Below are 55,491 nucleotides of genomic sequence, written 5' to 3' on the forward strand. Positions count from 1 at the left end.
CTCGCACCAATCCGTCAGGCACGCTGCTGATCGGATCAAACATCCATTTTGGCCTCGTCCGCACGCTCGGCTACGATTCCGCAAGCACGGCGCTGCATGAGCTGGCACAGATCGGGGCTGCATCGTATCGCGACTACCTGCCCTGGCAGTCCTTCAGCTTCCCGCCGCAAGGACCGGTCCTCGTCAAGTCGCAGCGGCTGATGAATTTCATGCCGCAAACGAAATTGAAGCCTGTCCTCAATGTCGGGGCCGCAAACTCGTCCGTGCCGGGCGGCGTTCCGCCGATCTCCAATGACGCGCTCGGCGTATTCGATGCCTATCTCAAGAAAGTCGTCGAGGTGACACGGCCATTTGATCCGATCTACGAGATCTGGAACGAGTGGAATATCGACATCGGCACGGGCACGCGCCTGCCGAGGCTGGTGGGCGAAGGGCCGGACAGCGATCCCCGATCGGCGGTCAACTATGTCCGCGTCGCAAATTCCGGAGTTCGAGCCCTCAAGAGCGCCAATCCGCATGCTCAGGTGATTGTCGGAGCGGTCGGAGACGACATCGACTGGAAATGGACGAGGGCCATTGTCCGCGACGGCGTCCTGAACGGCGCCGATGGCCTGTCCGTTCATCTCTACAATCATTGCCTGAAGCCGCAAAACAGGACCGCCACCGAACTGATCGGCCGGGTCAAGCGTTTGCAACAGGAACTGATGCATGATCGCGGCGGGGCCGTCACGCCGATCTACGTCACCGAATTCAGCTGGCCGACCTCCAATGAACCGTGTGGGGTACCACCCCTCGTTGCCGGCAACAATTTCGCGCAATTCATCATGCAGAGCGCCGCGATCCCGTGGATCAAGGGCATCTGGGTGCATGAATTGAAGAACATCGGCCCCAGTCCGACGGACAGGGAGAACAATTTCGGGCTCTATACGTTCACCGACGAGCCGAAGCCGGCCGCCTGCTTCGTACGTGAAGCAACGGACCTGGTTCGCGGGGCCGATCACGTCGACATCCAGGAACCGCTCCCGGACGTGTTCGTTTTCAGGGCGCGACGCGGCGCGCGGCAAAGCGTCGTTCTCTGGTCCTCGGGCTCGACCGTGAAGGCACGATACGCCCTGGCCAGCCTGACTGAGGCATCTGGACGGCGGATGTGCGACGAGACCACGCCGGCCGCGGGCCCTCAGGGCGACGTGGGACCAAATCCGATCGTCTACGACCTGGATGCGTCCGCACCGGTCACCATTCGGGTGCTGAACTGATGCTGTCGCGAAACCGCCCTCGAAAGAGACCTCAGCTCATTGTTGGCACGATCAAAGTCAAGCGAAGCAATGCCCAGTGAACTCACCATTCCGCTGTTTGCGATACATCATCACAAGATCGGCGGCACTGAATCGGCGATCTACAACCTCATTCACGGACTCGACAAGGCGAAGGCCGCGTTGACGCTCGCGTTTTCCGATCCGGGCCGCCTGTCGCCCGAATTCCTGCGATGGATGGCGAAGAGCCCTGCCATCGCGCAGCAGCGGCAATACCCGCTTCCCGGCAAGAACAGCCGCTTCGCCGAGGAACTCCTGTTCGAATGGCGAAGGTCGGGGAACGGCTGGGCGGTCTATCCGAACTATTTCCTTCCGCCGCGGCGCCCCGGCAGCCGGGCGAAATCGGCCGTGATCCTCCACGACATCCAGTACAAGGTGCTGCCGCAGTACCATTCCAGCAAGAGGAAGGCCTGGCTCGACTTCTATCTCCCGCGCATGTTCCAGACGGCGGACCTCGTGTTCCTGATCTCCAATTCCGAGAAGGAATATGTTCGCCAGCATTTCGGCGACGCGGCGGCCGACAAGTGCAAGGTGATCTACAACGCCATCGAGTGGGCCCGGCTCGAGCAGGGCGAAATCAGCGAGGCAACCCGCAAGCTTGCGGGCCGGCCTTACATCCTCACCGTCAGCCATCCCTTCCCGCACAAGAACCTGGGCGTCCTCATCAAGGCTTTCGACCGGGTGGCCCAATCGAATCCCGAGATCGAACTGTATCTCGCCGGCAAGGCCTCGGACGAGAAGACGCGTCTGATCCGCGAGAATGCGAGTGAGAAGACCGCGGCCCGCATCGTGATGACGGGTATCTTGTCGGATGCAGATCTCGGCGAACTCTACCGAAACGCCCGGCTCTTCGTCTTGCCCTCTCTCTACGAGGGCTTCGGCATGCCGGCGGCGGAGGCGATGGGCTTCGGGGTGCCGACGCTGGTCAGTGGCGTGACATCGCTTCCCGAAGCAACCCTGGGCAAGGCGGAATACGTCGCCGATCCCACCAATGTCGACGCGTGGGCGGAACAGATGACCGCTTGTTTGAATTCCGGCGAACGTCTGTCCACAGAGACCGTCGCCGAAGTCCGAGATGCGTTTGCACCTCACAGGGTTGCGCAGTCGCTTCTTCAGAATCTGGATTAGTGCATGTTAGTCGTGCAGCTTCTCGCTGAAAATAGAGGCTCTCCGGCTGAGTTTGTGACGGGGGTCAGTCGGAAAGTTATGGTATGACCGCATCAAGATCGACAAGAGCCGCCGAGCACATCCAGGAACATCGGAACCCATGCCAAGGATCAGCAGCAGTTGTGACGTCACATGGAGGCGGCAATCCCGCCATGGACGCGGCTTGTCATAGCGAGCGCGTGTTTGCATGACCAAGGCTTCAACTCTGCAGGAATCCCGCCCGGTGAGCAGCTCTGGCAAGGTCCAGGCGGTCATCGTCAACTTCAGAACCGCTCGACTGACCATTCGCTGCGTCAAGTCGATGCTGGAGCATGGCGTGGTGGATCCGGACGGCGTGCTGGTCGTTGACAACTGCTCCGGAGACAACTCGATCGACGAAGTCCGCAAGGCGCTGCCCGACATTCGAACTGTCGTCTCCGACCACAATGGCGGCTTCGGAGCCGGCGTGAATCTGGGCGTGGCGAACACCACCGCCGATTATCTTCTCATCCTGAATCCCGACACCTATTTCGAGTTCAACAGCGTCGCTCCGGTCGTCGACTTCATGGAGCAGAGTCCGGAAACCGCCCTGGTCGGGCTCGACCTCGTCAATCCCGACGGAAGCCGGCAATACTCGGCCCGGCGCTTCTACTCGGTGTTTGACGTCCTTGCCCGGCGCGTCGACTGGATCGGAGCCATGGTGCCCGGGCGCACCGACCAGCACCTGATGAAGGACGCCTGGGAGACCGGCAAGCCGTTCGATGCGGAATGGGTGATGGGCACGGGCTTTGTCGTCCGGCGCACCGCCTATGAGCAGATCCAGGGAATGGACGAGAGCTATTTCCTGTACATGGAGGATGTCGATCTCTGCGCTCGTCTCTGGCGGGCGGGACACAGGATCAAGGGCATCCCCGGAGCCAAGCTGGTGCACGACCATCAGCGGTCGAGCGCCGCCGGGCCTCTCACATTCGCAGGAAGGACGCATATTCGCAGCCTCCTTCTGTTCAAGTCGCGCTTTGCCGTGCCGCTGTTCCGGCCCCCTGGCGTGGACAGGATCAGCAAGCGCACGGGCTGAGCTCCAGGCATCGGCCTCCTCACGCTGCGACTTGACGAAGGAAGTCATTTTTCATGAAGCCCGAACTTCCGAGAACGACCCAGGCGCCACGCCAAGGACAACTGCTGCAGTTGAACTGGATCCGTGGCATCGCGGCGCTGCTCGTCGTGGGCTATCACTGCGAGGTGACCATGCTGATGCCGAAATATTTCGGCACCGGCACGTTTCCGTTGTTCAAGGCGGGCCATTCGGGCGTTCAGCTGTTTTTCGTCCTGAGCGGCTTCGTCATCTACCTGGCGCATCATCGCGATCCCGAGGGTAACGGCAGCGCCATCGCCCGGTTTGTGGCCAAACGCTTCCGCCGCCTCTATCCGTCGCTCTGGATCGTGCTCGTTCCCCTGATCATCCTGTCGTTTCTGGGCTTTTCCACGCGGGTGCCTGATGGCAGCGACGTCATCCTGTCTCTGCTGATCCTGCCGGTGAAGGAAGAGGTCATCCTGGCGACGGAGTGGACGCTTCGTCACGAAATTCTGTTCTACGCGATGTTCGCCGTCTTCCTGTGGAATCGACGAATTGGCTTCGGCCTTCTGATCGCCTGGGGTCTTGTCGGACTGCCTCTCGCGCTGATCGACGGTAAAGGCTGGTTGATCGATTTCATCTTCAACAACAACCACCTGCTTTTCCTGGCGGGGGCCGGCATTGCGTGGCTCTACGTTCGCAAATATTCCGCCGGCGGCCCGTTCTTCCTCTTCGCCGGACTGATCGTCTTCGCCGTCACGTTCTACTTCGGGATCTCGAAGCAGATTCCTGCAAAGGCCGAGCTCCTGCTGTTCGGGCTTGGCGCGGCGGGAATCATCTACGGCGCGTGCTCGATGCCGTACCTGAACCGGCGAATTGCCCCGCTGGAGGAGGCAGGCGCGGCGTCATATGCGCTCTATCTCATCCATTATCCGCTGATCTCGCTGCTCGTGAAGGTCGCGGTCAAGATCGACCAGTCGGTCGCGATACCGCACGCCGTGTATTTTATGGCGATCCTGGTCATCTGCCAGCTGGCGGCCTTCGCTTTCCATCGCCTGATCGAAGCCCCCCTGCTGAATGCCCGCTCGATGCAGAACCTGTTTGCCCCCACGAGGACCGCGACGGCCGCATCGAACTACCAGGGACGCGCGCCGGCACCCTCGTCTGACTAGTCGACGCCGCCACGTTCCTGGCGAGCTTCAGATCGCGGTTGCTGCGTCAGGCTGCCCCGCCTGCCCGTGGCATGAGACGCGGCTATATCGAGTTCAGCAACGCGAGAGCCGAGGAGGTCCAGGTGTATTGCGCCAGCCGCCCGGCCTGACGTTGCTGCTCGGCGGCAGACAGCGGCCCCTTCTCGATCCGGTCGAGCATCAGGCGCGACAATTGGCCCGCATCGGTCGGGCTGCAAAATTCGGCCGCGTCACCGCAGATTTCGCGGAGCACGGCGATATCCGAGGCGATCACCGGGCAGCCGAACAACATCGCCTCGAGCGGAGGCACGCCAAACCCCTCATAGAAGCTCGGAAAGATCAGTGCCGCCGCGTGCTGGTACAGTGCGGCGATCGCCTCATCGGAGATCTGCCCGACACGCACCACGCGCTCATCGGCGATCGGACCCGAGTGCCGGAAGACGCGTTCATCCTGCCCGCCGACGATCACGAGCCGATGGGTTGCCGGGATCGACTTGATCGCGTCGGTTGCGAGCCGGATGTTCTTGTTCTTTTTCGTCGACCCGATCGCCAGGAAATACTGGCCCTGACCGAGTTCGAACCGCTCGAGGATCGAAGGGTCCGGTTTGATGCCGGCGAGATGTTCCGCGCTGTTCGAGCAGACCGTGATGGCATCCGACGGAACGCCGAGCACAGCCGACAGTTCGTTCCGGGAGAACTTCGACACGGTGATGAGGTTCGCAGTCCTCGCATAAAGCCATCCAAGGCCGCGATGGAAGGTCGCATAGCTGCGGCTGAAGAACTCGGGATGGCGAAACACCTGCGCATCATGGATGACGATATGATGCCGGCGATGGAGCACGGGTCCGGAATTGGCGAGGCTGATGAGCGTGCCCTTACGCGCCGCCATCGCGAGATCGATCTGGTCCCAGGCATGTCCCGTTCGCGTTCCGACCCTTTCGATGCGGATGTGCTTCAGCGCTAGACGCTCCTCGGCGTTCGAAGGCACCAGCAGGGTCCAGCGCGCGTCACTCAGCCCGGCAGGCAGTTGCTGCCGATCGATCAATTGATCGATCGCCTTGACGATTTCCGCGGCAAACCGCTGAACACCGCTCAGGGACTGCGAGAGGAACCGGCCATTCAGGAAGACATCAGCCATGCTTCAACGACTTCGCGGGCTTAGGTCGGCTTCGAACGGCTGAGGACCATGAGGGACCATCCGCCCACGAGCCGAACCGTGGCGTCGGGGGCGGCACGAAAGGCCAATCGCCGTGGCCATGCGGCCAGCCGCTTCTTCCAGGTCTTGTACGACTGGTCGATGGCCCAGGCCGTATAGAAGCTGTCGATCGTCTCCAGGCCTGCCTCCGCGATCATCGACAGCGCGCTGTCCCGCGAGAAATAATGGATATGCCCCAGTGCGCGACGGGCTTCGGGCAACACCCAGCCGCGCCCGACCGCAAGAGCATTCATGTCGAGCGGAATGTGGATGACCTGCCAGCGCGACATCGTCCGCATCGCCCTGAGGAATTCGAAGGGATTTTCGACGTGCTCCACCACGTCGATCGCCATGGTCACGTCGAACTGCTTCCCGCTTTGGAAAGCATTCTCCATGCTGAAGCTCAGGTTGTCCGACGCCCGCTTGCGCGAGAGGTCGTGGGCATAGGGCGAGACCTCAAATCCTTCCATCCGCGATTGCGGGTAGTTCTTGGAGAGGATTCCGACGATCGCGCCCGTCCCGCAACCGATGTCGGCAAGCGTGCTCCACGGGATGTTGTTACGCTCGAGGATCGTCCGGATATGCGCAGCCTTCCACAGCGCGTCGTCCTCGTGCCAGTCAGGATTGTCGACCGCGTAGTCGTCCTGGCTGTACCTGCTTGTTGCGCCGGCCACCGGCTGCTCAGTCGAGTGGGAATTCATGCCGGTTGCGTCCTCACTTTTTCGTAGAAGGCAACAACGCGCCGCCCCAGAGTATCCTGATCGAATTCCTGCATGGCTGCGTCGGCGCTGTCCTTGTACGCGTCGAGACGCTCCGGATGATCGAGGATTCCCTCTATCGCCGCGCTCCAGGCTCTTACATCGCCGGCCTCCACAAGGACACCGTTTTTCTCGTGTGTCACGAGCTCAGGTATTCCGCCCGCGTTGCTTCCCATGACGGGAAGGCCGCGCCCGAGAGCTTCGATGATCACGCCGGGCGAATTTTCGAACCATACGGACGGCACGAGAAGGAGGTCGCTCTGCATCATCCGGTTGGTGACGTCCTGGACCAAAACGTGCCCGGTGAATTCGAGCCAGCGATGGTGACCAAAGCGCCGCTTGAGATCTTCTTCGCTGGGGCCGGTCCCCACCAACGTCAGCTTGAACTCGTGGCGGGCCGCCAGCGGCTCGATGGCCTCGAGCAGAACGTACAATCCCTTGGATTCATGCAGCCGTCCGACATACAGGAAACGGACGGTCCCGGACGGGCCTCTCTCGACGGTCGGCGTCGGCGACTTGTTGGGATTGAGGATGTGGGCCTGGGCCCAGCGCTGAAGCGGCTGAAGTGCCGATAAACGGCGAAGAATGGCGAGCGAAGGCGAGACGAAGCCCAGCCGTGGAACGGAGCGAAGAAATGCGAGTTTCGCCCTGGACGAAAACGCGCATGGCGCGCAGAGGCTTTCGCATTCCCGGCCGTCCTTGAACATCGCCATCCTCACGCAAGCGAGGCTCAGATCGTGCAGCGTGATGACGACCGGGATGTTCCTCGCACCGATCACGCGAAGGGCATTCCAGCCGAGGCCCTGCAGGACGTGGATACTGACCAGATCAGGGCTAAATTCGTCGAGCACCTGACGCATGATCCGTTCGTTACGCGGATCAAAATGGTCTTGAAGATGCCAGACGGATTTCTGTAAACCGCCTTTCTGAGCCGCTTCAAACACGGTGTACGGCCGAGGCATATGAAACCGCCAGACCTTGAGATCGTCAACGATCGCTCCCCTCACCTCGTCCGCGGGCGTCGGCGCTGTGGTCAGGACTGCGATCTCATGGCCGTTCGCATGGAGCCACGCCGCCAGATTGCGCGCGGAAATTTCGGCTCCACCTTGGACAAAGGGGGGAAAGAAGGCTGAGACGAAGAGAATCCGCATGTACGTTCGTTACCTGACACAATAGAGGCGAAGATGGTCCGAGCTGCGAAAATTGGGTTGGCGGTTGCATTCATCGCAGCAGGTCTGCTCTTCAGCAAAATCTATGCTGCCAATCAAACGACATCCTTCTGGGTTGGCAAGCAGCCGTTGCCCGAGCGGGCCGAGCGGCCGATCATCGGTCTTGGCGTGCACTTCGGGATAGGGGGAGAATATGGCTATTCTCCTCAAAAGTCTGCGCAGGTGTTGCGTTCCGATGCCTTCGATTCGGTCAGGGACGATCTTGCCTGGAGCCTGTTTCAGGCCGCGCCGCTGCCCGGCGGCGGGTCGACGCCGGTTGCCCGCGAGCCAGCCAAGCTGTTCTCTTTTCTCGACCAGACCCAGGCAAGGCCATTGCTCATCCTGGGTCACCCAAATCCGCTCGTTCCCGATGGTCAGCCTCCGCTGACCGAAGTCGGCCGAAAGAGTTTCGCCGACTTTGCGGCGAAAGCCGTTGTGGCGACCGCCAAGCGTAACCCGATCTACGAGATCTGGAACGAATGGAATATGAACGCCGTGCTGGGGCGCCCTTTCCTGGTCGGTGAAGGCGATCCGAGCGATCCGCGCGCCGCGGCCAATTACTCCGCGCTCGCGAAGGAGGCGGTTGCCAAGATACGCAGCGTGGCGCCTCAGGCACAGGTGCTGGTGGGTGCGGTCGGAATGGACCCGGACTGGAAATGGACCATGGCGCTCGTCCGGTCCGGAGCGCTGGAAGGTGCGAGCGGCTTGTCCGTTCACATCTACAATCATTGCGAGCGCGAGGTGTCCAACCGGACCGCCGAGGCTGCGATACGCCAGGTCAGCGCCTTGCGGAAGTTGCTGGATGCGGCCGGATCGAACCTCCCCGTCTACGTCACAGAGGTCGGATGGCCGACGACGTCGAAGATGTGCCCCATCTCCACGCAAACGGCCGCAAACAATATCGCGCAATTCCTGTTGTGGACGGCGGCCACACCCTGGATGAAAGGCGTCTGGGTCTACCAGATGAAGGATCAAGGTCAGGATCCCGCCGCTCTCGAAGACAATTTCGGCCTGTACGACTACGCCTACGCGCCCAAGCCCGCGGCATGCGCAACCCGCGAGGCCATTCGCGTCATCAAGGCCGCGGGCCCGATGAGGCTCGAGCAGCCCTCCCCCGGGCTCTTCGTGATCGAGACGACGACATCGGCAGGAAAGCAGCTGATCGCCTGGACCTCGCAAGACAACTCGTCGGCGACGCTCGAACTTCCGGGCGGCACAGAAGCGGAATTCGCACCACTGTGCCAGCAAGGAGCCAAGTCGAACACGATACGGCTGGGGCCCACCCCCGTCGTCATCAACCTGCCGACGACGGCTCCCTTCGAGGTAAAGGCCACATTGGATCGCTGATCCGTGCTCGGCAGATTTTCCCCCGAAGTGCCGAGCCAAGCTCGGCACTTCGGGGAGAATGGTTTCTACATGAAGATGACGAAGCACGATGCAGGCGCCAGCCGCGTTGCAGGCAACGCCGGCAAGACGCGGCAGGATGACACTTCGGCGAGCGTTGAGGAATATCGGCTCAGCAGCTGGCCTTCACCAGCGGCTGACCAGCGACCTGCAGCGGGCCGTCAGTAGGCTTCCTGATGGACCAGAGCCAGGGCCGTCTTGAAGATGATCTTGATGTCGAGCCAGATGCTCCAGTTGCTGACGTACCAGACATCGTATTCGACGCGCTTTTCCATCAGATCGATCGTCGGCGTCTCACCGCGGAATCCATTGACCTGGGCCCAACCCGTCAGGCCCGGCTTCATGTGGTGGCGGTAGACGTAGTTGCTGATCATCGGATCGTAATAATTGTCATGCGCGAGCGCGTGCGGGCGCGGTCCGACCAGGGACATCTCGCCGCGCAGAACGTTCCAGAGCTGCGGAAGCTCATCGATGCTGGTCCGACGCAGCACGCGGCCGACACGGGTCACGCGCGCATCGCTCTTGGTCGCCTGCGTCACGACGTGGCCGTTCTCGGCCACCGTCATCGAGCGGAACTTCCAGATCTCGAACTGCTTGCCGTTGAAGCCGCGGCGCGACTGCTTGAAGATGATCTTGCCCTTCGAATCCAGCTTGATCATGATCGCCGCCGTCACCAACAGCGGCGCCAGCAACAACAGCGCGAACGAAGCCAGGCCGATGTCGAGGCAGCGCTTCTGCGCCTGCTCGAACACGCTGAGCGGCGCACGCTGGATCTCGATCGCTACCGTGCCGCTGACGGGCTGGAACGGACGCGAGACCAGATCGGCGATCGGGAAATCGGGCAGAAGGCGGATCGGCTGAGGCACGACACGCAGGTGCTGGCTCAGCTTCTGGAGAAGAGGCATCTCGTCCCAGTCGATGACCAGGAGATATTCTTCCACGTCCGCGGTCCGGGCCTGGCGAATGATGTCGCGGATCTCGCGCTCCCAGCCCGCACCATCTTCGGAGGGCTCGAGCACGAAATGCCGCACGACGTTGAAGCCGTGCTTGCGCAGATCCTTGAAGCGCGTCGAGGTGAAGTCGAGCGGCTTGAGGCTCAGCAGCACGACCTTGCGGTCGACGAGACGGCCCTTCGCGTAGCTCGACGTGAGGGCGAGGCGCCAGAACACACGAAGCCCACCGAGGGCCATGACGCCGGTCGCGGCGAACAACAGCGTGGTGCCGCGCGACAGCTCGGCGGAGGACTTCAGCAGGAACGCCTCGACCGCCAGGATGGTCAGCGAGATCAGCCAGATGGCCAGCGTCTTGCGCAGCTGCCAGACGGTGCTGAGCAGGCGATGGTGGTCGTAGACGCCCTGGAAGTAAGCGATGGTCACGAACACCGCGCCGACGACGAGCCCGGCGCCGACGGACGAATCCTGCTCGGTCACGAGCACGCGATAGAGGCCGCTCGCGACGAAGTAGCTGAACAGCACCGCAGCGAAGTCACCGGCGATGAGCGCAATCTGGAGAGGTCTTTGAAGGGCACCGCGCCGATTCGATATAACCGAATAGTAGTTTTCCGAACCGTAAGTTGCTACAGCCATCCGAACCTCGCTGCCTCGTCACGCACTCGCAGTCGATACTGCGAGCAAATCGATCCAAATTTTAAACGCGCGCCGAAGTATATCTTAACTAAACAAAGCGACATTGCGGCAGTGCAATGGAAAAATCAAATCGATTTTTATGCATCGCAGCACCGCAACGATGGAATGCACAAACGACTGTCACACACGTGACAATTATGCGGGCAGCTCGCCACGATTTCCGTCAAATAGCGTCATATGCGCGCAGCGCGACGCGCGCATTTGAACGACTGTTCAACCATGCCGCTTAAGCCGTTATTAGCGCGCGGCCATTAACACTCGCGACCAATTCGTGGGAGTTGTGTCGTGAGTACGGTTGCCGTTTTCAGCTTGTTGATTGGATCGTTGCTGGGAGGCCGATTCCGAATCTTCATTCTTCCGCCCGCCATCGTGTTCGGTGCAGCGATCCTCGGTTCGGGCCTACTGTGGCACGGACATGATTCGGCCTACGTCGTTGCCGCGATTCTCGTTTTCGCAACGGTGCTCCAGCTTGGCTATTTTTGTGGCGCCGCTCTGGTGCGCGCACGAACAAGCGCCTATCGCGAGAAGGCCGCGCCTTCGTTCGACAGCCGCGGCTTCGGCTAGCGGGGCCTCGACACGCCGGGGATTGGCGTTTCCACGAGCACCGATCAATCTCCGCCGGCCAGAAGCCGGGAAAAAACGGCAAGTGGTCTTTCGTTTTCGTCGATACCATATTGACATCCGGGGCGAAGCTCTCTGAAAGAGTTGCACCCCATGGTCACGACTGCGCCCAAAAATTCGCCACGGCCGAAGCTCCCGAACGGCGTGCGCATCTATGCGATCGCCGACATCCACGGATGCGCGCATCTGCTCGAGCAGATGTTCGCCGTGATCGATGCGGACATGGCCAACAGCCGGCCTTATCGCGCCATCGAGGTGTTCCTCGGCGACTACATCGATCGCGGACCGGACTCGCGCCACACCCTCGACCTCCTGATCCAGCGCAGCCGCCGCCGTAACACCGTGTTTCTGAAGGGCAATCACGAGGCCTATTTCACCTCGGTGCTGGAGGACCCCGCGCGCGCCACCGAATGGTTTCAGTTCGGCGGCATCCAGACCATGATGTCCTACGGCGTGTCGGCCGCGCCGGGCCTCAGCAAGGACGAGCAAGCCGACCTGGTGCGCGAGCTCACATCCGTCATGCCGCCGGAGCACATCGCGTTCCTGCGCCAGTTGCGGCCGACCTTCACATGCGGCGATTTCTTCTTCGTCCATGCCGGGGTGCGCCCGGGCATCCCGCTCTCCGAACAGCGCGAATCCGATTTGCTGTGGATCAGGGACGAATTTCTCCAGAGCAAGCGGCGCTTTGGCAAATACGTCGTGCACGGCCACACGCCGGTGCGGCAGGCCGAGTTGCTGGAGAACCGCGCCAACATCGACACCGGCGCCTATGCGACCGGGAATCTGACGCTGCTGTCCATCCAGGGCAACAGCATGCTCGCGATCTAGCGGGCCGCGCTCGCTGGATTCTAGTTGGTGGAGCTTGCCGGAGGCTTGTATTCCGGAAACCGGCTCAGCATTGCCGCCTTCAGGAACTTGAAATGAGCGATGGAGGCGCCGAGCTCCTTGAGCCGGCGCTGGCCGTTCAGGATTTCCTTGTCGAACAAATCCTGGTGATGGTTGTCCAGCGCCTCGCGCTCGAGATATTCGTCGTCGCCGTTGCCGAAGGTCACGGCCGCGCGCGCCAGCACGTCTTCCACCCGGCGGTTCAGGCCCGACTGCTCACGCTCCGCTGCGTGGAGAGCGTCCTCGATCGCGCTCATGATGGCTTCGATGCGGGTGCGATCGGTTTCCGCGTCCCGCTCGGGCGAGCGCGCCCGGAACGTCTGCTCTCCGGCGAAGCGATCTTTCAGGAAGTTATGGGTGCGGGCCCGCAGGAAGAGCTGGAACATGCGTGCATTTCCGGGTTGAAGCGCCAAACCAGAAAATGGCTCCGAGATGGTTAACAAACACTGAAGTCCCCGGATCATCCGCTCGATTCGAGGGACGGCGCGGAGACAGTGGCCATCACATTGTTGCCTTGAGAGCGTCCAACTCGCGATCGAGCGCCTGCTGCCAGGTCGGCATCGCGATATCGAACTGCTCCCGCAGACGCGTCAGGTCCAGTCGGGAATTGGAGGGGCGCTTCGCCTTGACCGGAAATTCGCTCGAAGCGATTGGAACGATCTGCTTCACGGCGAATTGCGCCCCACGCGCCTTCAGCCCGGAGACGATCGCGCTCGCAAAGCCGTGCCAGCTTGTCTCGCCGGCGCAGACCAGATTGACGACCCCGCCCCGCTTTTCGAACATTGCGGCAAAATCCTCGTCTGCCGGCTGCAGCATCGCAACCATCGCGCGAGCGATCGCATCCGCAGTTGTAGGTGCGCCAATCTGATCGGCGACAATCCGCAGTTCTTCCCGTTCTCCCGCCAAACGCACGATCGTCTTGAGAAAATTTGCGCCCGTCGCGGCATAGACCCACGATGTGCGCGCGATGAGATGAGGTCCACCTGCCCCGGCAATCGCGAGATCGCCGGCAAGCTTGCTCTCGCCATACACAGAGAGCGGACGCGGAGCGCTGTCCTCGCGCCACGGACGCTCGCCCGAGCCGTCGAAGACATAGTCAGTCGAGAAGTGCACCAGAGGGACGCGGCGGCGCGCGGCCCATTGGGCCATGACCTCAGGTGATTCCGCGTTGACCCGAAACGCCGTCTCGCGCTCGTCTTCGGCGCGATCGACGGCCGTGTAAGCCGCGGGATTGATGATCAGATCCGGCCCGATCGAGTCCAGCTTTTCAGCGAGGCCCGCCGGTTGCGACAGGTCGAACGTCTCGCGCGTCGGCGCCACGATGTTCGCGCGATCCTGAAGCAATCGCCGCAGCGCGCCGCCGACTTGCCCGCCGGCGCCAGTCAGAAGAATTTTCATGTCAGACCTCGCCGTAGCGGGGGAGCCCCTTCACGTCCGCCAGCAGCGGCGCATCGGCATCCTTGGGCGAAAGTGACGGTTCTGCGACACCCCAGTCGATGCCGATCGCCGGATCGTTCCAGCGCACGGAGATTTCATCCTTCGGACTGTAGAGCTCGTCGCATTTGTAGAAGAAATCGGCTGTCTCGGAGAGCACGGCAAAACCGTGAGCGAAGCCACGAGGAACCCACAATTGCCTGCGATTGTCTTCGCTCAGTTCAACGGCAACATGCCGCCCAAAGTTTGGGCTGCCCACACGGACATCGACTGCAACATCCAGAACACGACCTCGCAGCACCGTGACAAGCTTGCCTTGCGTCACGGGATTTTGCAGATGCAAGCCACGCAGCACCCCAAAACGCGAGCGCGAGAGATTGTCCTGCACGAACGGGCGCGTAATGCCGTTCTGCGCGTATCGCTCGAATTGATAGGACTCCAGGAAGAAGCCACGTTGATCGCCGAACAGCTTCGGCTCGACGATCAGAACTTCGGGTAGATGTGTCGTGAGAACGTTCATTCGCAAGGCTTCAGCTTCAGCATCGACAATAATCTTGTGCAGCGCACTCTATCTGATATTTTCGCGCTCGCAAACCAGAGAGGACCGATGAAGGGAATAATACTCGCTGGCGGAACAGGTTCGCGCCTTTATCCCGTCACGACTGTGGTGTCGAAACAACTGCTTCCGGTTTTTGACAAGCCGATGATCTATTATCCGCTGTCAGCTCTGATGCTTGCTGGAATCCGCGACATCCTCATCATCTCCACGCCGCAGGACAAGCCGCTGTTTCAGCGTCTGCTTGGCGACGGAACGGATATCGGCCTCAAATTTTCGTATGCCTCGCAGGAAACGCCGCGCGGGCTTGCTGATGCTTTCATCGTGGGACGCGAGTTCGTAGGACAAGATTCGGTCGCACTTGTCCTCGGAGACAATATCTTCTACGGACACGGACTTCCGGAACTGCTGGCCAAGGCCGCAGCACGCCCGAGCGGCGCCACGATCTTCGGCTACGTCGTCAATACACCCGAGCAATATGGCGTGGTCGAATTCGGCCCCGACGGACGCGCGCGCTCGATCGAAGAGAAGCCCGTGCAGCCGAAGTCGAATGTGGCCGTGACCGGTCTCTATTTCTACGACAATCGCGTGGTCGACATCGCCGCGAAGATCAAGCCTTCCGCGCGCGGCGAGATCGAGATCACCGACGTGAACAACGCATATCTCGACAGCGGCGACCTGTTCGTCGAGGTGCTCGGGCGCGGGTTTGCCTGGCTCGACACCGGAACGCATGCCTCCCTGGTCGAAGCCAGTCACTTCGTGCAGATCCTGGAACAGCGACAGGGACTGCGCATCGCTTGCCCGGAAGAAATCGCACTTCGGCGCGGCTACATTTCCCTGGACGCCTTCACGAAGGTTGCCGAGAAGACCGCCAAGAGCAGCTACGGCCAATATCTGCAATCGGTGGCGCGCTCTTTCGCCGCCCACGGTCTGAACTGAGGCAAGGCGACACATGCGTTTTGAAGGCTCCACGATCTTCGTCACCGGCGGTGCAGGTTTCATCGGCTCGGCAGTCGTCCGGCATCTTCTCCGGGATACGAACGCCCGCGTCGTCAACATCGACAAGCTCACTTACGCGGCGAATCTCGAGTCGATCCCGAATGCCGCCGGCAACCCGCGCTATGCGTTCGAGAAGCAGTGTATCTGCGAAGGACAATCGCTGCGGAAGCTGTTCGAACGGTACCAGCCCGTCGCGGTGATGAATCTGGCGGCCGAAAGCCACGTCGATCGCTCGATCGACGGTCCCGGCGAATTCATCCAGACCAACATCGTGGGCACGTTCACGCTGCTGCAGGAAGCCCTGCGGTACTGGAAAGGCCTGTCCCCGGATCGCCGTTCGCGATTCCGCTTCCTTCACATCTCGACCGACGAGGTGTTCGGATCGCTCGGCAAGGACGGTTACTTCACGGAAACAACCGCTTATGCACCGAACTCGCCCTACTCGGCGAGCAAGGCCTCGTCCGATCATCTGGTCCGCGCCTGGCGCGAGACCTACGAGCTGCCGACGATGATCACGAACTGCTCGAACAATTACGGGCCCTATCACTTCCCCGAGAAGCTCATCCCCCACATGATCATCAAGGGGCTCGCCGAGGAAGCGTTGCCGGTTTATGGCGACGGGCAGAACATTCGAGACTGGCTCTACGTCGAGGATCATGCCAAGGCGCTTGCGTTGGTGCTCGAGCGGGGCGTGGTCGGCGAAACCTACAATGTCGGCGGGCGAAATGAGCGCAGCAACCTCCACGTCGTGGAAGGCATCTGCGATCTGCTCGACGAAATCTCGCCGTCCGGGTCCGGTTCTCGGCGAGAGCTGATTGCGTTCGTCCCCGATCGTCCGGGCCACGATCGCCGTTACGCGATCGATGCCTCCAAGCTCGAGAACCAGCTCGGATGGCGCGCGGACGAGAATTTCGAGAGCGGCCTCGCCAAGACGGTCAAATGGTTCGTCGACAATCGGATGTGGTGGGAGAACATTCTCGGTCGCGGCTATCAGCAGAAGCGCATTGGCCTCGGCTGACCGCATCGATCTCCCTTTGCGAAGGGCCGAGCGGACATGCAGGACATGGGCGGGTTCTCCGCCCATGATCCGAAAGCGGCGCAGGAATGGATGAATACTATTTCGTGTGGATCCGCGGCCTCGACGGACGTCCGAAGCCGCAGATCTGGGCCGCGGATCAATTTGACGGACCTGAATGGAGATTTCGCCGCGTCATCGCGCGGCGCGTCCTCGTTGCCGAGGAACGCCGGATGGGCGTGGATGGCCTTGCGAAGCTTTTTCCAGCGCCACCCGCTCAGGATGACTGCTGACTGCTCGGCTTGACAGGCCTGCAAGGCCATTTGCGCGTTGCGAACACGCGGGGGGATCAAGCGCCGCATCCGGCTCCGTGATCGGACTATGGGTTGGTCGGTGCGTGTTGCACCTTCCATGTCCTCCAGGCGCCCTCATGCTTCTCGTAGAGCTCCAGCCAGCGCTGCTCACCGGCCGCGTGCCAGATGTCACGGCCGCGGAGCTCGTCCTGGCCGTCCTCCGGATCGAGCCCCAGCTTGCTGTCAAGCCGCTCGAACTCGAATGTCTCCTCCGAGGTCAGACCGATCAGAACACGCCGGCCCGTGGCGTCGACGAAATATCGCCGGTGAGCGTTGTTCGTAGGCCTGGTCATCGCAGCCTCCAATCATGCCGAGACGGCGGTGGCGGAGGCTGACGGTTCCGCATGTTCGGACGCGGAACGACAACCAGCCACACCATCGATCGCGTCAATGGTTGTATTTCCTCAGAATGCTCGCCATCCTCGCGCCGACGACGCACTCTGCGGAGACAAGGCCGGATCATAGGGCTGATAGAGCGGATGACGCACCCTGCGCCGACGCGATCGCCAGGCGCGCGTCGCATAGCCGCCGCCAAAGCCGGCGAGAATCGAGAGCAGGATCGCAGCTACAATCATTCTGACTTCTTCCACTTGCCCAGCGCGCTGTCTTCGTGACGCAGCATTCTCAGCTTCGAGTTGTGTCGACATCATGATGGGCGTCGCTGATTTTGTCGCCATGCCGGGATGTTTTTTCGGCATCACAATGCATGCGAAGTGATCGTTTCGCCTGCGTCAGCCGAAGAACCAGAGAAAGAATCTCACCAGCAACAGCGTGATGAAATAGACCCACCCTGCCATCGCGATCAGCGCGACGCCGAAAAACACGCCTTCAAATGCCCGTTCTCTCAGCCTGGTGAGAGGGAACGCCGCTCGCGCTTTCTGAAGCATCTTGGTTTTCTGGAAGGTCCGCTGTTGTTTGCGCGATCATAGCCGGGTGAATTGGACGATCTCGTGACGACACACTGAGTTCAACGCAATGCTGCTCGTCGAGACCGGTGCAGTGTGCTCACTTTGCAACTGCTCCATCACAAGCTGCATTGTGGTGATCATGACGGTGGCGGGCTCGATCGTGATTCGCTCGCGTTGACGGCTACGGGTTCGTCGCGTGGCGCGCGCGGCGGCGCTCCCAAATTTTGCGCGGAGCCGACGGCCATGGCGGCGAGGAGCCAACCGTCCTTGCCGCCATCGCTGGCGGACGTGAGGTGCGTCTCGAAGTGAGCTCCGCGGAATCCCGAGCGGATCCAGCCGGCGCTCGCGTACCCGTCGTCCAATGGACGTTCGAGATCGAACTTCGAGGCTGGAGCTGGCGGCCGATGAACCTCGATCGAGATCGAGGCTGCGCGGATCGACCTCTGCCGTCGGAAATGCCCGTGGTTATACGGAGCGACACGCATCGATTCATGCCGGTAAGGTTGAGCAGTTAGCTTAATTCTCGTTGCTTGTTGCGAAGTCTCTCCCATCGCTTATCCATTTAGCACCGGGCTTCCCCCAAAGGTCCGGCCCCACCCAAGCAAGGCCGTCGAGCGCACATGGTCCGCTTGGCGGCTTTGTCTTTATTGCAGTGAGAGGAATATTTCGGTTATGGCGCGCAAGCCCTGGTCGTTCAAGGAAGACCGCCGGCTCATGGAGTTGGCAAAGTCGTCGGCTTCGCTGGAAGAGGCGGCGAGACAGCTCGGGCGATCGCCCGACGCAATCAAGCGCATGGCCCTGCGGCTCGGCCTGTCACTGAAATCGAAGGCGACGAAGAAGGGCTGAGGGCGCCGAGGACGATCCTGCCCGGGCCGGCGCAACAGCACGGTTGCCTCGATGCAGGTTTCGGGTCTACGAACGCCGTCGCTGCGCAGCCTTCGACAAGCCCAAAAGCCATGACGCCATCTTGAACAGCGGTTCAAGCACGCGAACCTTTCTTCCGATCCTTAACGATATTCACGGCTTTCGGAAGCATTGCCCCGGCCGGGCGACTATGATGCTGCGATGCGCCAGAATCATCTCATTGCAGCTGCAGTCATCTGCCTTGTGCTGATCGTCTACGCCACGCTCGTCAAGCTCGCTGGCAGACCGGCGCTCATCGGACACGCTGAAGCCTATTGGGTCGTGGTGATCGAACGGTTCAGCGCCTACGGGCTGCTGGGCTTTCTGCTAGCCTTCCTGTTGCCGGGCCGCATCAGGCTGGCCTGTGCTTTCGTGATTACCGTCGCGGTCGCGCTCGAGGTCTTCCAGGCGCTGACGCCCGACCGCGATCCCCGCTTTATCGATGTGCTGCAAAAGGCCGCCGGCGGCGCCGTCGGTGTTATTCTCGCCCAGACAATTCTGGCTTTCCTGCCGAGGCCGCCGCCGTCGTAGCAGGAAGCACCTGCGCGACCCAGGTGCTGCCGGTCACGGGAACCGTACGCGGCGAACGCACGCGCTCGATCCAGGAGCCGAGCCAATCACGCACCGGCTGGTCGACGAATTTCGTCGCGACATAAGCCGCGCCGAGGCAGGTGATCACCTCCAGCACGATCGAAAAGGCGAGCGCCGTCTTGCCGAGGGCGAGCTTGTCCTGAAAATAGAAGAAGACGCGCGTGATCGGGTAGTGCACCGCGTACAGCGGATAGGAAAGCTCGCCGACGAAGCTGCAGGCCTGCCTCCAATCCGGCGGCACGGCCGTCGCGGCGCTCCTCCATATCAAAAGCGGGAATACGACAAGAACGCATGCGATATCATAGATCGGGTGCAGGGGCAGGGGTACGAACAGCACAGCGATCAAGACCGCGACCGAGATGATGGCCGTCCTCCCGCTGACGGTCGGCGCCGTTCCGATCCGCGACATGAGGACGCCGGCGAAGAACGAGAAGCCGACACGGAGGAAGCCAGCCGAGATTTCTCCGGTTCTCGCGCCAAGTTCCAGATCGCCCTGTTGCAGCGATATCACCACCAGACCGCCGCCGCAGAGAATCACAAGGATTGAGAGTACCGGTATGCGCAGCCAACGGAACGCGAAGCCGTATGCGGCATTCGCCACCACTTCATAGAAGAGCGACCAGAGCGGCCCATCGAATGGAAAGATGGAAGCCGTCAGGGGCATTCGGCCAAAGGGCAAAAGGAGCAGACCGAACGCCAGCACCAGGGCCATGTTGCTCAGGTCCAGCGCATGCCCCCTCAGGAGGCTACCCGTCGCAACAAATGCGCCGACAAGGGTGCCCAGGACGATCATCGGCCAAAGGCGGACGAAACGCAGCAACAGGAATTCAAGCCTGTACGACGGATCTTCCAGCCGCGCGCCGTAGGCACGATCGATGACGAAGCCGCTCAGAAGGAAGAAGAAGTCAACGGCAACATAGGCGTGACTCGCCATGCCGGCGATCTCAAGCGATCCGGCAATATGGTAGAGCACAACGGCGAAAGATGCGATGGCGCGATAGAGATCTAGAATCGGATAGTGCCGGCTTCCCCGAGGTATCATCGCTCACACGCGCTATTCGGAAACACGTAAAAAACTGTTCGCAATATAGTGGAAATTGAACGTCAGCCAAGACTAAACCTTGGCCATGGAATAGCGCGCTCTGGATAACGATGCGGCAGGTCGAGCAAAGACGAGACCGGCACGGGCTTTCGAGCGACTCGCATCAATGCGCTTGCTCTTCGCACGACGCCTCGCCGGACTGGCGGCGACGAGTGCCTTCAGCTTCGATTGCTGATTCTTCGCGGAATGGGAATGCATCGACCGTTTGCGGCGGCCTCGTTTCATCGATGACCAGAATATGTGCAGGACGATCGCCTGCCCTTTCCGCAAAGCGCGGAACCCGCGCCCACGCCTAGCATTGTCTGCGAAAGGAATGCGGAAGCAGAGTCATGACAAGCTCTTTCCTGATCGCGATCTCGGTCTGGTTCGGAATCAACATCCTGTTCGTGACCGTGCGGCTATGGGTCACGAGACCCGAGAGGTGGCAGCTACGCGATGCCGCCGCGAGCCGGCTCGGTGTCATCCATGTGAAATCCCGACTGCATCGCCCCGTCTAAGGCCGCGCCGATGCGCGAGCGTGGGAACCGGCCCCCCCGGCCGGCTGTAAACCCTGGTCCACGCAACCGGAGCATTCTGGTCTAAACCTTATCTTAGCGCCTCCCTGGTTAGGCTTCGGGTCATCCTTTCTTAACCGGTAAGGCCGGGATGACGTCGGCACGGCCGAAATTTACGATGGCGGCGCTCGTGTTTGCGAGCATGGCCGCATTCGCCCTTGCCGGTCACATCGCCACGACGCGCTTCATCCAGGACCAGCAGGCGCACCATCTCGACGAATTGACCGAGGTCGTGCTGCGCCGGTCCGAATTCGCGGTCGACTTCGCCGCCGCGAGCCTCGACGAACTCGCGGGCCGCGGACTCGCCACCTGCGATCCGGCCTCGCTCCAGGCCATCCGCCTCCACGTGTATCAGCGCTCCGCCGTGAAGGACGTCCGGCTCGTCAATTCGGACGGCTCGGTGATCTGCTCGGCCTATTCCGAGACGCTCGAGTTCGACAAGGGCTGGGTCGAGCGCGGCGACATGCTCGCCTCGCGCGATTCCAGACTGATGCTGTTCCGTGTCGAGCAGTTCGGGGGTGACGCGCTCGGCGTGCTCAGGGACATCGGCAAGAACAAGGCGCTGGTCGCCATCCTCGGCGTCAATGCCAGCCTGTTCGACATCATGCCGGCCGAGCTGCGGGCACATAGCGAGGTGGTGCTGGCGCTCAACAACGGCGCACAGCTCGGCGAATTCATCCTCGACGCCGGCAAGCCCCTGCCCCATCCAGTCGAATTCACCAAGAGCTCGACGCGGTATCCGCTGCGCACGGTCATCCGCATCGACAGGACGGCGCTCTCAACCTGGAACAACGAGGCCTACTGGCCCGCGATGGCCGTCGCCCTTGCGCTGGGCCTGCTGTTCGGCGTCCTGCTGTCGCGCAGCCGCCGCATGGAGGGACCCGTCGCCGATCTCGATCGCGGCCTGGCGCGCGGCGAGTTCATGCCGTTTTTCCAACCGATCTTCGATCTCGGAACCGGCCGGATCAAGGGCTGCGAGATTCTCGCACGCTGGCTGCGCGAGGACGGCTCGATCGTTCCGCCGATGAACTTCATTCCGCTGGCGGAGTCCAGCGGACGCATCGAGGCCATGACCTGGCAGATTCTCGGCCGCGCGCTGGCCGACCTCCATCCGCATCTCAGGTCCGACAAGGAATTCAAGCTGTCGTTCAACGTCGTGCCAAAGCACCTCCTGAGCGCCGGCTTTGTCGAGACCCTGCGCAGCGTCGTCACCGCGGCAAAAGTCTCGGCGCGGCAGGTCATGGTCGAGGTGACCGAGCGCGACGAGCTCGACGATCTCGGGCGCGCCGCGGCCGTGGTGCGTGAGCTGCGCGACTACGGTTTCCGCGTCGCCATCGACGACGTCGGCGTCGGCCACAGCGGGTTGTCACGGCTGAAGGAGCTGGGCGCCAACACCATCAAGATCGACAAGTTCTTCGTCGACACCGTCACGGTGGACGCCTCGACCACGACGATCGTGGAGATGCTGGTGGCGCTCGCCAGGGATTTCCAGATGACGGTGGTCGCCGAAGGCATCGAGACCGAGGAGCAGGTTCGTGCCCTGATCTCGTGCGGTGTCGAGGAAGGCCAGGGTTATCTCGTCGCAGCGCCCCTGCCCTTCGCCAGGTTCAACGCGCTACTGGCCTCCCGTGCCGCGACCGTAGCCACAGCTCCGGTCGACGACGCTGTTCTGGTGGCCTGAGCGCGTCGCCGGCCCGACTTCGGCCAGCCTGCCGCGGGTCGGATCGCCGGCCTACTTCGTCATCTGGCCGCGCAGCTCCCCGCCGGGATTGGCTCCCGTATGGATGTTCGCGTACCATTTGCCTTCCAGAAGATCCGTCGCCTGCGTCTCGGTGAGAGTCGCCGTACCCTGGATCGGGCTTTGCGCCGACTTGAACGGAAGTGCGATGCCGGCATTCTTGCCGGGCTCGCTCGGCCCATGGAAATGCGCGCCCAGCGCAGGACCGCTCAGGCCGGAATAGGTGACAGTGTAAGTCAGAACCTTCGTCGCGGTGTCGAACGCCGCCTCCGCCTTGCCGGAACCGGCGCTGGCGTTGGGCGGCACCTCATTGCTGCCCTTGAGCTCCGCCTGCAATTTGATCACTTCGGCGGTGGCGGCTGTCGCAAGGCCAAGCGGGAGCGCAAAGACAATCGCGCCCGCAAGGTACAGGGCTTTCTTCATGGCATTCCTCCCAGCCGTGACGTCCCGGATCCGGTGTAGAACACCGGGGATCACGCCAAATTCCGGCTGGGCGATTATGCCTGATTCGAAAAGATGCCGCTGTTGGCCAAACGGCGGACTTACGCCACCCCGCGCCTGAGGCTCTCCTGTTCAGCCGCGAGAATGCCCGACATCTGCCGATGGGTCTCGCGAAGCGCCGCGACCGCATCATCCAGCGCGGAATCGGTGCCTCGGATGGTCTCGAAGAACCGGTCCATCAATGCGGGGGTCAGCTTGACGCGGGTGTTCCCGTCGCGGCTCTTGCGGCGGTCGAGCGACAGCTGCAGCGCCTGCTGCCGTGCTTCCGCAGCGGTGCAGCCGTTGAGTGTCGCGAGTTCGTCATATGTCATCCAGATCTGAGGCATGTCCCTGTCCGCCTTTTGTTATGGCCTCAACCTAGAGGCCAGCTCTGAAAGCAGGGTTGCTGCAGTGCAGTCTCACGATGTTTTCGCGGCAACAGCGTCAATGCAACGCTAAGGCGCCGGCGCCTCAGGACAGGGGAGTCTTGGTCGGCGTGAAGGAAGGGCGCGGCCGGCTACGGCTGTCGAGGCCCTTCGGCAATTTGTCGGCATTGAGCCTCACGACCGCGCCGCGGGCGTCGGAGGCCGGCGCATCTTCCTGGCTGTAGATCAGCGTCGCCTCGAACTTCACGTCGGGTGCTTCCCGGGCCGTTCCCGAGCAGGTCGCCACCAGGCCGTTGCACACGCCGGAGAGAGCGACCTCGACCTCGTCCGGCCCGAACACGTTCGCCGGGCCATCGGAGTGGCGGTTCACGGTCAAGACCGCCGAGAAGTGCTTCTCATCGACACGATACGAGCCGCCATAGGTGAAGAAGCTGTCGCTGCCCGAAATCCGGCCGTCGGTGAGGTCCACCTGGCCGGTGCCCTGACCACGTGGGGTCCTGAACCAGGCAGCATATTTGCCGTCTCTCAACATCCGGAATTTCTCGCCGCGAAATTGACGAGGTATTTGCAACCAACTCTGGGGCGCGACAATGACCAAAGCGCCGACGCTCACGGCAAGGTTAACGCCCTGAAAACCCAATCTGTCGAATTGCCGCCAGCGCGCGAGGCCCCGCCGGCGCGGCGTCAAAACAGTTCAATGCCGTCATCCGCGGCCTCGACGACCTCGACGCGCCGCGTGGTGGCGATCGATGCGAGCCCGAGTGTCTGCAGGAATTCGCGATGGACGTCCCGCTCACGCTCCATCGTGTAACGCGCAAACAGCGCGTCGAGCATGGCCTCGTCCTGCGCTTGCGGCTGCGGCCGCTGCGCGCCCGCGCTCGCCGTTTCGAGGCGCGCGGCAACCGCGGGCAAGGTTGCGGAGCCTTCGCCGAGCCTGGTCATCAGGCCTTCGGCCGAATTCATCAGGCCTTCGAATTCGGCGCCTTCGTCGACGAGCCGGCTCATCAGCTTGCCGAGCCGTTCGTTGCCGGCCTCGACCTCGCGCAGCGCCTGGAGGATCTGCGGCTCGAGCTCCGCGAGCTGCGTGGGATCGCCCTGCACGCGCAGCTCCTTCAGCTCCTTTGCCGAGCGCTCGATGCCGTCGAGCACCGGCCGCAGCCGGCCGGCGCCCGCCGAGACCTGGTCGGCGGTCGCCTTGAGCTCGTTGGCGATCACAACGAAGGCGCTGCCGCGGCTGCCGAGATGGCTCGCCTTGAGGCCGGCATTCATGCCGATCAGCGTGATGTCGACGGTGGCCTCGGCAAGCCCCGCGATCGCCTGGCGAAACTTCGTCAACGTATCCTCGACGATCGCGAGCGCCTCGTCCACGGCGCGGCCCGCGCCCTCGCAGGTCGAGATCAATGTCGAGGCATGCGCCAGCGTCTGCTTGATGCGCGCCAGGAACGACGACGAGCCGCCCTCCTCACCGCCGAACAGCGTGCGGCCATGGCCGACGACACTGCCTGCGTCATTCAGGATCGCCGTCAGTGCCCGGACGATCTGGCCGATGTCGCCGCCGAACTCGCGCTGGGCGTCCCTGAGCAGGGCCGCCTGCAACTGACAAATGGCGCGCGCGCCGTCATCGCTGGCGACCGGTTCGGGCACAAGGCTCGGGGCCGATCGCGACGCAAGGGCGAGGCCATGACAGACATGCTCGAGACGCTGGCGCGTGCTGTCACCGGCCTGAAGCGAGATGATCGCGCTGCCGACCGCCTCGGCGATCTTTTTGGTGCTGGCGCCAGCGAGGTCGGCGAGATGGCTGCTCTTGCTGCGCTGCTCGCGCAGCCCGCTATAGGCCGCGCCGAGCTCCGCGCTCTCCGAGACCAGCTGATTGCGGTAACGGCTCTCGAATTCCTTCTGCCGGCTGGAGGCCGTGGCGACGGCGTCCGACAGCCGCTGCTGGTCTCTCCCGCACTCCTCGAGCGAGCGCTGCACGGCCTTGCCGAGATCGTACGCTTCCTGGGTGAAGGCGAGAAAGCCCTCGCGATCGCCGTCGAGCGAGGCCGCCTCGATCCGCGCACTGCGCGCGATGATGGTGATCATCTGGATATGCTTGAACAGCGGCTTGAGCAGCGAGGAAGCCTCGGCCGTGCTCGTGCCGATCGTCGCAAGCAAGGCGCTCTCGGCCGGCAGCGCCTGCGCGAGCTCACCGAGCCGCGCGGCGATCTCCTGCAACGCGGTCGCGGCGCCCTCGATCTCGGCGCCCGAGAGTTCCCCCGAGAGGGTCGCGAGGCCCTGGTTCAATTCCCCAAAGATGATGTGGCCGCGGCCAAGCTCTTGACCGACCCGCGCGAAAACGTCCTCGATGCGCGAGGAGACGCCCTCGATCGCGGCGATCGCCTCGGTGAGCGTGTTGGGTGGAAGGGCGGACATCGCGCTCAACCTGCCATCACGGTATGCCCGGCCTGGTACCAGAGCATGATCTCGCGCGGGATGTTGTGCAGCGACACGACCTTCTCGACTCCGCCATGGGCGATGGCTTCCTTGGGCATGCCGAACACCACGCAGCTCTCTTCGTCCTGCGCCCGTGTCGAGGCGCCGAGCTTGCGCATCTCCAGCATGCCGCGCGCGCCGTCATCGCCCATGCCGGTCATGATGACGCCGAGCGCATTGGCGCCGGCATGCTGGGCCGCCGAGCGGAACAGCACGTCGACGGAGGGGCGATGCCGCGACACTGGCGGGCCGTCCTTGATCGCGATCTGATAGCGCAGGCCGATGCGCTGCAGCAGCATGTGACGGGCGCCCGGCGCGATATAGGCACAGCCCGGCAGCACCGGCTCGCCGTCCTCGGCCTCCTTGACCCGGATCTGGCAGACGCTGTCGAGGCGCCTGGCAAACGCCGCGGTAAAGCCCGGCGGCATGTGCTGGACGATGACGATGGGCGGACAATGCGCCGGCAGCATTTCCAGGACGTCGTTCAACGCTTCCGTGCCGCCCGTCGAGGCGCCGATGCAGACGATGCGTTCCGTCGTCGGCCGGACCTTGCCCTGCACCGGCGGCGGGATGATGGCGTCGGCCGTCAGCTTCCTCTCGATCACGCGACGCTCCGCGCGCGGGCGGACCCGCGCACGCGCCGCCGATTTGACCGCCTCTCGCAGTCGCGTGGAACATTCGAACAGGGCCTGGCGCGTGTCGATCTTCGGCTTCGGCACGATGTCGACCGCGCCCGCCTCGAACGCCTCGAACATCACGTGGGAGCCCTCTTCGGTCAGGGAGGAGCAGATGATCACCGGAATGGGACGCTGCGCCATGATCTTGCGCAGGAAGGTCATGCCGTCCATGCGCGGCATTTCGAGATCGAGGATGATGACGTCGGGCAGTTCCTTCTCGAGGCGCTTGGCCGCGACGAAGGGATCGGAGGCCGTCGCCATCACCTCGATATCGGGATCTTCGCAGAGGATCGTCTGAAGGATTTGGCGCACCGACGCCGAATCGTCCACGATCAGCACGCGAACTTTCTCCCTCGGCATTGTGGTTGCGCTCCGGCTAGACCTGGAAAATGGTTGGCTGAACTTGCTTCAAGCCCGGCACTGCACTGTGAATCATCGATTCCGAATGTCCGACCAGCAGATAGCCGCCCGGCCGCAAATGGCTGCACAATTGCTCGATCACCTTGCGCTGCGTCTCCCGCTCGAAATAGATCAGGACGTTGCGGCAGAAGATGATGTCGACGTCGCGATCGACGGGATAGGACGCATCCATGAGGTTCATCCGCATGAAATGCGTCATGCGCCGCAGCTCCGGCACCACCCGCACCTCGCCGCGCGACTTGTCTCGCGACGACAGGAAATATCGCTTCACGAAGTTCTCGGGCACCGGTGACAGCACGTCGCGGGTGTAGATCGCGGTCTTGGCGAGGCGCAGCACCGCGGTCGAGATGTCGGTCCCGAGGATGCGGTATTGAAACCGCGAGCCATTCCGCGTCATGTCGTCCAGCACCATCGCGGTGGTATAGGCTTCCATGCCGGTGGAGCTCGCCGAGCTCCAGACCTTCAGGTTCGCGCTCCGGCGGCCATGCGATTTGAGCAAGGCGGGAACGGCGACCTCCCGCATGAAGGTGAAGTGCTGGGGTTCGCGGAAGAAGTCGGTCTTGTTGGTCGTCACCACATCGATCAGATGGGTGAGCTCGGTGTCGAAATGGTCGGCCTCGAACAGGTTGTCGACATATTCGTTGAGGTCGGAGAAATTCAACGCGCGCACACGCTTGTGCAGCCGCCCCTCCAGCATCAGCCGCTTGCCCTGCGGCAACTTGATGCCGACCTGCCCCTCGATCAATTCGGCGATGGTCCGGAAGTGGCGGTCCGACAGATGCACGGCCGTATCCTGCATGGCCGGCATCATGGCTGCACGCCCCGGTCCATGGCCGGCTGCACTGAATGTCGGGCCGTACGGGCCATCTGCAATCCTACACGTTTACGCAATGACTGAAGGCAGACCGGCCCCCAATGGGGGCCGATCCCTTAAGAGGCTCAGCGCTGGAAGTCGGCGTCGCGGTCGTCCTCGCCGTCGTTCATGTCGAAGGCGAAGCCGCCGCCACCGGCAGCCTTCAGGGCGCGTGCGGGCTTTGCCACCGGCTTCTTGGCCGGACGCTCGACCGCCGCCATGGTCGCCGCCTTCGCGCGCAACTGGGTCACCGCGCGGTCGATCGGCGCGGCCTGGCTCTTGCCCTGCTCGATACGGAAATAGGCGATGGTCGACTGCAGCTGCTCGGCCTGCGAGGCGAGCTCTTCCGAGGTCGAGGACACCTGCTCGGAGGCGCTGGCGTTCTGCTGGCCGACCTTGTCGAGCTGCTGGATTGCCTGGTTGATCTGCGCCGAGCCGACGTCCTGTTCGCGGCAGGCCGCCGTGATCTCCTCGACGAGCTCGGCGGTCCGCTTGATGTCGGGGACGAGCTTGGAGAGCATGCTCCCCGCCTCCTGCGCCACCTTGACGGTGTCGGCCGAGAGCGTGCCGATTTCGGCCGCCGCCGCCTGGCTGCGCTCGGCGAGCTTGCGCACCTCGGAGGCGACCACCGCAAAGCCCTTGCCGTGCTCGCCGGCGCGCGCGGCCTCGACCGCCGCGTTGAGCGCGAGCAGGTCGGTCTGGCGTGCGATCTCCTGCACGATGGTGATCTTCTCGGCGATGGTCTGCATCGCGTTGACGGCGCGGCCCACAGCGGCGCCGCTGGCCTCGGCGTCCTTGGCCGACTGCGCGGCGATCTTCTCGGTCTGGTTGGCGTTGTCGGCGTTCTGCTTCACGTTCGAGGCCATCTCCTCCATTGAGGAGGACGCTTCCTCGGCAGAGGAGGCCTGCTCGGTCGCGCCCTGCGAGAGCTGCTCGGCGCTGGCGGACAGCTCCTGGCTGCCGGCGGAGACGTTCTGCGCCGCGGTCAGGGCTTCCGACACGATCTGGCGAAGCTTCTCGACCATGCGCTCGAGCGCGAGGCCCAGCGTGTCCTTGTCCGACAACGGTTTGGCCTCGACCGTGAGATCGCCCTGCGCGATCTGATTGGCGAGCGCCGCCGTCGCATTGAGGTTCACCGTCATCGCATTCAGCGACTTGATGAGATCGCCGATCTCGTCGTTGCTGGAGGACTCGATCTTGTGGCTGAGATCGCCGATCGCCACCGCATCGGCAAGACCGACGGCCTGCGCCAGCGCCCGGCTGATGTTGAGCGCGATCCAGGTCGCCGCAATCGCGGCAATCAGGAGCGAGGCGATGACCAGGCTCATCAGGATCAGTTCGGCGCGGGCGCCGTCCTGCTTCGCCTGCTCGGCCTGCTCGGACATGTTCTTCTTGACGTTCTTGATGTAGCCGTCGGCCGCTTCGATCGCGTCCGCGACGACCTTGCGGCCGTCGTGCATGGAGCGGTCCAGCGCCTGCGGCTTGTCGACCTTCGCGAGCCTGACCGTCTCGTCCTGATAGGCGTTCAGCTTGGCGAACGCGACATTGAAGCTCTCCATCAGCTTCTTGCCGCTTTCGCTGGCAGCCGCGTAGATTTCGTCCTTGGACTTGGCGACCGCTTCGCGGTTCTTGATCAGGTCGGCCCGGAACTGCTCGTGCTCGGCATCTGACGACGCCAGGATCGAATTCTTCTCCGCGCGGACGAGGAACAGGATGCCCTCCTTCAGCTCGGCGGCCTTTTCCATCCGGCCCGCGCGGCTGACCAGCAGCTCGGTGGTGGCGACCATGTCGGCCAGCTTCAAATAGCCGACCGCGCCGGCGATCATGGACAGCAAAATGACAACGCCGAATGCACTGGCAAGCTTGGCTTTGACGGTGAATCTCATATCAGTCTCGTTTGGTTCGAATTGGGGTGCTACGCTTGATCACGCACTGGCAAACTCAGGCGGCGCGGGATGAATCCGCGGCCGCATTACGTCCCTCCGGGATCTCGTCATTCGCCATCAGCTTGGCGAGGTCGAAGATCACGACGAATTTCTCGCCCTTGCGGCCGATACCGGCGGCATAGTCGGACTGCCATTTGCCGCCGACCTCGGGGATGGGCTCGATCGCCTGCTCGTCGATGTCGGTGACCTCGAACACGCAATCGGCGACGAAGCCGACGCCGACCAGGCGGTCCTTCATCGGCACGTCGAGGATGATGATGCGGGTCGCCTCGGTCGCCGCGACGCTGGGCAAGCCGAGCTTGGTCCGGAGATCGACGATCGGATAGCCGGCTCCGCGCACGTCGATCATGCCGAGCAGGAAGTTCGGTGCATGCGGCAGCCGCGAGATCGGCCGCATGTCGAGGATTTCGCGGACGTTGCGGATGCTGATGCCGAACGTCTCGCCGGCGAGCCCGAGCGTCAGATATTGCGAGGTTGCGGCCATGATGCAGTCCAGAGGTCCCGGGGTTAGGAAACGAGGACGGTCCGGCGCGAGCCGGACCGTTTGATCAGCGTTGAAACTCGGCGTCGCGGTCGTCTTCGCCGTCATGCATGTCGAAGGCGAAACCGCCGCCGCCGGCGACCTTCATCGCGCGTGCCGGCTTGCGGACAGGCATGGGCTTTTTCGCGCCGCGATCCGCCGCCGCCATGTGCGCCGCCTTGGCGCGCAGCTGGGTGACGGCACGATCGATCGGCGCGGGGGCAGCGCGCTCTTGCCGGCCGGCATGTTCGATGCGGAAGAACGAGATGGTCGACTGCAGCTGCTCGGCCTGCGAGGCGAGCTCCTCCGAGGTCGAGGACACCTGTTCGGAGGCGCTGGCGTTCTGCTGGCCGACCTTGTCGAGCTGCTGGATCGCCTGGTTGATCTGCGCCGAGCCGACGTCCTGCTCGCGGCAGGCCGCGGTGATCTCCTGGACCAGCTCGGCCGTCTTCTTGATGTCGGGGACCAGCTTGGAGAGCATGTCGCCGGCTTCCTGCGCGACCTTCACGGTCTCGGTCGACAGCGTGCCGATGTCGGCTGCCGCCGCCTGGCTGCGCTCGGCGAGCTTGCGCACCTCGGAGGCGACCACGGCAAAGCCCTTGCCGTGCTCGCCGGCGCGCGCGGCCTCGACCGCCGCGTTGAGCGCCAGCAGGTCGGTCTGGCGCGCGATCTCCTGCACGATGGTGATCTTCTCGGCGATGGTCTGCATGGCCTGGACGGCCCGGCCCACGGCGACGCCGCTCGCTTCGGCATCCTGGGCCGATCGCGCTGCGATCTTCTCGGTCTGGTTGGCGTTGTCGGCGTTCTGCTTCACGTTCGAGGCCATCTCCTCCATCGAGGAGGAGGCTTCCTCGGCGGACGAGGCCTGCTCGGTCGCGCCCTGCGACAGCTGCTCGGCACTCGCGGACAGCTCCTGGCTGCCGGCGGAGACGTTGCTCGCCGCGGTGAGCGCCTCCTCGACGACCTGCCGAAGCTTGTCCACCATCATGTTCAGCGATTTGACGAGATCGCCGATCTCGTCATTGCTGGAGACGTCGATCGTCTGGCTGAGATCGCCGCTTGCCACCGCACCGGCGAGACCGACCGCGCGGCCGAGACCACGGGCGATGCTGACGGAGATCCAGATCGCGGCGATCAGGCCGATCGCGAGCGATGCCACGACGGCCGACACCAGCAACATGTGGGAGCGATTGCCGTCCTCGTGCGCCTGGGTGGCCTGGTCGGCCATGTTCTTCTTGACGTTGGCGACGTATGCGCCGGCGGCTTCCATGGCCTCGCCGACGGCCTTGCGAACCTCGGTCATCGAGCGCTCGGCGGCTTTCGCCTTGTCGGTCCGGGCGATCTTCAGCGCTTCATCCTGAACCGCATTCATGCGCGCGTAGGCGGCGCCGAAGTTCTCGATCAGCTTCTTGCCTTCGGACGATGCCGCCGCGTGGATCTCTTCCTTCAGCTTGAGAAGCGTTTCACGCTGCTTGGCGATCTCGGCGAGGAAACGATCCGCGTCACCCTCGGGAGCCATGATGAGATTCTTCTCGGCGCGAACCTGGATCAGGATGCCCTTCTCGATTTCCGCCGCACGGTCCATCCGGCCCGCACGCGACACCAGGCTGTCGGCGGTGTCGATCATCTCGCTCAGCTTCACATAAGCGAGACCGCCCGCCGCCATCGAGAGCAGCAGGACCACGCCGAACGCGCTGGCAAGTTTTGCCTTGACCGTAAATCTCATTTCCAGCCCCTACCCCAGTCTCGCCCGAGACCTCATTTCAATTCAGGATGCGTTCCATGTTGGGAACGATGACGAATTCCTCACGCCATTTGGCGATGAAGCGAATGAACTCCGGCTTCCAGTGCATGCCGACGCGCGGCGTCTGCTGTACGTCGGTCTGCGATATCTCCGTGACCTCGTAGACCTTGTCCGCGGTGACGCCGACCAGAACGGGCTCGCCGTCGAGCTGGAGCTCGATGACGACGATGCGCGTGTCTTCCGAGTCGTCGAGCTGCGGCATGCCGAAGCGGATGCGCAAATCCGCGAGCGGAATGACGTTGCCGCGCACGTTGATCACGCTGGGAACAAAGGCCCGCGCGCCCGCCACCTTGGTGACGGGGACGGGGTCGATGATCTCGCGCACGAGGCCCGCATCGAGCGCGAACTTCTCTTCGCCGAGCCCGATCATCACGACCTGCATCGCGCCGGTCTGTTGCTCGCCGGCCAAACCTTCGTTCATCACGCCGCCTCGCTGATATGCTGCTTCTCGACCTTCGACTGCGCCAGCGTGACGAGCTGGGCGACGTCGAGGATCAGCGCCGCCGTGCCGTCACCGAGAATGGTTGCGCCGGAGAAGATCGTGACGTCGGAATGCAGCTTGGAGAGCGACTTGATCACGGTCTGGTGGTTGCCGATGATCTGGTCGGCGACGAGGCCGACGCGGGTCTCGCCGGTCGAGATGATGATCGTCTTCTGGTGCCGATCGGGCGATCCCGACGCGGTCAGGAGCTGGCGCAGGCGCAGGAACGGGACGAGGTTGCCGCGCACGTTGAGGAAGTTGCGGCCGCGCGAGCGCTCGTCTTCGGCCGTCAGCTCGACGCATTCCTCCACCGCCGAGAGCGGGATGATGTAGCGGCCTTCGCCGACGCGGATCAGCAGGCCTTCGATGATCGCAAGGGTCAGCGGCAGGCGCAGCGTCACCGTGGTGCCCTGGCCCGGCCTGGTCGTCAGGTCGATCGAGCCGCGCATGTTCTCGATGGTGCGCTTGACCACGTCCATGCCGACGCCGCGGCCCGACAGCGCCGAGATGGTCTGCGCGGTCGAGAAGCCCGGGTGGAACAGGAACTGGTGGATCTCGTGATCGCTGAGGACGGCGCCGGCGGCAATCAGCCCCTGCTCTTCCGCCTTGGCGCGGATGCGCGCGGTGTTGAGGCCGCCGCCATTGTCCTTCACGGTGACGAGCACCTGGGCGCCCGAATGAACGGCAGCGAGCTCGATCCGGCCCTGCTCGGTCTTGCCGTTGGCAGCACGGGTTGCGGTATCTTCGATGCCGTGGTCGATGGCGTTGCGGATCAGGTGCACCAGCGGATCCGCCAGGCACTCGATCATGGTCTTGTCGAGCTCGGTGTCCTCGCCCGAGGTGACGAATTCGACCGGCTTCGACAGGTCGCGCGACAGATCATGCACCAGGCGACGGAAGCGGCCGAACAGCGAGCCGATCGGCACCATGCGGGCGCCCATCGTGGTGTCGCGCAGGGAGGACGCGAGGCGCTCGATCTCTTCGGCAATGATCTTGATCGAGAGATCGGAGCCCGAGGCGGCGAGCTGGCTCAGCCGCGCCTGGGCAATGACGAGCTCGCCGACCCGGTCCATCAGTTCGTCGAGGCGCTCGGCCTGCACGCGAACGGTGGCGATGCCGCGCTCATCGCGCTTGGCCTCGGGCTTGGCTTCGTGCTTGGGCTCCGGCTTCGACTCGGATTTCGGCTCTGCCTTCGCGACGGGCTGCGCGGCGACCGGCGCGGCAACAGCCTCCAGCACCGGTGCAGGAGTCTCGGTCTCCGGCGCCGGCTCCTCGTCGAGGAGCTGGAACAGCGGCATCGGCGCGGGCGCTTCGACCTGCTCCAGCGGCGAGAGCGTCAGCTTCATCTCGTCCGAGACGAACATGAAGACGTCGTCGATCGCGTCCTTGCCGCAGGCCGCGTGCAGCTTGACGTCCCACTTCAGATAGCAGTCTTCCGGCTCCATCTCGTCGAGGAACGGGATGCCGTCGGTGACGGGCACGACGAAGCAGGGGCCGAGCTTGCAGAGATCCTCCAGCAGGTCGAGCGGGTTCGAGCCGTTGCGCAGGATGTGGGATTCGAATTCGAGATAGAGATGCCAGCCGGCCTGCTTGCTCTCGGCCGGCGGCGGCGGCGGCGCCTCCGCGATCGCGTCGAGGGGAGCCGCGGGCTGGTCCGACGACACGAAGCGCCTGAGATCGTCGAGAATGGCCTCGCCGATGATGTCGTCGGTCGATTGCGGATCCTCGATCAGCGCGCGGATATAATCCTTGGCGGCGAGCGCGACCGAGATCAGCTCCTGGGTCGGCTTGATCTCGCCCTTGCGGACGCGGTCGAAGGCAGTCTCGAATTCGTGGGTGAAGGAGGCGACCTTGTCGAAGCCGAACATCGCGCCCGAGCCCTTGATCGTATGCAGGGCACGGAACGCGGAATCGACCAGCTCGCGGTCGTCGGGACGCTGGCCGAGGTCGAGCAGGGCCCCTTCCAGGACCTCGAACAGCTCGCTGGCTTCCTGGCGAAAGACCTCGGTCGGGTCCATCGCGTTCATGCGCGCACCAGCTTGCCGACGACGGCGAGCAACTGCTCGGGCTTGAACGGTTTGGTGATCCAGCCGGTGGCGCCGGCGCTCTTTGCTTCCTGCTTCACCGTGTCGTTGGATTCGGTGGTGAGGAACACGATGGGCATGCCGACAGCGCTCGGCAGCTTGCGCAGGGCCCGGATCAGCTCCAGCCCGTTCATGACGGGCATATTGAGGTCGGTGATGACGAGATCGAGCTTGCCGGCCTGCGCCTTGGCGAGCCCTTGCGCGCCGTCGCCGGCCTCGATCACGTTGTGACCGGCCGGCTCGAGCACGACCTTGATCATCTGCCGGATGCTGGGGGAATCGTCGACCGTGAGAATCGTGGCCATTAGGTGCCATCTTTCTTTTGCGGGAAATGCTGATCGATCATCGCATCGCTGGCGAAGCCGGCGCGGCGAAGGGTGTTGCGCAGAGATTGGGAAAATGAAGTGAGCACCACCGGGCGGCCCTGGGCCTCGCCCGTCTTGGCGGTCGACAGCAGAAGCTGGATCGATGTGACGTCGGCCTTGTCGACGCTGGAGCAATCGATCTCGAGCCGGTCCTGCCGGCCGAAAGCTTCGCGGATCAGGTCATAGACACTGCGGATCGCAGCGATGCTGCAATCTGCAGGCAGCCGTAGGGACCACTTCGGCTCAGTGACATCAGACGACATTCGTCCCCCAGAAATTCCGGGGACTCGCTGCACGCATGGCGCGAATCCCACGCGATGACTATTCGGTATGGAGAGTGTGCAAACCCCTAATGGGGTCCCCCGTACAACTACGGGTCACATATCGAAGAACTTCGCGTATGCATGCAGACGTGCATGGCGCGCTCAAATCTCATGCGTTGCGCGCAGTGATGAAGCAGCTTGTCGCCGGTGAAACGTTTGCTTCGCGTTAAATCGCAAAGGCTAGTTGTTGAGGTCATGCCTCGCCATCCGAACGAGTCCGGCCGCCGATGCTGACCCAAGCGCTTCTGGTTGATGACAGCCGTTCCGTCCTCAACTTCCTGAAACGTCATATCGAGGCCGAAGGCCTGGTCGAAGCCACCACCTTTCTCGATCCCGTCGAGGCGCTGGCCTGTGCGCGCGAGCGCGTCTTCGATCTCGTGCTGGTCGACTACGAGATGCCGCACATGGACGGCATCAGCTTCATCCGCACGCTCAGAACCCTTCCCGGCTGCGCCGACATTCCGATCGCGATGATCACGTCGCGGCAGACGGACGACGTGAAGATGGAAGCGCTGCAGGCTGGTGCAACCGATTTCCTGCCCAAGGCGCCGCAGAGCGTCGAGATGACGGTGCGCCTGCGGAATTTGATTCAGCTTGGTGCAGCCGTGCGCAAGCTCAACGACCGCGCCGCGCATCTTGCGAGCGAGGTCGCAGCCGCGACACGAAAGCTCGGCGAGCGCGAGGAGGAGATCATCCTGCGGCTCGCGCTCGCGGTCGAGTACCGCGACAACGACACCGGCGAGCATACGCTCCGGGTCGCCCGCTACAGCCGCATCATCGCCGAGCAGCTCGGCCTGCCGGCCCGGCTCTGCCGCGACATCTATCTCGCCGCTCCCCTGCACGACGTCGGCAAGGTCGCCATTCCCGACAACATCCTGCTCAAGCCCGGCAAGCTGACCGATGACGAGATGGCGGTGATCCGCACCCATGCCACGATCGGCGAGCGCATCCTGGCGGACTCCAGCTGCGAGCTGATCCGGCTCGGCGCGCAAATTGCCGCAGGCCATCACGAGCGCTGGGACGGGGCGGGCTATCCGAACGGCCTCAGGACGGACGAGATCCCGGTGGCCGCACGCGTGGTCGCGGTCGCCGACGTCTTCGACGCGCTGACGACGCGGCGGCCCTACAAGGAGCCGATGCCGCTGGAAGTGGCGCGCAATTACCTGGTCGAGAACAAGGGACGGCAGTTTGACCCGGCCTGCGTCGACGCCTTTCTGTCGCGCTGGGACGAGGTCGTGGAGATCGCCTCCGGGCAGCAGGCGACGCCGTTCCTGAAGACGGAGCCTCCGCTCACTCCTTATATAGAGTGTGCGGCAGAAAGCCGCCCGGCCGAAGACGTCCCCGCCTGACATTAGCCATCCCGCCAACAGCTTGGCACAGCTCTGTTTTCTCCGGTCGCCGGGTTGAACCTGTTCCTGCTAGAGTGGCACCAAGAATAAAGAGTGATTCTGGTCACACTTACCTGGGCGCCCTGCTGCTAAGCATCGAACCAGGACAGGGACCGGCCAAACATCGGTCGAATTGGATGAGAATTCCCATGAAAAGCCTGATCGGCGCCGCTGTCGGCGCGCTCTGTGTTGCGACCCCCGCTTTGGCGGAGACCCCGGCTGCGATCGTCGAGGATGTGCAAGGCAAGGTCGACGGCATCGCCTTCATGGACTATGTGGCGCCGGGCAAGATCATCAAGCTCGGGCCCAAGGCGAGCATCACGCTCAGCTACCTGAAATCCTGCCAGCGCGAGACCATCAGCGAAGGCGTCGTGCTGGTCGGCGCCGAGCAGAGCACCGTGCAGCTCGGCGAGGTCAAGCGCGAGAAAGTGCCCTGCGATACCAACGCGGCAAAGCTGTCGGAGCGCGAGGCCAACCAGAGCGCTGCGACCACCTTCCGCACGATGCGATCGGACGCCAAGGGCGCACCGGCCAAGCTGCCGACGCTGTACGGCAGCGCCCCGCTGGTGCAAGCCAAGAGCGGCAGCACGCTGGTGATCGAGCGCACCGACGGCAAGGAGCCCGCGATCACCGTGCCGCTGAAGACCGAAACCATGATCGGCGGCAAGTTCTATGACTTCGCCAAGGCTGGAAAGTCGCTGACCCCGGGCGGCAGCTACCTCGCCATCCTCGGCGCCAAGCGCTACGCCTTCCAGATCGATGCCGGCGCCACGTCGTCGCCGACGCCGATCGTCGGCCGCCTGCTGCGGCTCGAATAGGCTATCTAGCGACGGGGCGATGCGGCGGATCGGCGGGCGGGACATCGTTGCGGCTATCCTGATCGCGCTCCTTGCGGGCGCGGTCTTCACGTCGCCGCCGTTCCAGAGCCTGCAGGGCCTCTCCCTCGACATTCTCACCGCGTTGCGCGGCAAGCTCGTCAGCGATCGCCGTGATCCCGCGACATCGCCGGTCGTCGTCGTGGCGATCGACGGCGAGACCTACGACACCCCGCCGTTCAAGGGATCGCCGACCCAGACCTGGACGCGCGAGATCGGCCGGGTGCTCGGCAGCCTCGCCGAGGGCGGCGCCAAGGTAATCGGCTTCGACGTCATCTTTCCAAGCTCGATCGAGCAGTCCGAGATCCCCTTTGGCGAAGCACCGCTCGGCACGCGCATGAGAGGCTTTGACCGGGACTACCTCATCGCGCTCCGGCAACTCTCCGACGGCGGCAAGCTCGTGCTCGGCGAGATCCTGAGCAACGATCATCCGGACAGGCCCTATCGCGCGCAGCAGCTGGCGGTGAAGAACAACATCCGCGCCCTCAACGTCCATACCGATGCCGACGACGTGATCCGCCGGATGCCGCTGAGCTTCTCCATTGACGGCAAGCCCGTTCCCGCGATGGCGGTCGAGCTCGCCGCGCGGGCACTCGGCACCAAACCCGAGATCGGGCCGTCCGGTACGACCGAGTTGGCCGGCTATGCCGTTCCGAGCGCGGTGCCCAACACCCTCACGCTGAACTTCCGCGGCCTCGGCCGCGACGTCCCGGCCTATTCATTCGCCGACCTGCGCGCCTGCACCGAGAAGGGCGACCGCGATTTCTTCCGCCGCGCTTTCGACGGCAAGGTCGTCTTGCTCGGCACCATCCTCAATTTCGAGGATCGCAAGCTTACCTCGATGCGGCTGTCCGGCGGACATGACGGCTCGCCGGCACCACGATGCGCCCTGCCCGCCCCGGCCGGCGCGGCGCAGAAGGCGCGGAGCGACATCGCGGGCGTGTTCGTGCACGCGGCCGTGGTGAGAAACCTGATCGAGCACGACGCCGTGACCGAGCTCGGCTTTCCCTTGCGGAGCATTCTCACGATTGCGCTCGCCGCGATCATCGCCTGCGCGGCCTGCATGCTCGCGCCTACCGGCGCGCTGATCGCATGGATCGGCCTCACCGCCGTTTACACGGCAATTGCCGTCGGCGCGTTCGTGCATGCGCTGGCGCTGCCGCTGACCGAGCCCGCGCTCGCAAGTCTCGCGGCCCTCGCGATGATGATCGGCTACCGCTTCGTGCTGGCCGACCGCGACGAGCGTTTCCTGCGCAAGAGCTTTGCCTATTATCTCGCGCCCGAGGTGATCGAGACGATGGTCACCTCCGGCAAGATGCCGGCGCTCGGCGGCGAGATGCGCAACGTCACCATGTTCTTCTCCGACCTCAGCGGCTTCTCCTCGATCGCGGAGACGATGACGCCGGGCGAGCTGGTCACGCTGATGAACGAATATCTCTCCGCCATGACCGACATCATCGAAAGCCATGGCGGCTATGTCGATAAATATATCGGCGATTCCATCGTCGCCATGTTCGGCGCGCCCGCCGACGACCCCCTGCATGCAGGCAACGCTGTCCGCGCCGCGCTGAAATGCCACGAGAAGCTGGCGGAGCTCAATGCCAGCCATCCCGCCTTCGCCGGTCGCGGCCTCTCGCACCGCATCGGCCTCAATAGCGGCGCAGCCGTGGTCGGCAATATCGGCTCGCGTCGCCGTTTCAACTACACCGTGATGAGCGACACCGTGAACGTCGCCTCGCGGCTCGAAGGCGCCAACAAATATTACGGCACCGCGATCATGGCGTCGGAAGCGACGGTCGCGCAGACCGGCGACGTCTTCGCCTGGCGCGAGCTCGATGCGATCAGGGTGATGGGCCGCGGCGAGGCAATCAAGGTGTTCGAGCCGCTGGCGGAGAGAGGCGCGGAGAGCGCGGAGCAGGCCAAGGTCGCCGCGGCGTATGCGGAAGGGCTGGCCTGCTGGCGCGCGAAGGACTTTGCGAAGGCGGCTGATGCGTTCGGGCGAATGGCGGAGAGCGATCCGGCATCGGCGCTGTTTGCGAAGCGCGCCAAGGCCCTCAGCGCAAATGCGCCACCGCCGGACTGGACGCCGGTCAATACGCTGGAAGGGAAGTAGCGAGCCAAGCGCTGTCTTCCCCCTCTCCCCTTGTTGGAGTTGGTGGCTCGCCGCGAAGCGGCGAGACGGGTGAGGGGTTCTCTCCGCGAGCCCATCCCGCAGTTGGGTTCGCGGAGAAAGCCCTCATCGGGCGCTTCGCGCCACCTTCTCCCGCAAGGGGAGAAGGGACAACCCCAATCCTAGAACGGCAAGCCCACATAATTCTCCGCGAGCAACCGCTGCGCCGTCTCCGAGGACAGCAGATAGTCCAGCTCGGTCTGCTGTAGCCGATCCTCATAGTCGAGCCGGTCGGGGAAACGATGCAGCATCATCGTCATCCACCAGGAGAAGCGTTGCGCCTTCCAGATCCGCGCCAGCGCCTTGGCCGAATAACCCGCGAGGCCGGAATCATCGCCGCGCTGATAATGCGCGAGCATGGCGTGGTAGAGATAGTAGATGTCGGAGGCCGCACTGTTGAGCCCGCGCGCGCCGGTCGGCGGCACGATGTGGGCGGCGTCCCCGGCGAGGAACAGGCGGCCATAGCTCATGGGTTCGGCGACGAAGCTGCGCAGCGGCGCGATGCTCTTCTCGATCGACGGACCCGTGATCAGGCGGCCGGCGACTTCCTCCGGCAGGCGGCGCTTCAGCTCGGCCCAGAACGCATCATCGCTCCAGTCCTCCACCTTGTCGGTCAGCGGCACCTGGATGTAGTAGCGGCTGAGCACCTGCGAGCGCAGGGAGCACAGCGCAAAGCCCCGCTCGTGCTTCGCATAGATCAGCTCGGGCGACACCGGCTTGGTGCGCGACAGCACCCCGAGCCAGCCGAACGGATAGACCTTCTCGTATTCGCGCAACACGTCCTTCGGGATCGATCTGCGGCTGACGCCGTGGAAGCCGTCAGCACCGACGATGTAGTCGCAATCGACGCGAATGATCTCGTCGTTCGAGCGATAGGTGACGTAGGGCCGGTCCGAGGTCAGATCATGCGGCGTCACGTCCTCGGCATTATGCACGACCTTGCCGCCAAGGCGGTCGCGCGCCTCGTAGAGGTCACGCGTCAGCTCGGTTTGGCCGTAGACCAGCACCGAATTGCCGCCGGAGTGCTTGTAGAGGTCGATCTGGGACAGCACGCCGTCATGGGCGATCTCGAATCCCCGGTGGATCTCGCCCTCGCGGTCCATCCGCTCGCCACATTGCGCCTCGCGCATCAGCTTTGCAAAGCCGTGCTCGAGCACACCGGCGCGGATCCGGGCGAGCACGTGGTCGCGGCTGTATTTCTCCAGCACGATCGTGTCGATCCCCTTCAGATGAAGGAGCTGGGACAACAGCAGCCCGGACGGCCCACCGCCGATGATGCAGACCTGAACTTTCATTTTTGCGTCCTCCCGCCGGCACTTTTTTGCAGATTTTGTCCTGCACACCGATGGAGGGTTTTGCCAATGTCTTGTACTATTCGAACATGAGGACCACAGCCCCCGCCCCAGCGATCCGGGTCTACAATCTGTTCGGCGAATCCGGCGATCTGCCCGACGTCGTGCATTGCGAGACGATCGCGTCGCGCTCGGTGCTGCACGACTGGACTTTGGCCGTGCACCGTCATGCGAGGCTGCACCAGGTGCTGCTGATCGAGCGCGGCGGCGGCGAGGCGACGCTCGACGGGCGCGTGGCGCCGCTGAAGCCGATGCAGATCGTCAATGTGCCGGTCGGCCACGTTCACGGCTTCCGTTTCGTGCCCGACACCCAGGGCTGGGTGCTGACCATCGCCGCCGAAATCCTGGACGAGGCGCTGCTCGCCGCAGAAGGCTTGCGCGGAGCCTTGTCGCGGTCGGCCGTCGTGCGCGGCACGCCGCAGATCCGCGCCACCATGAAGCAGATCTTCGCCGAGCACGCCGCCCGCGATTTCGGCCGCGCGCATGTGCTGCGCGCCCTGTCGGCGGCCATGATCGGGCTGGTCGCCCGCGCGCTCACCGGGGAGAGCGGCGGCAACGGCACCGCGGAAAGCAGCCTGTTTCGCCGCTTCGAAGCGCTGCTCGAGCAGCATCATCTGGAACGCTGGAGTGTCGCGGACTACGCAGGCGCGCTGTCGATCACGCCGACCCATCTCAACCGGGTGACACGCGCGGCGACCGGCGACACCGCTTCGCACCTGATCCTCAACCGCCTGATCCGCGAGGCGCGGCGCAACCTCGTCTACACCAACCTGCCGGTCTCGACGATCGCCTATGCGCTCGGCTTCGAGGACCCCGCCTATTTCAGCCGCGTCTATGCCGCGGCTACGGGACTGTCGCCCCGCGCCTTTCGCGCGCAGCTGCATGACGGTGAAGGCTGACCATCGGACGTTGCCGGCGCGCCCTACTTACCTTCGTATATGGGGTGCTATCCTTTGGATAGACGCCGTTTACCTCCGTACAGTTGAGCAGGGAGTGCGCGCGCCTTAACGTGGCTGCATTCGGCGCCCAGCGCCGGTGGCATGGAACCTCCCTGACCTGGGCGCAAGGCGGCTTCCCCTCCAGTCGCCTGCGCCGCTTTTTAAGCGAGCCGCGCGCACTGGTGTCTTGCCGCCGACACACCGTATCTTTGCGGGGACAGGCTGGCTTCGTGCGGAACTTGGGATTTGTGCAGAATGTCTTCAATTGGGAAGATCGCGCTCTTTATCGATGGCTCCAATTTCTATGCCACCTCGAAGGCGCTTGGCTTCGACATCGATTACCGGCGTCTGCTCGGCGAATTTCAAAGCCGGGGCACGTTGTTGCGCGCCTTCTACTACACGACCCTCATCGAGGATCAGGAGTTCTCGTCAATTCGTCCGTTGATCGATTGGCTCGACTATAACGGATACACCGTCGTCACCAAGCTCACCAAGGAGTTCGTCGACGCCACCACCGGCCGCCGCAAGGTGAAGGGCAGCATGGATGTCGAGCTCGCCGTGAATGCGATGGAGCTTGCCGATCGTGTCGATCAGATCGTGCTGTTCTCGGGCGACGGAGATTTTCGTTCGCTGGTGGAAGCGCTGCAACGCCGCGGTGTCCGCGTGACGGTCGTGTCCACACTTTCCACTCAGCCCCCCATGATCGCCGACGACCTGCGCCGGCAGGCGGACGTCTTCATCGATCTGATAGAGCTGAAACCAAAAATTGGGCGCGATCCGGTCGACCGCCCGGGATCGCGCGAGGTGCGGCAGCCGCCGCAATTCCTCGCGCGGGGAACGGTCAGACGCGACGACCGGGTGGAGTGACCCTGCGGCACCACCGCCGGACGGTCACACGTCGAAGAACACCGTCTCCTCCGCGCCCTGCAAATTAATGGTGAAGGAATACACGGCCTTGCCGCCGCGCTCGCTGCGCGTGGCAATCAGCGTCTTGCGACGCACCGGCGGCTCGACCAGGTTTAGCACGGGATCGGCGGCGTTGGCGGCCTCCTCGTCCGAGAAATAGAGCCGGGTGTTGAGACCGATATTGATGCCGCGCGCGACGATCCAGACATTGATGTACGGCGCGCATTTGCAGCCCGCCTTGTCGATGATCGCACCCGGCTTGATGGTCTCGAAGGTCACGAGGCCGGTGTCGAAATCGGAGCCGCCGCGGCCCCAGCCGCGAAACTCCTGCTCCAATGCGCCGGCCGAGCGGTCGGCCGGATGGTTGTAGCGGCCGGCCGCATTGGCCTGCCAGATTTCGAGCAGCACGTCGCGCAGCGGCGAGCCGCTGCCGTCGAGCACCTTGCCCTCCAGCGTGATGCGCTCGCCCTTTGTGTTCGGCGTCACCAGCACGTTGGAAAAATTCTTCTCGAAGATGTCGAAGCCCGCCATGGCCGGGATCAGGCCGATATGGACGTACGGGCCCGCGGTCTGCGAGGCGGTTTCCTTGAGATAGTTGAGCGGCTGCGGCATGGACGTCAATTCCCCGCGGTGCGATTTTCAAAATAGGTGGAGCGCTGGCCGCGCAGGACGATGTCGAAGCGATAGGCGAGCGAGTCGAACGGCGTCGAGGCGTTGAGATCGAGCGGCGCGACCAGGCGGTCGAGCGCGTCCTTGTCCGGGATCGTCGTCAGGATCGGGCAGACCGGGATCAGCGGATCGCCCTCGAAATACATCTGGGTGATGAGGCGCTGGGCGAATCCCGAGCCGAACACCGAGAAGTGGATGTGGGCGGGACGCCAGCTGTTGACGAAGTTGCGCCAGGGATAGGGGCCCGGCTTCACGGTGCGGAAGTAATAGTAGCCGGTGTCGTCCGTCAGCGCGCGGCCGCAGCCGCCGAAATTCGGATCGATCGGCGCGAGATACGTGTCCTTCTTGTGCCGGTAGCGGCCGCCGGCATTGGCCTGCCAGAACTCGACCAGCGTGTTCGTCACGCCGCGGCCGGTCTCGTCGAGCACCCGGCCGTGGACGATGATGCGCTCGCCGACGGGATCGCCGTCCTTGGCGTAGTTGCGGATCAGGTCGTTGTCGAGCGGCCCGAGATCGTTGTGGCCGAACACGGGCCCGGTGATCTCCGAGACCGAGTTCTCGATCGAGAGCAGCGACTGGCGCGGGGAGCGCAGCACCGATGACTTGTAGCCGGGCGCATGCGCCGGCGGATGGATGGAGCGGTCGCGCTGGAAGAAGCCGCCGTCGCCGAGCGGCGGCGTGAACGGCTCGGGGCGGTTGAGGCGGGGATCCCTTAAGGCTGGCGCCTGGGCATTCATCGGCGTTGTCTCTCCCTGGGGGCGCCCGGTCCGGGCGCGCGGCTTGTTTGGGAGATCATGGGCCGGTCTATTCTCAAGATAAATAGATCGATTATAATGAATTACATGAAGGAAATCGATCATTTGGCCCTCGACGGCCACGCCCTCGAACTGTTCCTGGCCGTGCTGGAGGAAGGCTCGGTGACGGCAGCGGCAACGCGGCTCGGCCTGACGCAATCCGCGGTCAGCCATGGCCTGAACAAGCTGCGGCGGATCGCAGGCGATCCGCTGTTCGCGAAATCCGGCCGCGGCATCGTCGCCACGGCGCACGCCCAGGCACTGGCAGCGAAGGCGCGCGCGCTGATCGACGAGATGCGCAGCTTCGCCGGCGGCGTCAGCTTCGTGCCGGCACAGGCGCAGCTCTCGCTGACGATCGCCGCCAACGATTTCCAGCGCGACCTGCTGCTGCCGCGCTTCTTCGGTCATGTCGCCGGACAGGTGAAGAGCCTGAACCTGCGCGTGATCCCTTCGCAATCGCCCTCGCCCGCGATGCTGCGGGAGAACCGCTGCGATCTCATGATCACGCCGCTGCCACCCGCCGGCGTCGACATCGTGCAGAAGCGCCTGCTCAGCGATCACTACGTCTGCTACTACGATCCGAAGTCGCGCGCGGCGCCTGCCGGCCGCGGCGCCTATCTGGCGGCACGCCACATCACCGTCGTCTATACCGACAACGAGCGGCTCGACTTCGACCGCCGCCTTGCGGCCAACGGCTTCCATCGCGACATCGCCATCTCCGTGCCGAGCTTCTCGGGCGTGCCGTCTTTCCTGCGCGGCTCGCAGATGCTGGCGAGCATGCCGAGCCTGCTGGCATCCGGCGTGATGGGCGGCTTCGCACAGACGCGCATTCCACTGGCGTCGCGCACGCGGACGCTGGCCGAGCTGCCGATGTTCATGGTCTGGCACCAACGCTTCCAGAAAGACCCGGCCCATCGCTGGATCAGGAGCCAGCTCGAGATCGTCGCGACGACGGCGGCGGGCGGCTGACCCCCTGCCTATGCCGCGCGGAAGCCTGCCCTTCGTGAAACCCACTGGTTGCGCGGCGGCGGCCACGCTAGAATTCGGCCATGACAGTGACCGATATTGCGAGCCGGACCTACAATCACAGCTGGCGGCTGGACCCCATCATCCGCAGCCTGCTGGATACCGACTTCTACAAGCTATTGATGTTGCAGATGATTCGGGAGGATTACCCGGGTCAGAAGGTGACCTTCTCGGTCATCAACCGCTCGCGCCATGTGCGGCTCGCCGAGATCATCGACGAGGGCGAGCTGCGCGCCCAGCTCGATCATGCCCGCACCATCCGCTTCAGCAAGAAAGAGCTGATCTGGCTCGCCGGTAACACGTTCTACGGTAAGACCCACATGTTCTCGGCGGACTTCATCCGCTGGCTCTCCGAATTCCGCCTTCCCGAATACGAGCTGCGCAAGGTCGAAGGCCAGTACGAGCTGCACTTCCACGGACCGTGGACCCACACCTCGATGTGGGAGATCCCGGCACTCGCGATCCTCAACGAGCTGCGCTCGCGCGCGGCGATGAAGGGCCGCGGCCGCTTCGAGCTCGACGTGCTCTACGCCCGCGCCAAGGCCAAGCTGTGGACCAAGGTCGAGCGGCTGCGCAAGCTGGAGAATTTGCGGCTCTCCGACTTCGGCACCCGCCGCCGCCACGGCTTCCTCTGGCAGCGCTGGTGCGTCGAGGCGGTGAAGGAAGGCCTGGGCCCGTCCTTCATCGGCACCTCCAACGTACTGCTCGCGATGGACAACGATCTCGAGGCCATCGGCACCAACGCGCACGAGCTGCCGATGGTCGCGGCTGCGCTCGCCAAGGACGACGAGGAATTGCGCTGGGCGCCCTATCGCATCCTCGACCAGTGGCGCCAGACCTATGGCGGCAACCTGCTGATCGCGCTGCCCGATGCCTTTGGCACCAAGGCCTTCCTGCGCGATGCGCCGGACTGGGTCGCCGACTGGACCGGATTCCGTCCCGACAGCGCGCCGCCGATCCAGGCCGGCGAGGAGATCATCGCCTGGTGGGAGAAGAAGGGCCGCAATCCCAGGGACAAGCTGCTGGTTTTCTCCGACGCGATGGATGTCGGATCGATCGAGGAGACCTACCATCATTTCAGCGGCCGGGTGCGGCTCTCGTTCGGCTGGGGCACCAACCTGACCAACGATTTCGTCGGCTGCACGCCGGACGGCTCGTTCAATCTCGATCCGATCTCGCTGGTCTGCAAAGTGTCGTCGGTGGACGGCCACCCCGCGGTCAAGCTCTCCGACAATCCGGAGAAGGCGACCGGCCTGCCTTCGGAGATCGAGCGCTACCTGCGCGTGTTCGGCGACGCCGGCCGCGTGCGCAAGCCGGTGCTCGTCTAGCAATCCTCTCGATCGGGTAAATCGCACAACACGAATCCGCGGCTTCGGTGCGCCGATGCCGCGCCAGTTCCGCTTCGCCGGTATTTGAAGCGATCTGCGGCCATCCACTTCACGACGCCTTCACCCTGCGAGGCGGTCCCCCGCATTTTTCAGGTCGAGTTAAGCAACCTTCCCCTCTACTTGGCGTTGCAGGCGCAACGCTCCGCTGGGGTCGTTGATCGATTTGGGGAACGCAGAGTGTTTCGCAAAACACCGTCGTCGATGAAGGGACGCAGCTTCCTTCATGTCATCAAGCTCGTGTCGCCTTTCGTGATGGTCGTGGTGCTCCAGGCGACGATTGCGGGATTCAGCCTCGAGGTGATGTCATCCGTCCGCGCCTATGTCGCGGGCGAAGCGCTGTGGTCGCGCTCGCAGAAGAACGCCGTCTATTTCCTCAATCTCTATCTGCATTCGGGCGAGCCCAGCCAGTTCGCGCACTACCAGACCTCGCTCGCCGTTCCCATCGGCGACGAGTTCGCACGCTGGGCGCTCGAGCGCGATCCGGTCGACGTCGAGGCGGCCCGCGTCGGCTTCCTGCAAGGCGGCAACCACCCCGATGACGTCCCGGGATTGATCTGGCTGTTTCGCTATTTCAGCGGCGTCAGCTTCCTCCAGGAGGCGATCCGCGAATGGGCCGCCACCGATCCCATGCTGCTGGAGCTGAGCGTGTTCGGCGAGGTCATCCGCTCCGAGCTGGCAAACGGCCCAGTTCAGGACACCGGGCGCCTGCAACATCTGTCGTCGCGGCTCTCGGAGCTCAACGCGCAATTCACGGTGCACGCCAAGCGTTTCTCCACCGTGCTTGGCGAAGGCTCGCGCGCCATCAAGGTGACGCTCACTTGCATCAACATCGTCACGGCCGTGACGTTGATCCTGCTCCTGATCTGGCACACAAGGCGATTGGTGCTGCAAAGGCAAGCGTTCGAAGATGCCCTGCATGCCGAGAAGGAGCGCCTCGCCTGGCAGGCATCGCACGACTGGCTGACGGGGCTCGTCAACCGCCGCGCCTTCGAGGCGCGCCTGCAGGCCGAGTTGGACAATGTCGCGGCGGGTCCGCTGGGACTGATCCTGCTCGACCTCGACCAGTTCAAGAACGTCAACGACAGCTGTGGTCATCTCGCCGGCGACCGCCTGCTCTGCCAGGTCTCGCGCCTGCTGCAGCAGGACCGGCGGCCGCATGATCTGGTGGCTCGGCTCGGCGGCGACGAATTCGGCCTGATCCTGCCGCAGTGCTCGCCGTCGAACGCCGTCGACGTCGCCGAACGGCTGCGGCGGGCGTTCGAGCAGTTCAACTTCGTCTGGGACGATCGCTGCTTTGCGGTGACCGCCAGCATCGGCGTCACCTGCATCGCCGACCGCGGCACCTCGCTCGAGGACGCGATGCGGCGCGCGGACGCCGCCTGCTATCGCGCCAAGGAAAAGGGACGCAACCGCGTTCAGGTCGACAACATTCGGCCCGACGTCATCGTCGTCGCCGCGCGGCCGCGCGAAGCCATCGCGGCGCAAGGCTGATCGCCCTCACCTCGCCGGCTGAATTCCGAGGCCGGCAAGATGCACGTCGATGAATTGCTCGACCTGCTGGCGCAGCATCTGGGGCGGCACCGCCACCATGCGCTCTTCGAGGCCGAGCGAGATGATGCCGTGCACCGCGGAGAACAGGGTGCGCGACAGCAGCGCGACCTTCACGTCGTCCGCAGCCGGTAGCACCCGCTCCAGCGGCGCGTGCATCAGCGCGAAGGCGTCCATCACCATCTGAAGGATGTCGTCCGGATAGGGTCGATCGTCCTCCATCCGGTGCTCGAACAGCGAGCGCAGCAGATTGGCGTGCTCCGCAAAGAATTCGAGATAGGTCTCGGCAAGCCCATAGAGCTGACGAATAGGATCCTCCGCCGGCACCCCGCGCAGCCGGACCGTGAGCGCCTGAACGGTCTCCCGGTTCACGGTCAGGATGACCCCGTCGAAGTCGCCGAACTCGTTATAGACGCTACCGACCGAGCATCCGGCGGCCACGGCAACATCCCGAACCTTGAGCGATCTCAAGCCCTTAGCAGCGATAATGCCGCGGGCGATCTCCAGGATCTGGAACCGGCGCCGATTTTTTTTCTGGTCTCGTGGCGATTCTTCTTGAACATTGTTCATTTTCAAGCTACTCATGTGAACATTGTTCAATTTAACCTGGAGACCTGCAAAATGCAAACCCTCGCTGTTGATATCGCTTCGACCTTCATCGATGACGCCGCGGCTCTCGTGACCGGCCTCGGCCGGGCCCTGCTCAGGTTCGCGATGGCCCCGATCGACCGTATCGCCAATGCCTGCGACATTGCCGGCGTGCTCACCGAACGCCGCGCGACCTTCCGGATGTGGCGGGCAAATCGTGCCCGTGCGCGCCGCGATGGCCGCAGGTTCAGCCTGCTCGGCCGCCTCTCGCCCTTTCGCCACCTCACCCATCTCACCTGAGATGCGCGAAGCGGCTCGAATGCACGACAAGGGTGCAATGAAGGACTTACCATGTCCCGACATTCGCAGCCGATGCCGCAGGCCTTACCGATGCGGTTCAGTTTTTCCTCACGGCCCGTCGCATATCCGGGTCAGCCCGGCCCTTCCGGCCAAAGCTGACCTGGCCGCAACGGGAAATTTGCGAACCTAACCAGACCGTTCGGAGACCAACAGGATCAGAGGGACCAGGGGGACAGAGCAGACCGACGATCATCGTCACTCTGCAATCGTTCGTCCCATGCCCTTCCGGTCGTGACGCTTTCACCGCCACCGAAACAATCTCAGGCTGCCTTTCCAAGACAGGACTAGTCATGATCAGGGAATTGATGTCGTCACGCCGCTTTGCGCCGCTGTTCTGGGCGCAATTCTTCTCGGCGCTCAATGACAACGTGCTCAAGAACGCACTCGTCATCATCCTGCTTTACAGCGCCGTGACCGGCCACGGCGATGCGCTGGTGACGGTCGCGGGCGCCGTCTTCATATTCCCCTACTTCATCCTGTCCGGGCTCGGCGGCCAGCTCGCGGACAAATACGTCAAATCCGTCGTCGCACGGCGGCTGAAATTCGCCGAGATCTTCGCCGCGGGCTTTGCCGCCGCCGGCTTCTTCCTGCATTCGGTGCCGCTGCTGTTCGCAGCGCTCGCATTGTTCGGCACCATCGCCGCGCTGTTCGGCCCCGTGAAATACGCGATGCTGCCGGACCAGCTCGAGCTCGGCGAGCTCGCGACCGGCAACGCGCTGGTCGAAGGCGCAACCTTCATGGCGATCCTGCTCGGTACCGTCGCCGGCGGCCAGTTCGTCGCAGGCTCGGCGCATATGGGCTGGGTTGCATCGGCCGTGGTCGTACTGGCGCTGTTGTCATGGGCCTTCACCTCCCGCATTCCCGCGACCACACCGTCCGCGCCTGATCTTCCCGTCAACGCCAATCCCTGGACCTCGACGGTCGGCCTGCTGAAGACACTGCATGCCGACCACCGGCTGTGGGACGGCACCGTGATCGTCTCCTGGTTCTGGCTGGTCGGCGCCATTGTGCTGTCGCTGCTGCCGGCGCTGATCAAGGAGGTGGTCGGCGGCACCGAAGGCGTGGTGACGTTGTGTCTTGCGGTCTTCGCGATCGGCATCGCCATCGGCTCGCTGTTCGCCGCCAGCCTGAGCCATGTTCGTCCGAACCTCGCGCTGGTGCCGATCGGCGCCATCATCATGGGGTTCTCCGGCCTCGATCTCGCCTGGGCCATCGGTGTGACCACCAAGGGCCAGGACATCGCCGCGATCGATTTCGCGACCTCGTTCTCCGGCCTGCGCATGCTGGCCGACTTCGTCGCCTTCGCATTCGGCGGCGGCCTGTTCGTCGTCCCGTCCTTCGCTGCCGTCCAGGCCTGGTCGGCTCCGAACGAGCGTGCCCGCATCATCGCCGCCGGCAACGTGCTGCAGGCCGGCTTCATGGTGGCCGGCTCGCTGTTCGTCGCGCTGCTGCAGGCGGGCGGATTGCACGTCGGCTGGATCTTCTTCGGCCTCGGCGTCGCGAGCTTCGGCGCAGTCTGGTTCGTGCTGACCAAATGGGGCAAGGAGGGCGTGCGCGATGCCGGCGGCCTCTTGTTCCGCGCGCTGTTCCGCACTGAGGTTCGTGGCCTCGAGAACCTGCCCCCTCCGGGCACCCGCATGCTGATCGCGCCCAACCATGTCAGCTTGATCGACGGCCCGCTGCTGCACGCCGTGCTGCCGATCGACGCGAGCTTCGCGGTGGATACCGGCATCGCCAAGGCCTGGTGGGCCAAGCCGTTCCTGCGCGTGGTGAAGCACTACACCATGGACCCGACCAAGCCGCTGGCCGCGCGCGACCTGATCAAGCTCGTTGCCGCGGGCGAGCCTGTCGTGATCTTCCCGGAAGGACGCATCACTGTGTCCGGCTCGCTGATGAAGGTCTATGACGGCACCGCGATGATCGCGGACAAGGCCGACGCCGTGGTCGTGCCGGTGCGCATCGAAGGCGCGCAGCGCTCGCATCTCAGCTATCTCAACTCCAGCCAGATCAAGCGCTCCTGGTTCCCGCGCGTGACGGTCACGATCCTGCCGCCGGTCAAGCTGCCGGTCGATGCCGCGCTGAAGGGCAAGGCTCGCCGCAATGCCGCCGGCGCCGCGCTCCAGGACGTGATGATCGATGCCATGGTCAAGAACGCCATGCTCGACCACACCCTGTTCGAGGCGCTCGGGCACGCCTATCGCGACCGCGACACCGGCAAGGTGATCATCGAGGACGCGCTCGGCACCAAGCTGACCTATCGCAAGCTGATCCTCGGCGCGCAGGTGTTGAGCCGCAAGCTCGAGACCGGCACCGCCGTCGGCGAGAATGTCGGCGTGCTGCTGCCGAACTCCGCAGGCGTTGCCGTCGTCTTCATGGCGCTGCAAAGCATCGGCCGTGTCCCGGCGATGCTCAACTTCTCCGCCGGTCCCGTCAACGTCCTCGCCGCCATGAAGGCCGCGCAGGTCAAGACCGTGCTGACATCGAAGGCCTTCATCGAGAAAGGCAAGCTCGACAAGCTGATGGCCGCGATCTCCGCCGAGGCGCGCGTCGTTTATCTCGAGGATGTCCGCGCCTCGATCGGCACCGGCGACAAGATCAAGGGCCTGCTCGCCGGCACCGCGCCGCGCGTCGCCCGCCAGGCCAACGATCCGGCCGTCGTGCTGTTCACGTCGGGATCGGAAGGCACGCCGAAGGGTGTGGTGCTGTCTCACCGCAACATCCTCGCCAACGCCGCGCAGGCGCTGGCGCGGGTCGATGCCAACGCCAACGACAAGGTGTTCAACGTGCTGCCGGTGTTCCACTCGTTCGGCCTGACGGGCGGAATGATGATGCCGATGCTCGCGGGCATTCCGATCTACATGTATCCCTCGCCGCTGCACTACCGCATCGTGCCGGAGCTGATCTACCAGACCGGCGCGACCATCCTGTTCGGCACCGACACGTTCCTCACCGGCTACGCCCGCTCGGCGCATGCCTACGACTTCCGCACCCTGCGCCTCGTGATCGCGGGCGCCGAGGCGGTCAAGGATCGCACCCGGCAGGTGTTCATGGAGCGCTACGGCATCCGTATCCTCGAAGGCTACGGTGTCACCGAGACAGCGCCGGTGCTGGCGATGAATACGCCGATGGCCAACCGCCCCGGCACCGTCGGCCGCCTGTCGCCGCTGATGGAAAGCCGCCTCGATCCGGTCCCCGGCATCGAGGAAGGCGGACGTCTCTCCGTGCGCGGGCCGAACGTGATGCTCGGATACTTGCGGGCCGAAAATCCAGGCGTGCTCGAAACGCTTCCCGAAGGCTGGCACGACACCGGCGACATCGTGGCGATCGACGCCGCCGGCTTCATCACCATCAAGGGTCGCGCCAAGCGCTTTGCCAAGATCGCGGGCGAAATGGTCTCGCTGTCGGCGGTCGAAGCCATCGCGACGGCGCTGTGGCCGCAGGCCGGCTCGGTCGCCGTGTCGATCCCCGACCAGCGCAAGGGCGAGCGCATCGTGCTGCTGACGACGGAAAAGGCCGCCGAACGCAGCGCGATGCAGGCCCAGGCCAAGGCGATCGGCGCCTCCGAGCTGACCGTTCCCGCGGCGATCCTGGTGGTCGACAAGGTGCCGCTGCTCGGCACCGGCAAGACCGACTACGTCACGGCAACGACGATGGCCCGCGAGCAGGCGTCCTCGCCGGAGCGCGAGGTCGCGTAAGCGAGATGCATGAGGCGCCTCAATCAGGCGACGCGCGATGCCCCGGAGTGGTTCTGCTTCACGGCATCGCGCGCACCTCGGCATCCCTGGCGAAGCTGGAACGGGCGCTCCAGGGAAGCGGGTTCACGACGCTCAATATCGACTATCCCAGCCGGCGCGAACCGATCGCGGATATCGCGGACGACATCCATCCGGCGATCGCCCGTTTCGCCGAACGCGACGCGCCGCTGCATTTCGTCGCGCATTCGATGGGCGGCCTCGTCGCGCGCGCTTATATCGCAAGACACCGGCCGGCCCGGCTCGGCCGCGTCGTGATGCTGGGCACGCCGAACAGCGGCAGCGAGGTCGCCGACCTGCTGCAGGGCTTTTCACCCTACCGCGCATTCTACGGACCGGCCGGCCTCGAGCTGACGACCACACCTGCGACCGCACCGAACGCCCTGCCCGCCATCGACTATCCGGTTGGCGTGATCGCCGGAAGCCGCTTCATCGATCCCGTTGCCGGTCTCCTGGTTTTGCCGAAACCGAATGACGGGCGGGTCTCGGTGCGAAGCGCGATGCTGGCGGGCATGACCGACCATGTCATCGTGAAGGCGTCACACACCGGGCTTCCACGTCACCCCGCCGCGATCGAGCAGACCATCGCCTTCCTGCGCGACGGCCGCTTCCGCGCCGCCTCCGTCACCTGAGCAGGAGATAGCGGACCGGGTTGTCGTCGCACTGCCCCGCGCCGCATTCCAGCACGGTGGATAGGAGATTTGCCGCGACCAGCAGCGCGAAGATCGCGAAGACCGCGTTGGATGCGAACCCGGTCACGGGCGCATCCCCTTCTCGCTTGCCGGCCGCATCCTTCAGGACAAAGACCAGCGCGACGTAGCAGATGATTCCGACCGCGGCGATCAGCGCCCAGGTGTAGAAATGCAAGCCCCACAGCGCCGAGCCGTATCCGGGATCGCCGGGCGCCAGATGCAGCGAGACCTGCCGCATCGCGATGAAGCCGGTGACGAGGCCGGCAATGAGGATCATCGCGTAGTGCGAGGGACGCTCACCGAGGCGCATGTTGAACAGGAAACCCATGCCGATTGCGATGAACCCGGCCCGTTGCAGCAGGCAAAGCGGACAGGGCAGCTCGCCAAGCGCAAGCTGGTAGGTGAATGCGACCGTGAGGATCAAGGAGATCCCAAGCAAGCCGAGCATATTCAGGATCGCGCCGACCGGTCGTTGCTCGCCCATCTGTGCAGAGTTCATCTCGACGCCGTCAGAACGAGAACTTCAGGGGATCGGTCGCGTGGTGGAAGAACCATGCGACTGTCACGACGATCGTTGCGCCCCAGAGCACATAGCTCAGTCCCGCGCGCGCATGCCAGACGGACGCACAGCCCGCGAGCGCCAGCAGGAACGGCAGAAACATGTACATAAGGCAGGGCTCCTCGACCGATTCGCGCATCGCGCGAACGGCCCAAGAGATACGTCAGCCCGGCATACCCCTCAAGAGCCGGCTTCGCTTCGCCTCTCCTGCGCGTAGCGCACCAGCGCGACAAAGCGATAGATGCCGTGGACGAACTTGCCATAGGGCATGGTGATGAACAGCGCGAACACCGCGCCGAGATGCAGCGCCAGCAGAGGGCCCATCGCAGCGGTCTCTCGCAAGACCAGAAGCAGCATGCCGGTGATGCCGGTCAGGAACAGCATGGCGATGAAGCCGACGTCCATGCCGTAGCGGTTCTCGTCGAGCAGCGCCGGATCGCGCCGCATCTTGGCCGTGAACAGGCCGACCGGCCCGACGATCAGGCCGACACCGCCGAGCGTGCCCAGCACGACGGGCAGGTCCCACCACGGATAGGGCGCCTCGCGGCCAAGGAGATAATGATACAGCGTGCCCACGGACGTCGCGGCGAAGCAGAGCAGGAAGCCGTAGAACGTCAGATGATGATACAGCTTGCGCCGGTCGGTCGGCTTGTCGTCCTCGTTGTAGCAGCCGACGCCGCCGCCATGGAGATAGCGCAGCTCGCCGGCATCGCGGATCGCCTGGAAGATCGAGCCGCCGTCGGCGCGGCCGCCGATCGGCGGGCTGATGTCGCGCCAGAAGGCGCGCACGCTCATGACCAGCGCGAGAATGGCGTAGAGAAAGGCAACGCTGAACAAGGCGGCCATCGCGTTATGCGGCATCAGCTTGTAGAAAGCGCCCGGCCCGGTGTGGACGCCGAACAGCACGCTGCGGTCGTTCAGCGCGGCGAAGCCGAAGATGAAAGCCGCCATGCTCAGCGCGGCAACGACGCTGATAACGAGCCCGTTGCGTGCGAAGGCGCCGGAGAGCGCCTGCGGCCAGGCATAGGCCGCATAGGACTCGGCGCGCGCGACCGCGAGCGTCTGGGGAACGTTGACGTTGAAC

The 55,491-nt window shown here is 63.9% G+C and carries 55 protein-coding genes (2 of these 55 running past the window's edge); 24 read left to right on the forward strand and 31 right to left on the reverse strand.

The window, feature by feature from the left end; translation table 11 throughout:
• The 4 genes from JQ617_RS28375 to JQ617_RS28390 all read left to right on the forward strand — a co-directional run.
• Positions 1-1,256: the 3' portion of a hypothetical protein gene (locus JQ617_RS28375; RefSeq protein ID WP_212029197.1), read on the forward strand. It extends 181 nt beyond the left edge of the window; the window shows 1,256 of its 1,437 coding nt (coding positions 182-1,437); its start codon lies beyond the left edge, outside the window; the stop codon is at positions 1,254-1,256.
• A gap of 69 nt (positions 1,257-1,325) precedes the next feature.
• The gene (locus tag JQ617_RS28380) at positions 1,326-2,441 is read left to right on the forward strand and encodes a glycosyltransferase family 4 protein (RefSeq protein WP_212029198.1); all 1,116 of its coding nucleotides are present in this window, start codon (positions 1,326-1,328) and stop codon (positions 2,439-2,441) included.
• A gap of 226 nt (positions 2,442-2,667) precedes the next feature.
• Positions 2,668-3,534 carry a glycosyltransferase family 2 protein gene (locus JQ617_RS28385; RefSeq protein WP_212029199.1) on the forward strand — a complete coding sequence of 289 codons (867 nt, stop codon included), beginning with the start codon at positions 2,668-2,670 and terminating at the stop codon, positions 3,532-3,534.
• 53 nt (positions 3,535-3,587) lie between these two features.
• Positions 3,588-4,703, forward strand: coding sequence for an acyltransferase family protein (locus tag JQ617_RS28390; RefSeq protein ID WP_249157643.1), 1,116 nt, complete (start codon positions 3,588-3,590; stop codon positions 4,701-4,703).
• A gap of 82 nt (positions 4,704-4,785) precedes the next feature.
• On the opposite strand, the gene JQ617_RS28395 is transcribed toward JQ617_RS28390, so the two are convergent.
• From JQ617_RS28395 to JQ617_RS28405, 3 genes are read right to left on the reverse strand one after another with little or no spacing between them, the layout of a single operon-like run.
• Positions 4,786-5,859, reverse strand: a complete 1,074-nt coding sequence (locus tag JQ617_RS28395) for a glycosyltransferase family 4 protein (RefSeq protein WP_212029201.1) — start codon at positions 5,857-5,859, stop codon at positions 4,786-4,788.
• A 20-nt stretch (positions 5,860-5,879) separates the two neighbouring features.
• Complete coding sequence (locus JQ617_RS28400) at positions 5,880-6,617, reverse strand: class I SAM-dependent methyltransferase (RefSeq protein WP_212029202.1); 738 nt, start codon at positions 6,615-6,617, stop codon at positions 5,880-5,882.
• Positions 6,614-7,825 (reverse strand): glycosyltransferase family 4 protein, encoded by a 1,212-nt coding sequence (locus JQ617_RS28405; RefSeq protein ID WP_212029203.1) that lies wholly within the window; start codon positions 7,823-7,825, stop codon positions 6,614-6,616. Before JQ617_RS28405 ends, JQ617_RS28400 begins: the two co-directional genes overlap by 4 nt.
• A 57-nt stretch (positions 7,826-7,882) precedes the next feature.
• Here JQ617_RS28405 and JQ617_RS28410 point away from each other — a divergent pair, with 57 nt between their 5' ends.
• Entirely contained in the window at positions 7,883-9,229 is a 1,347-nt protein-coding gene (locus JQ617_RS28410) for a cellulase family glycosylhydrolase (protein WP_212029204.1), read from the forward strand.
• A gap of 218 nt (positions 9,230-9,447) precedes the next feature.
• On the opposite strand, the gene JQ617_RS28415 is transcribed toward JQ617_RS28410, so the two are convergent.
• Positions 9,448-10,872: an undecaprenyl-phosphate glucose phosphotransferase gene (locus tag JQ617_RS28415; RefSeq protein WP_212029205.1), complete on the reverse strand. Its 1,425-nt coding sequence runs from the start codon at positions 10,870-10,872 to the stop codon at positions 9,448-9,450.
• Positions 10,873-11,217: 345 nt separating this feature from the next.
• Between JQ617_RS28415 and JQ617_RS28420 the strand changes: the two genes are divergently transcribed.
• Both JQ617_RS28420 and JQ617_RS28425 read left to right on the forward strand, forming a co-directional pair.
• Complete coding sequence (locus JQ617_RS28420) at positions 11,218-11,496, forward strand: hypothetical protein (RefSeq protein WP_212029206.1); 279 nt, start codon at positions 11,218-11,220, stop codon at positions 11,494-11,496.
• Positions 11,497-11,646: 150 nt separating this feature from the next.
• Positions 11,647-12,381 carry a metallophosphoesterase family protein gene (locus tag JQ617_RS28425; RefSeq protein WP_063692261.1) on the forward strand — a complete coding sequence of 245 codons (735 nt, stop codon included), beginning with the start codon at positions 11,647-11,649 and terminating at the stop codon, positions 12,379-12,381.
• A 20-nt stretch (positions 12,382-12,401) separates the two neighbouring features.
• Here JQ617_RS28425 and JQ617_RS28430 read toward each other — a convergent pair whose 3' ends face one another.
• The 3 genes from JQ617_RS28430 to rfbC form a co-directional block, all read right to left on the reverse strand.
• Entirely contained in the window at positions 12,402-12,824 is a 423-nt protein-coding gene (locus JQ617_RS28430) for a hypothetical protein (RefSeq protein ID WP_063692263.1), read from the reverse strand.
• Positions 12,825-12,939: 115 nt separating this feature from the next.
• Positions 12,940-13,836, reverse strand: coding sequence for a dTDP-4-dehydrorhamnose reductase (gene rfbD / locus JQ617_RS28435; RefSeq protein WP_212029207.1), 897 nt, complete (start codon positions 13,834-13,836; stop codon positions 12,940-12,942).
• Position 13,837: 1 nt separating this feature from the next.
• Complete coding sequence (gene rfbC / locus JQ617_RS28440; RefSeq protein ID WP_063692267.1) at positions 13,838-14,392, reverse strand: dTDP-4-dehydrorhamnose 3,5-epimerase; 555 nt, start codon at positions 14,390-14,392, stop codon at positions 13,838-13,840.
• Positions 14,393-14,479: 87 nt separating this feature from the next.
• Here rfbC and rfbA point away from each other — a divergent pair, with 87 nt between their 5' ends.
• Both rfbA and rfbB read left to right on the forward strand, forming a co-directional pair.
• Positions 14,480-15,367, forward strand: a complete 888-nt coding sequence (rfbA, locus tag JQ617_RS28445) for a glucose-1-phosphate thymidylyltransferase RfbA (RefSeq protein WP_063692268.1) — start codon at positions 14,480-14,482, stop codon at positions 15,365-15,367.
• 13 nt (positions 15,368-15,380) lie between these two features.
• On the forward strand, positions 15,381-16,445 hold the full coding sequence (gene rfbB / locus JQ617_RS28450) for a dTDP-glucose 4,6-dehydratase (RefSeq protein WP_145667603.1): 1,065 nt from the start codon (positions 15,381-15,383) through the stop codon (positions 16,443-16,445).
• 376 nt (positions 16,446-16,821) lie between these two features.
• Here the strand turns inward: rfbB and JQ617_RS28455 are convergent, their stop codons facing one another.
• From JQ617_RS28455 to JQ617_RS28465, 3 genes are all read right to left on the reverse strand, one after another.
• Positions 16,822-17,088 (reverse strand): hypothetical protein, encoded by a 267-nt coding sequence (locus JQ617_RS28455; RefSeq protein WP_212029208.1) that lies wholly within the window; start codon positions 17,086-17,088, stop codon positions 16,822-16,824.
• Positions 17,089-17,199: 111 nt separating this feature from the next.
• Entirely contained in the window at positions 17,200-17,493 is a 294-nt protein-coding gene (locus JQ617_RS28460) for a hypothetical protein (protein ID WP_212029209.1), read from the reverse strand.
• A gap of 33 nt (positions 17,494-17,526) precedes the next feature.
• Complete coding sequence (locus JQ617_RS28465; RefSeq protein WP_167358303.1) at positions 17,527-17,682, reverse strand: hypothetical protein; 156 nt, start codon at positions 17,680-17,682, stop codon at positions 17,527-17,529.
• A 693-nt stretch (positions 17,683-18,375) separates the two neighbouring features.
• On the opposite strand from JQ617_RS28465, the gene JQ617_RS28470 reads away from it, so the two are divergent.
• Positions 18,376-18,549 carry a hypothetical protein gene (locus JQ617_RS28470; RefSeq protein ID WP_167358304.1) on the forward strand — a complete coding sequence of 58 codons (174 nt, stop codon included), beginning with the start codon at positions 18,376-18,378 and terminating at the stop codon, positions 18,547-18,549.
• Between the two features lie 219 nt (positions 18,550-18,768).
• Positions 18,769-19,137, forward strand: coding sequence for a VanZ family protein (locus tag JQ617_RS28475; RefSeq protein WP_063692274.1), 369 nt, complete (start codon positions 18,769-18,771; stop codon positions 19,135-19,137).
• On the opposite strand, the gene JQ617_RS28480 is transcribed toward JQ617_RS28475, so the two are convergent.
• A complete protein-coding gene (locus tag JQ617_RS28480) occupies positions 19,085-20,239 on the reverse strand; it encodes an acyltransferase family protein (protein ID WP_212029210.1) in 1,155 nt (384 codons plus the stop codon). The two genes, JQ617_RS28475 and JQ617_RS28480, sit on opposite strands and share 53 nt — an antisense overlap.
• Positions 20,240-20,628: 389 nt before the next feature.
• Between JQ617_RS28480 and JQ617_RS28485 the strand changes: the two genes are divergently transcribed.
• Positions 20,629-20,796 (forward strand): hypothetical protein, encoded by a 168-nt coding sequence (locus tag JQ617_RS28485; protein WP_212029211.1) that lies wholly within the window; start codon positions 20,629-20,631, stop codon positions 20,794-20,796.
• A 148-nt stretch (positions 20,797-20,944) separates the two neighbouring features.
• A complete protein-coding gene (locus JQ617_RS28490) occupies positions 20,945-22,534 on the forward strand; it encodes an EAL domain-containing protein (protein ID WP_212029212.1) in 1,590 nt (529 codons plus the stop codon).
• 51 nt (positions 22,535-22,585) lie between these two features.
• Here JQ617_RS28490 and JQ617_RS28495 read toward each other — a convergent pair whose 3' ends face one another.
• From JQ617_RS28495 to JQ617_RS28555, 13 genes are all read right to left on the reverse strand, one after another.
• Entirely contained in the window at positions 22,586-23,014 is a 429-nt protein-coding gene (locus tag JQ617_RS28495; protein ID WP_212029213.1) for a CHRD domain-containing protein, read from the reverse strand.
• Between the two features lie 119 nt (positions 23,015-23,133).
• Positions 23,134-23,418, reverse strand: a complete 285-nt coding sequence (locus JQ617_RS28500) for a hypothetical protein (RefSeq protein ID WP_212029214.1) — start codon at positions 23,416-23,418, stop codon at positions 23,134-23,136.
• Positions 23,419-23,542: 124 nt separating this feature from the next.
• On the reverse strand, positions 23,543-23,989 hold the full coding sequence (locus tag JQ617_RS28505; protein WP_063692282.1) for a hypothetical protein: 447 nt from the start codon (positions 23,987-23,989) through the stop codon (positions 23,543-23,545).
• A gap of 152 nt (positions 23,990-24,141) precedes the next feature.
• The gene (locus JQ617_RS28510) at positions 24,142-25,869 is read right to left on the reverse strand and encodes a chemotaxis protein (RefSeq protein WP_212029215.1); all 1,728 of its coding nucleotides are present in this window, start codon (positions 25,867-25,869) and stop codon (positions 24,142-24,144) included.
• Positions 25,870-25,874: 5 nt separating this feature from the next.
• A complete protein-coding gene (locus tag JQ617_RS28515) occupies positions 25,875-26,966 on the reverse strand; it encodes a protein-glutamate methylesterase/protein-glutamine glutaminase (protein WP_212029216.1) in 1,092 nt (363 codons plus the stop codon).
• 16 nt (positions 26,967-26,982) lie between these two features.
• Positions 26,983-27,837, reverse strand: coding sequence for a CheR family methyltransferase (locus JQ617_RS28520; protein WP_212029217.1), 855 nt, complete (start codon positions 27,835-27,837; stop codon positions 26,983-26,985).
• A gap of 128 nt (positions 27,838-27,965) precedes the next feature.
• Entirely contained in the window at positions 27,966-29,765 is a 1,800-nt protein-coding gene (locus tag JQ617_RS28525; protein ID WP_212029218.1) for a methyl-accepting chemotaxis protein, read from the reverse strand.
• A 55-nt stretch (positions 29,766-29,820) separates the two neighbouring features.
• Complete coding sequence (locus JQ617_RS28530) at positions 29,821-30,309, reverse strand: chemotaxis protein CheW (RefSeq protein ID WP_212029219.1); 489 nt, start codon at positions 30,307-30,309, stop codon at positions 29,821-29,823.
• 64 nt (positions 30,310-30,373) lie between these two features.
• Positions 30,374-32,071, reverse strand: a complete 1,698-nt coding sequence (locus JQ617_RS28535) for a methyl-accepting chemotaxis protein (protein ID WP_212029220.1) — start codon at positions 32,069-32,071, stop codon at positions 30,374-30,376.
• 37 nt (positions 32,072-32,108) lie between these two features.
• Positions 32,109-32,570, reverse strand: a complete 462-nt coding sequence (locus tag JQ617_RS28540; RefSeq protein WP_212029221.1) for a chemotaxis protein CheW — start codon at positions 32,568-32,570, stop codon at positions 32,109-32,111.
• Positions 32,570-34,657: a chemotaxis protein CheA gene (locus tag JQ617_RS28545; RefSeq protein WP_212029222.1), complete on the reverse strand. Its 2,088-nt coding sequence runs from the start codon at positions 34,655-34,657 to the stop codon at positions 32,570-32,572. Before JQ617_RS28545 ends, JQ617_RS28540 begins: the two co-directional genes overlap by 1 nt.
• Positions 34,654-35,019 carry a response regulator gene (locus tag JQ617_RS28550; RefSeq protein WP_008142319.1) on the reverse strand — a complete coding sequence of 122 codons (366 nt, stop codon included), beginning with the start codon at positions 35,017-35,019 and terminating at the stop codon, positions 34,654-34,656. Before JQ617_RS28550 ends, JQ617_RS28545 begins: the two co-directional genes overlap by 4 nt.
• Entirely contained in the window at positions 35,019-35,342 is a 324-nt protein-coding gene (locus JQ617_RS28555; protein ID WP_063692297.1) for an STAS domain-containing protein, read from the reverse strand. The genes JQ617_RS28550 and JQ617_RS28555 overlap by 1 nt, the downstream gene beginning before the upstream one ends.
• Positions 35,343-35,629: 287 nt before the next feature.
• Between JQ617_RS28555 and JQ617_RS28560 the strand changes: the two genes are divergently transcribed.
• The 3 genes from JQ617_RS28560 to JQ617_RS28570 all read left to right on the forward strand — a co-directional run bounded on the left by JQ617_RS28560 (position 35,630) and on the right by JQ617_RS28570 (position 39,778).
• Positions 35,630-36,751, forward strand: a complete 1,122-nt coding sequence (locus JQ617_RS28560) for an HD domain-containing phosphohydrolase (protein ID WP_212029223.1) — start codon at positions 35,630-35,632, stop codon at positions 36,749-36,751.
• Positions 36,752-36,939: 188 nt separating this feature from the next.
• The gene (locus JQ617_RS28565; RefSeq protein WP_212029224.1) at positions 36,940-37,608 is read left to right on the forward strand and encodes a hypothetical protein; all 669 of its coding nucleotides are present in this window, start codon (positions 36,940-36,942) and stop codon (positions 37,606-37,608) included.
• Positions 37,609-37,627: 19 nt separating this feature from the next.
• Positions 37,628-39,778: an adenylate/guanylate cyclase domain-containing protein gene (locus tag JQ617_RS28570; protein ID WP_212029225.1), complete on the forward strand. Its 2,151-nt coding sequence runs from the start codon at positions 37,628-37,630 to the stop codon at positions 39,776-39,778.
• 179 nt (positions 39,779-39,957) lie between these two features.
• Here JQ617_RS28570 and pobA read toward each other — a convergent pair whose 3' ends face one another.
• Positions 39,958-41,130 (reverse strand): 4-hydroxybenzoate 3-monooxygenase, encoded by a 1,173-nt coding sequence (pobA, locus tag JQ617_RS28575; RefSeq protein ID WP_212029226.1) that lies wholly within the window; start codon positions 41,128-41,130, stop codon positions 39,958-39,960.
• Positions 41,131-41,180: 50 nt separating this feature from the next.
• Between pobA and JQ617_RS28580 the strand changes: the two genes are divergently transcribed.
• Positions 41,181-42,086, forward strand: coding sequence for a helix-turn-helix domain-containing protein (locus tag JQ617_RS28580; protein ID WP_212029227.1), 906 nt, complete (start codon positions 41,181-41,183; stop codon positions 42,084-42,086).
• 294 nt (positions 42,087-42,380) lie between these two features.
• Positions 42,381-42,992: a LabA-like NYN domain-containing protein gene (locus tag JQ617_RS28585; protein ID WP_212029228.1), complete on the forward strand. Its 612-nt coding sequence runs from the start codon at positions 42,381-42,383 to the stop codon at positions 42,990-42,992.
• A gap of 24 nt (positions 42,993-43,016) precedes the next feature.
• Here the strand turns inward: JQ617_RS28585 and pcaG are convergent, their stop codons facing one another.
• Entirely contained in the window at positions 43,017-43,643 is a 627-nt protein-coding gene (gene pcaG / locus JQ617_RS28590; RefSeq protein WP_212029229.1) for a protocatechuate 3,4-dioxygenase subunit alpha, read from the reverse strand.
• Between the two features lie 5 nt (positions 43,644-43,648).
• The gene (gene pcaH / locus JQ617_RS28595) at positions 43,649-44,437 is read right to left on the reverse strand and encodes a protocatechuate 3,4-dioxygenase subunit beta (protein WP_212029230.1); all 789 of its coding nucleotides are present in this window, start codon (positions 44,435-44,437) and stop codon (positions 43,649-43,651) included.
• A 96-nt stretch (positions 44,438-44,533) separates the two neighbouring features.
• Here pcaH and JQ617_RS28600 point away from each other — a divergent pair, with 96 nt between their 5' ends.
• The 3 genes from JQ617_RS28600 (at position 44,534) to JQ617_RS28610 (ending at position 48,399) form a co-directional block, all read left to right on the forward strand.
• Positions 44,534-45,463 (forward strand): LysR family transcriptional regulator, encoded by a 930-nt coding sequence (locus JQ617_RS28600; RefSeq protein WP_212029231.1) that lies wholly within the window; start codon positions 44,534-44,536, stop codon positions 45,461-45,463.
• Positions 45,464-45,543: 80 nt separating this feature from the next.
• Positions 45,544-46,848 carry a nicotinate phosphoribosyltransferase gene (pncB, locus tag JQ617_RS28605; protein ID WP_212029232.1) on the forward strand — a complete coding sequence of 435 codons (1,305 nt, stop codon included), beginning with the start codon at positions 45,544-45,546 and terminating at the stop codon, positions 46,846-46,848.
• 237 nt (positions 46,849-47,085) lie between these two features.
• Positions 47,086-48,399, forward strand: a complete 1,314-nt coding sequence (locus JQ617_RS28610; protein ID WP_212029233.1) for a GGDEF domain-containing protein — start codon at positions 47,086-47,088, stop codon at positions 48,397-48,399.
• 6 nt (positions 48,400-48,405) lie between these two features.
• Here JQ617_RS28610 and JQ617_RS28615 read toward each other — a convergent pair whose 3' ends face one another.
• On the reverse strand, positions 48,406-49,026 hold the full coding sequence (locus JQ617_RS28615; protein WP_186467810.1) for a TetR/AcrR family transcriptional regulator: 621 nt from the start codon (positions 49,024-49,026) through the stop codon (positions 48,406-48,408).
• Positions 49,027-49,077: 51 nt separating this feature from the next.
• Here JQ617_RS28615 and JQ617_RS28620 point away from each other — a divergent pair, with 51 nt between their 5' ends.
• From JQ617_RS28620 to JQ617_RS28630, 3 genes are all read left to right on the forward strand, one after another.
• Positions 49,078-49,344 (forward strand): hypothetical protein, encoded by a 267-nt coding sequence (locus JQ617_RS28620; protein WP_212029234.1) that lies wholly within the window; start codon positions 49,078-49,080, stop codon positions 49,342-49,344.
• 350 nt (positions 49,345-49,694) lie between these two features.
• On the forward strand, positions 49,695-53,099 hold the full coding sequence (locus JQ617_RS28625) for an acyl-[ACP]--phospholipid O-acyltransferase (RefSeq protein ID WP_212029235.1): 3,405 nt from the start codon (positions 49,695-49,697) through the stop codon (positions 53,097-53,099).
• Positions 53,100-53,104: 5 nt separating this feature from the next.
• On the forward strand, positions 53,105-53,788 hold the full coding sequence (locus JQ617_RS28630; RefSeq protein WP_212029236.1) for an alpha/beta fold hydrolase: 684 nt from the start codon (positions 53,105-53,107) through the stop codon (positions 53,786-53,788).
• On the opposite strand, the gene JQ617_RS28635 is transcribed toward JQ617_RS28630, so the two are convergent.
• The 3 genes from JQ617_RS28635 to tcuB all read right to left on the reverse strand — a co-directional run.
• Positions 53,781-54,347 (reverse strand): disulfide bond formation protein B, encoded by a 567-nt coding sequence (locus tag JQ617_RS28635; protein WP_212029237.1) that lies wholly within the window; start codon positions 54,345-54,347, stop codon positions 53,781-53,783. The genes JQ617_RS28630 and JQ617_RS28635 overlap by 8 nt on opposite strands.
• Positions 54,348-54,357: 10 nt before the next feature.
• A complete protein-coding gene (locus tag JQ617_RS28640; RefSeq protein ID WP_212029238.1) occupies positions 54,358-54,516 on the reverse strand; it encodes a DUF5993 family protein in 159 nt (52 codons plus the stop codon).
• A 71-nt stretch (positions 54,517-54,587) separates the two neighbouring features.
• Positions 54,588-55,491: the 3' portion of a tricarballylate utilization 4Fe-4S protein TcuB gene (tcuB, locus tag JQ617_RS28645; RefSeq protein ID WP_212029239.1), read on the reverse strand. 203 nt of this gene lie beyond the right edge of the window; 904 of the gene's 1,107 nt are visible here — the last part of the coding sequence; the start codon falls outside the window, past its right edge; its stop codon occupies positions 54,588-54,590.

The organism is Bradyrhizobium sp. KB893862 SZCCT0404, from assembly GCF_018130885.1.
Taxonomy (GTDB): Bacteria; Pseudomonadota; Alphaproteobacteria; order Rhizobiales; family Xanthobacteraceae; genus Bradyrhizobium; species Bradyrhizobium stylosanthis.

Bases quoted from the DNA above. Each gene is read 5' to 3' on its own strand.
- JQ617_RS28380 (WP_212029198.1), top strand. From the start codon at position 1,326: ATGCCCAGTGAACTCACCATTCCGCTGTTTGCGATACATCATCACAAG.
- JQ617_RS28385 (WP_212029199.1), top strand. From the start codon at position 2,668: ATGACCAAGGCTTCAACTCTGCAGGAATCCCGCCCGGTGAGCAGCTCT.
- JQ617_RS28390 (WP_249157643.1), top strand. From the start codon at position 3,588: ATGAAGCCCGAACTTCCGAGAACGACCCAGGCGCCACGCCAAGGACAA.
- JQ617_RS28395 (WP_212029201.1), bottom strand. From the start codon at position 5,859: ATGGCTGATGTCTTCCTGAATGGCCGGTTCCTCTCGCAGTCCCTGAGC.
- JQ617_RS28400 (WP_212029202.1), bottom strand. From the start codon at position 6,617: ATGAATTCCCACTCGACTGAGCAGCCGGTGGCCGGCGCAACAAGCAGG.
- JQ617_RS28405 (WP_212029203.1), bottom strand. From the start codon at position 7,825: ATGCGGATTCTCTTCGTCTCAGCCTTCTTTCCCCCCTTTGTCCAAGGT.
- JQ617_RS28415 (WP_212029205.1), bottom strand. From the start codon at position 10,872: ATGGCTGTAGCAACTTACGGTTCGGAAAACTACTATTCGGTTATATCG.
- JQ617_RS28425 (WP_063692261.1), top strand. From the start codon at position 11,647: ATGGTCACGACTGCGCCCAAAAATTCGCCACGGCCGAAGCTCCCGAAC.
- JQ617_RS28430 (WP_063692263.1), bottom strand. From the start codon at position 12,824: ATGTTCCAGCTCTTCCTGCGGGCCCGCACCCATAACTTCCTGAAAGAT.
- rfbD (WP_212029207.1), bottom strand. From the start codon at position 13,836: ATGAAAATTCTTCTGACTGGCGCCGGCGGGCAAGTCGGCGGCGCGCTG.
- rfbC (WP_063692267.1), bottom strand. From the start codon at position 14,392: ATGAACGTTCTCACGACACATCTACCCGAAGTTCTGATCGTCGAGCCG.
- rfbA (WP_063692268.1), top strand. From the start codon at position 14,480: ATGAAGGGAATAATACTCGCTGGCGGAACAGGTTCGCGCCTTTATCCC.
- rfbB (WP_145667603.1), top strand. From the start codon at position 15,381: ATGCGTTTTGAAGGCTCCACGATCTTCGTCACCGGCGGTGCAGGTTTC.
- JQ617_RS28455 (WP_212029208.1), bottom strand. From the start codon at position 17,088: ATGACCAGGCCTACGAACAACGCTCACCGGCGATATTTCGTCGACGCC.
- JQ617_RS28460 (WP_212029209.1), bottom strand. From the start codon at position 17,493: ATGCCGAAAAAACATCCCGGCATGGCGACAAAATCAGCGACGCCCATC.
- JQ617_RS28465 (WP_167358303.1), bottom strand. From the start codon at position 17,682: ATGCTTCAGAAAGCGCGAGCGGCGTTCCCTCTCACCAGGCTGAGAGAA.
- JQ617_RS28470 (WP_167358304.1), top strand. From the start codon at position 18,376: ATGGCGCGCAAGCCCTGGTCGTTCAAGGAAGACCGCCGGCTCATGGAG.
- JQ617_RS28475 (WP_063692274.1), top strand. From the start codon at position 18,769: ATGCGCCAGAATCATCTCATTGCAGCTGCAGTCATCTGCCTTGTGCTG.
- JQ617_RS28480 (WP_212029210.1), bottom strand. From the start codon at position 20,239: ATGATACCTCGGGGAAGCCGGCACTATCCGATTCTAGATCTCTATCGC.
- JQ617_RS28485 (WP_212029211.1), top strand. From the start codon at position 20,629: ATGACAAGCTCTTTCCTGATCGCGATCTCGGTCTGGTTCGGAATCAAC.
- JQ617_RS28490 (WP_212029212.1), top strand. From the start codon at position 20,945: ATGACGTCGGCACGGCCGAAATTTACGATGGCGGCGCTCGTGTTTGCG.
- JQ617_RS28495 (WP_212029213.1), bottom strand. From the start codon at position 23,014: ATGAAGAAAGCCCTGTACCTTGCGGGCGCGATTGTCTTTGCGCTCCCG.
- JQ617_RS28500 (WP_212029214.1), bottom strand. From the start codon at position 23,418: ATGCCTCAGATCTGGATGACATATGACGAACTCGCGACACTCAACGGC.
- JQ617_RS28505 (WP_063692282.1), bottom strand. From the start codon at position 23,989: ATGTTGAGAGACGGCAAATATGCTGCCTGGTTCAGGACCCCACGTGGT.
- JQ617_RS28510 (WP_212029215.1), bottom strand. From the start codon at position 25,869: ATGTCCGCCCTTCCACCCAACACGCTCACCGAGGCGATCGCCGCGATC.
- JQ617_RS28515 (WP_212029216.1), bottom strand. From the start codon at position 26,966: ATGCCGAGGGAGAAAGTTCGCGTGCTGATCGTGGACGATTCGGCGTCG.
- JQ617_RS28520 (WP_212029217.1), bottom strand. From the start codon at position 27,837: ATGATGCCGGCCATGCAGGATACGGCCGTGCATCTGTCGGACCGCCAC.
- JQ617_RS28525 (WP_212029218.1), bottom strand. From the start codon at position 29,765: ATGAGATTCACCGTCAAAGCCAAGCTTGCCAGTGCATTCGGCGTTGTC.
- JQ617_RS28530 (WP_212029219.1), bottom strand. From the start codon at position 30,309: ATGGCCGCAACCTCGCAATATCTGACGCTCGGGCTCGCCGGCGAGACG.
- JQ617_RS28535 (WP_212029220.1), bottom strand. From the start codon at position 32,071: ATGAGATTTACGGTCAAGGCAAAACTTGCCAGCGCGTTCGGCGTGGTC.
- JQ617_RS28540 (WP_212029221.1), bottom strand. From the start codon at position 32,570: ATGAACGAAGGTTTGGCCGGCGAGCAACAGACCGGCGCGATGCAGGTC.
- JQ617_RS28545 (WP_212029222.1), bottom strand. From the start codon at position 34,657: ATGAACGCGATGGACCCGACCGAGGTCTTTCGCCAGGAAGCCAGCGAG.
- JQ617_RS28550 (WP_008142319.1), bottom strand. From the start codon at position 35,019: ATGGCCACGATTCTCACGGTCGACGATTCCCCCAGCATCCGGCAGATG.
- JQ617_RS28555 (WP_063692297.1), bottom strand. From the start codon at position 35,342: ATGTCGTCTGATGTCACTGAGCCGAAGTGGTCCCTACGGCTGCCTGCA.
- JQ617_RS28560 (WP_212029223.1), top strand. From the start codon at position 35,630: ATGCTGACCCAAGCGCTTCTGGTTGATGACAGCCGTTCCGTCCTCAAC.
- JQ617_RS28565 (WP_212029224.1), top strand. From the start codon at position 36,940: ATGAAAAGCCTGATCGGCGCCGCTGTCGGCGCGCTCTGTGTTGCGACC.
- JQ617_RS28570 (WP_212029225.1), top strand. From the start codon at position 37,628: ATGCGGCGGATCGGCGGGCGGGACATCGTTGCGGCTATCCTGATCGCG.
- pobA (WP_212029226.1), bottom strand. From the start codon at position 41,130: ATGAAAGTTCAGGTCTGCATCATCGGCGGTGGGCCGTCCGGGCTGCTG.
- JQ617_RS28580 (WP_212029227.1), top strand. From the start codon at position 41,181: ATGGAGGGTTTTGCCAATGTCTTGTACTATTCGAACATGAGGACCACA.
- JQ617_RS28585 (WP_212029228.1), top strand. From the start codon at position 42,381: ATGTCTTCAATTGGGAAGATCGCGCTCTTTATCGATGGCTCCAATTTC.
- pcaG (WP_212029229.1), bottom strand. From the start codon at position 43,643: ATGCCGCAGCCGCTCAACTATCTCAAGGAAACCGCCTCGCAGACCGCG.
- pcaH (WP_212029230.1), bottom strand. From the start codon at position 44,437: ATGAATGCCCAGGCGCCAGCCTTAAGGGATCCCCGCCTCAACCGCCCC.
- JQ617_RS28600 (WP_212029231.1), top strand. From the start codon at position 44,534: ATGAATTACATGAAGGAAATCGATCATTTGGCCCTCGACGGCCACGCC.
- pncB (WP_212029232.1), top strand. From the start codon at position 45,544: ATGACAGTGACCGATATTGCGAGCCGGACCTACAATCACAGCTGGCGG.
- JQ617_RS28615 (WP_186467810.1), bottom strand. From the start codon at position 49,026: ATGAACAATGTTCAAGAAGAATCGCCACGAGACCAGAAAAAAAATCGG.
- JQ617_RS28620 (WP_212029234.1), top strand. From the start codon at position 49,078: ATGCAAACCCTCGCTGTTGATATCGCTTCGACCTTCATCGATGACGCC.
- JQ617_RS28625 (WP_212029235.1), top strand. From the start codon at position 49,695: ATGATCAGGGAATTGATGTCGTCACGCCGCTTTGCGCCGCTGTTCTGG.
- JQ617_RS28630 (WP_212029236.1), top strand. From the start codon at position 53,105: ATGCATGAGGCGCCTCAATCAGGCGACGCGCGATGCCCCGGAGTGGTT.
- JQ617_RS28635 (WP_212029237.1), bottom strand. From the start codon at position 54,347: ATGAACTCTGCACAGATGGGCGAGCAACGACCGGTCGGCGCGATCCTG.
- JQ617_RS28640 (WP_212029238.1), bottom strand. From the start codon at position 54,516: ATGTACATGTTTCTGCCGTTCCTGCTGGCGCTCGCGGGCTGTGCGTCC.